We start from the raw sequence: 57671 nt of genomic DNA on the forward strand, positions 1-57671 counted from the left end.
TACGCACACACGGCCGCGCACACACGTTCGTGCACTGAAAGGGGGAGGCAGCCGCAGTGACCAACATTCCCGAGACCGGTCGGACGCCACGTGTCCAGATCCGGCTCGTCGTGATCCAGATCCTCGTCCTCTCCCTCCTCGGCACCCTCGGCGGCCGCCTGTGGTACCTCCAGATCCGCGAGGGCGCGGAGTACGCCAAGGAGGCCTCCGGCAACCACGTCCAGCAGGTCGTCGAGCCCGCCGTCCGCGGCTCCATCCTGGACGCGCGCGGAGTGCCCCTGGCGGACAACGAGACACGGCTGGTGGTCTCCGCCTCCCGCACCGACCTGCTCAAGCAGAAGGACGACGGCAAGGCCGTCCTGACCAAGCTCGCGGGCGTGCTCGGCATGGACCCCACGGAGGTCATGCAGAAGGTCCGCCTGTGCGACGCCAAGACCCCGCAGCCGTGCTGGAACGGCTCGCCGTACCAGCCGATCCCCATCACCGACGAGGCCACCGCCAAGCAGGCCCTGCAGATCCGTGAGCGCGCCGAGGACTTCCCCGGCATCACCGCCGAGCCGGAGGCCGTGCGCCGTTACCCGAGCCCCGGCAAGTCCAACACCGCCCAGGTCCTCGGCTATCTCTCCCCGGTCACCGACGAGGAGATCACCAAGGCCCAGGACACCGACTCGCCCTACCTGCGCTCCGACATGGTCGGCCGCAGCGGCCTCGAGCGCGAGTACGACAAGGTGCTGCGCGGCAAGGCCGGCGTCACCCGCTACGAGGTCGACAACCTCGGCCGGGTCATCGGCCAGGCCGAGGCGGACGCGGCCGAGCCCGGCTCCAACCTGGTCACCAGCATCGACTCCCGCGTCCAGCGCGTCGCCGAGTACGAGCTGAACAACGCGATGAAGGTCGCCCGCCAGCAGTTCGACAAGATCACCGGCACCAACTACAAGGCCGACTCCGGCGCGGTCGTCGTGATGGAGGCCAAGACCGGCCGGATCGTCGCCATGGCGTCCGCCCCGACCTACGACCCGAACGTCTGGGTGGGCGGCATCTCCGCCAAGGACTACAAGAAGCTCACCGGCAAGAAGTCCGACTACCCGCTGCTGAACAGGGCCATACAGGGTCAGTCGGCGCCCGGCTCGACGTTCAAGGTGATCTCCACGGCCGCCGCGGTCGAGGCCGGCTACGACTTCAACGGCCGCTACCCCTGCACCAGCTCGTACTCGGTCGGCGGTCAGGTCTTCAACAACTTCGAGGGGGAGAGCTTCGGCCCCATCCCGCTCGGCCGGGCCCTCGAGATCTCCTGCGACACCGTCTTCTACGGCCTCGCCCACAACGAGTGGAAGAAGGACGGCGGCATCAACCCGAAGAAGGGTGAGCCCAAGGACTACTTCTTCAAGGCGGCCCACCAGTTCGGCCTCGGCAAGGAGACCGGCGTCGACCTCCCCAACGAGGTCACCGGCCGCGTCCCGGACCGCCAGTGGAAGGAGTCCTACTGGAAGGCCAACAAGGACGCCTGGTGCAAGTCCGGCAAGAAGAACGGCAGTTACGTCGAGAAGATCGCGTACGAGAACTGCCTCGAGGGCAACAAGATGCGCGCCGGTGACGAGATCAACTACTCCATCGGCCAGGGCGACACCCTCGTCACGCCGATCCAGGAGGCCGTGATCTACGGCGCCCTCGCCAACGGCGGCACCATGTACGAGCCGACCATCGGCAAGGCGATCATCAGCGCCGACGGCAAGACCGTCGAGGAGATCAAGCCCAGGAAGGCCGGCAAGCTGCCGATCAGCAAGGCGACCCTGGCCGGCATGGACGACGCCCTCGCGGGTGTGGTCACCCGGGGTACGGCCGCGTGGAAGTTCGGCGGCTGGCCGCAGGACGAGATCGAGCTGCACGCCAAGACCGGTACGGCCGAGGTCTACGGCAAGCAGACCACGTCCTGGCTGGCCACCTACAGCAAGGACTACACGGTCATCATGACGATCGCCCAGGCCGGTACCGGTTCGGGCGCCTCCGGTGAGGCCGTGCGCCACATCTACAACGCGCTGTACGGCGTCTCCGAGGACGGCACGATCGACAAGAAGAACGCCCTGCTGCCCACCCCGCAGAAGGGCCTGCCGGCCATCCAGACGGACGGCACGATCAAGTCCCCGAAGGTCGCCAAGGACCCGGCCAAGGACCAGCGCGCGAGCCAGCAGTCCGCGCCCGAGCCCGACGAGTCGCAGCCGGCCGGCACCACCCAGCAGAACACCACCAACCAGAACACCCGCAGACGACGTCGCAGGAAGCAGGCTCGGAGGTCGCTCACATGACCGGCGTGAACAGCTTCTCCGTCTCCGGGTACGGGCCCGAGCGGGCCGGCTGGACCCGGGTCTTCGCCCGTGACTCGCTGGCCCGGCGGCTGGACTGGCCGATACTGCTGGCGGCCGTCGCCCTCTCCCTGATCGGTTCGGTACTGGTCTTCTCCGCGACCCGCAACCGCACCGAGATCAACCAGGGCGACCCGTACTACTTCCTCATCCGGCATCTGATGAACACCGGCATCGGGCTCGCCCTGATGATCGGCACCGTCTGGCTCGGCCACCGCACCCTGCGCAACGCGGTGCCGGTCCTCTACGGGCTCTCGCTGCTCGGCATCCTGGCGGTGCTGACCCCGCTGGGCTCGACGGTCAACGGCGCGCACTCCTGGATCGTGCTGGGCGGCGGCTTCTCGCTCCAGCCCTCGGAGTTCGTGAAGATCACGATCATCCTGGGCATGGCGATGCTGCTCGCGGCGCGGGTCGACGCGGGCGACAAGACGTACCCGGACCACCGCACGGTCGTACAGGCGCTCGGCCTCGCCGCCGTCCCCATGCTGATCGTGATGCTCATGCCCGACCTCGGGTCGGTCATGGTGATGGTGATGATCGTGCTGGGTGTGCTGCTGGCGTCCGGCGCCTCCAACCGCTGGGTCTTCGGGCTGCTCGGCGCGGGCGCGGCCGGCGCGGTCGCCGTCTGGCAGCTGCACATCCTGGACGAGTACCAGATCGCCCGCTTCGCCGCGTTCGCCAACCCGAGCCTCGACCCGGCCGGTGTCGGCTACAACACCAACCAGGCGCGCATCGCGATCGGTTCGGGCGGGCTGACGGGCGCGGGCCTGTTCCACGGCTCGCAGACCACCGGCCAGTTCGTCCCCGAGCAGCAGACGGACTTCGTCTTCACGGTCGCCGGCGAGGAACTGGGCTTCGTGGGCGCGGGCCTGATCATCCTGCTGCTGGGCGTGGTGCTGTGGCGCGCCTGCCGCATCGCCCGCGAGACGAGCGAGCTGTACGGCACGATCGTCGCCGCGGGGATCGTGGCGTGGTTCGCGTTCCAGACGTTCGAGAACGTCGGGATGACCCTCGGCATCATGCCGGTGACCGGCCTGCCGCTGCCGTTCGTGTCGTACGGCGGTTCGTCGATGTTCGCGGTGTGGGTGGCGGTGGGGCTGCTGCAGTCCATCCGGGTGCAGCGGCCGATGTCCGCGTAGGCCTCCGGCGGTCGGGCCGTTCCGCGGTGACCGCCGGACCGGACGGGCCGTAATCCGGACGTTCGTCGTGAATTCAACGGAAGTTGGCACTGCCGTCCCGGCCCGACTGGCACTAGATTCATTTCATGGCGGAGACGAAACGCGAGATCGAGCGCAAGTACGAATCCGACGACAGTGGGCTGCCCGACCTGACCGGTGTCGCCGGGGTCGCGAGCGTCCTCGACAAGGGCACCGCGGACCTGGACGCGACCTACTACGACACCTCCGACCTGCGGCTGGCCTCGGCCTCCATCACCCTGCGCCGCCGCACGGGCGGCTCCGACGCCGGATGGCATCTCAAACTCCCGGTCGGTCCGGGGACCCGCGACGAGATCCGGGCGCCGCTGTCGGACACGGTCCCGGACGAACTCGCCGGACTCGTGCGCTCCCGGGTGCGTGAGGGGCAGCTGGTGGCGGTGGTCCGGCTGCGTTCCGCCCGGGACGTGCGGGACCTGGTGGACGCCGACGGCAGGCTGCTGGCCGAGGCGAGCGTGGACACCGTACGGGCGCAGCGGCTGTTCGGCGGCGAGGGCAGCGCGCAGTGGAGCGAGATCGAGGTGGAGCTGGCCGACGGCGGTGACCCGGCCCTCCTCGACAAGGTGGAGAAACGGTTGCGCAAGGCGGGCGTACGGCCGTCGAAGTCCGCGTCGAAGCTGGCGCGGGCGCTGGCGGAGACCAAGGGCGGGCACCCGCGGCCCAAGGACAAGGGCCCCGCCAAGCCGGTGACCGCCGGGGATCACGTCCTGGCGTACGTGCGCGCCCAGCGGGACGCGATCGTCGAGCTGGACCCGGCGGTGCGTCAGGACGCCGAGGAGTCGGTGCACGACATGCGGGTCGCCACCCGCCGGCTGCGCAGCACGTTCCGCTCGTTCCGCAAGATCCTCGACCGGGAGGTCACCGACCCGATCGGCGCCGAGCTGAAATGGCTGGCCGGGGAGCTGGGCGTGGGCCGCGACCACGAGGTGCTGGCCGAGCGGCTGGGCGCGGCCCTCGACGACCTGCCGTCCACCCTGGTCGACGGCCCGATCCACGAGCGGCTGCGGACCTGGGCGAAGGCCGGGGAGCGCGGCTCCCGACGCCGGCTGCTCGGCGTCCTGGACTCCGGGCGCTATCTGGCGCTCCTCGACACCCTGGACGCGGTGGTCGCCGATCCGCCGCTGCGGAAGGCGGCCTCGAAGAAACCGAAGAAGGTGCTCGCCAAGGCCGTACGCAAGGACTTCGGGAAGGTGGCCGCGCTGATCGAGGAGGCCGTCGAGCAGCCGCCCGGCAGCGACCGCGACCTCGCGCTGCACGAGGCCCGCAAGAAGGCCAAGCGGACCCGGTACGCGGCCGAGGCGGCCGGGCCGGCTCTCGGCCGCCCGGCGAAGGACCTGGTCAAGTCCATGAAGTCGCTCCAGAGCCTGCTCGGCGACCACCAGGACAGCGTCATGGCCCGCACGACCCTGCGCGAGCTGTCCGCCGTGGCGCACGCGGCGGGGGAGAACACCTTCACGTACGGGGTCCTCCACGCCCGCGAGGAGCGGCGTGCGGAGCGGGTCGAGGAGACGGTACCGGGGGAGTGGAAGAAGACCAGCGGCTCGATGAAGGTCTGAGGTCCTGGGCCTGTCCTGCGGCATCATCCGCCTGTCCAGCCGCATGATCCGCCGGACAGGCCCCTGGGGCGGCGTTCGTGCGGGCGGGGGAGCCGTCGGGGCGCGTTAGGCTTGATGGTCATCCCTGTCAGCTCAGCTCACGAAGGTAACCCCGCGATGTCTGTCGAGTCGGTCTTCCCGCAGCTCGAAGCCTTGCTCCCGCACGTGCAGAAGCCGATTCAGTACGTCGGAGGAGAGCTCAACTCCACGGTCAAGCCCTGGGAGTCCTGCGATGTCCGCTGGGCGCTCATGTACCCGGACGCGTACGAGGTCGGTCTGCCCAACCAGGGCGTCATGATCCTCTACGAGGTGCTGAACGAGCAGGAGGGCGTCCTCGCCGAGCGCACCTACAGCGTGTGGCCGGACCTGGAGGCGCTGATGCGGGAGCACGGTGTCCCGCAGTTCACGGTCGACAGCCACCGCCCGGTGAAGGCATTCGACGTGTTCGGCCTGTCCTTCTCCACGGAGCTGGGCTACACGAACATGCTCACGGCCCTGGACCTGGCCGGCATCCCCCTGGAGTCCAAGGACCGTACGGTCGACGACCCGATCGTCCTCGCGGGCGGCCACGCGGCCTTCAACCCCGAGCCGATCGCCGACTTCATCGACGCGGCCGTCATCGGCGACGGCGAGCAGGCCGTGCTCGACATGACGCGGATCATCAAGGAGTGGAAGGCCGAGGGCCGCCCCGGCGGCCGCGAGGAGGTCCTCCTGCGCCTCGCGAAGACGGGCGGGGTGTACATCCCGGGCTTCTACGACGTGGAGTACCTGCCGGACGGCCGTATCTCCCGTGTCGTACCGAACCGCTCGGGCGTACCGTGGCGCGTCTCGAAGCACACGGTCATGGACCTCGACGAGTGGCCCTACCCCAAGCAGCCCCTCGTCCCCCTCGCCGAGACGGTCCACGAGCGCATGTCCGTGGAGATCTTCCGCGGCTGCACCCGCGGCTGCCGCTTCTGTCAGGCCGGCATGATCACCCGCCCGGTGCGCGAGCGCTCCATCACGGGCATCGGCGAGATGGTGGAGAAGGGCCTGAAGGCGACGGGCTTCGAGGAGGTGGGCCTGCTGTCGCTGTCCTCGGCGGACCACTCGGAGATCGGCGACATCGCCAAGGGCCTCGCGGACCGCTACGAAGAGGACAAGATCGGCCTCTCCCTCCCCTCCACCCGCGTCGACGCCTTCAACGTCGACCTGGCGAACGAGCTGACGAGGAACGGTCGCCGTTCCGGCCTCACCTTCGCCCCCGAGGGCGGCTCCGAGCGCATGCGCAAGGTCATCAACAAGATGGTCTCGGAAGAGGACCTGATCCGGACCGTCGCGACGGCCTACGGCAACGGCTGGCGCCAGGTGAAGCTGTACTTCATGTGCGGCCTGCCGACGGAGACCGACGACGACGTCCTGCAGATCGCCGACATGGCGATGAACGTCATCCAGAAGGGCCGCGAGGTCTCCCGCTCCAACGACATCCGCTGCACGGTGTCGATCGGCGGCTTCGTCCCCAAGCCCCACACCCCCTTCCAGTGGGCCCCGCAGCTCTCCGCCGAGGAGACGGACGCGCGCCTGGAGAAGCTCCGGGACAAGATCCGCGGCGACAAGAAGTACGGCCGTTCGATCGGCTTCCGCTACCACGACGGCAAGCCCGGCATCGTCGAGGGCCTGCTCTCGCGCGGCGACCGCCGGATCGGCGCCGTGATCCGCGCGGTCTACGAGGACGGCGGCCGCTTCGACGGCTGGCGTGAGCACTTCTCCTACGACCGCTGGATGCAGTCCGCCGGCAAGGCGCTCGCCCCCTTCGGCGTCGACGTCGACTGGTACACGACCCGTGAGCGCACGTACGAGGAGGTCCTGCCCTGGGACCACCTGGACTCCGGTCTCGACAAGGACTGGCTCTGGGAGGACTGGCAGGACGCCCTCGACGAGACGGAGGTCGAGGACTGCCGCTGGACACCGTGCTTCGACTGCGGCGTGTGCCCGGCGATGGACACCAACATCCAGATCGGCCCGACGGGCAAGAAGCTGCTGCCGCTCACGGTCAAGAACACCGCTCCGACCGGCTGAATCGGGGGAGCGGGGTAAGTGAGGCGCTGCGGCGGATGAGGCTCTGAGCCCCCTCTCCTTGCAAGGGGAGGGGGCTCAGCCGTGTCTGATCAGTTCTGGCAGCCGCAGCCCGATGCTGCCCTTCGCGGCGCTGACACTGAGGGCCGGCCAGGCGGCTTCGCAGGCGCCGGGGCGTGGTCCGGCCGGTGGTCCTGGCCGACGGGTCGATCCTGCGGACCATCGCCGAGGAGCTCGGCCACACCCGGCTCCTCGTCGGCGGGTTCAGCATGGGCGGCATCGTCGCCCGCTACGCGCTGGCGAAGATGGAAATGCGCCGCAGCAGGTCGGCGGTTGATGTGGCCCACTGCGACGCGTTACGCGAGTTCCAGTCGGGACGGTCGCCGGAATCGGGACGGTTCTCTGCGCGCGAGAGACGTTCGGATGCGAGGGAGCTGGCGGACCGCTTCAGCGAACTGCGTTCTAGTGGTCAGGGGTATCTCGAAGTTCGGTTGCCGGATAGGGAGTTTCCTCAGTTGAGCCTCGGCTTCCGAGGTGATCACGCGGTGATCCATTTGATCGATGACGCTGAGCGGATGTCTCTGCTCGTGGGCCCGCATGGGCCCTGGTAGGCAGCTTCATCCGGACGGGAGCGGCCGGCGATCTGGGCGTGTGGTGTGTGGTGTAGCCCCGTGCGACACGTGGCCACAACTGAGCAACAGCGGCAAAACCCGGACGACGAATCCGCACTTCGTTCGGTGGAATTCGTGCATCCAGTGGGGTGGTTGCGGCGTCTACACCTGTATGGACCTGCAGAAACCGCGCGTCGAAGAGCGGCAGCCGGAAGGGTGCCTCGTGGTCGCGATCCGGCTGCCCGTGCGGATCGTGGTGCTTGTGCTGGTCGTGCCCGTGCGGATGGTCTGGGACGCGCTCGTCGTCGCCGGACGGTTCCTGAGGGACACGGTGCTGCGGCCGGTCGGCCGGGCGCTGTTGTGGGTGGGGCGGGTGTTGTTCGTGCTGCCGCTGGTGGGGGTGTGGCGGTACGTCCTCGTCCCCGCAGGGCGGGCGCTGGGCTGGCTCGGGCGGGTGTTGGTGGTCGTGCCCGTGGTCTGCCTGTACCGGTACGTCCTCACCCCGGTCGGGCACGCCGTCCTGTGGCTGGCGCGCGGGGTCGGCGCCGGGCTGGCGTGGCTGTACGCGCGCGTACTGACGCCCGCCGGGCACGCGGTCCTGTGGCTGGTGCGGTACCTGGCCGTCGTACCCGCCCTGTGGGTGTACGAGTGGATCCTCGCGCCCGTGGGACGGGCCGTCGTCTGGACCCTGCGGATGCTGGTCACCGGGGTCGGGATGGCCGCGTACTGGATGGGCCGGGTGCTGCTGGTGCTCCCCGCGCTCGCGCTGTGGCGCTGGGTGCTCGCCCCCGTCGCGCGCTTCCTCGGCGTCGTCGCGCGGGAGGTCGGGGACGCGCTCGGGCACGCCTGGCGGATCGCGGGGCACCTCTCGCTCGCCGTCGGACGGTTCCTCGCCACCCTCTTCCGGTGGGTCTTCGTCGAACCGGTGCGATGGGTGTACCGGACCGTCCTCACCCCGGTCGGGCACGTCGTACGCGACGTCGTCCTGCGGCCCGCCGCCGAGGCCGCGCGCGCCGTGGGCCGGGTGACCCGGCAGGCCCTCGCCACCGCGCGCGAGACGGTCCGGCAGGCACGTGCCGACGTACGGCGGATGCTCTTCGGGGAGGAGCGGGAGAGGGAAGCAGCGCTCCGCGGGGAACCGAGGCCGCTCGGCACACGTACTCTTGATAGCAGTACGACCGCTCTCACGAAACTCACGAAGGACTGAACGACACTGGGCAAGCGACAGCCCGAAGGCCCGCCGCCCGCACCCGCGGTGCAGCGCATCCGACTGCGCTACACCAAGCGCGGCCGCCTCCGGTTCACCAGCCACCGTGACTTCCAGCGTGCCTTCGAGCGCGCGTTGCGCCGTGCCGAGGTGCCGATGGCGTACTCGGCGGGGTTCACGCCGCACCCGAAGGTGTCGTACGCCAATGCCGCACCCACCGGCACGGGCAGTGAGGCGGAGTACCTGGAGATCGCGCTCACCACGGCGCGTGAACCGGAGACGCTGCGAGTCCTGCTCGACGAGTCGCTGCCCACCGGGCTCGACATCGTCGACGCCGTCGAGGCCCGCACCTCGGGCCTCGCCGACCGGCTCACGGCCTCCGTGTGGGAGCTGCGGCTCGACGGAGTCGACCCGGCCGACGCCGAAAGCGCCGTCCAGGCCTTCAACACCGCCGAGTCCGTCGAGGTCCAGCGCATGACCAAGAACGGCATGCGGACCTTCGACGCCCGCCCGGCGGTCGTACACCTCGAAACACAGAGTGAAACGGCTGATAGGCCGACCGACCAGCCCTGTGCGATACTGCGGCTGGTTGTTCGGCACGTGACGCCTGCCGTACGACCCGACGACGTCCTGTCCGGTCTCCGCGCCGTGGCCGACCTGGCGCCGCCGGTCCCCGCAGCGGTGACCAGGCTGGCGCAGGGGCTGCTCGATGAAGAGACCGGCGCGGTGACCGACCCGCTCGCGCCCGACCGCGAGGCAGCCGAGGCCTTCACTACGGCCGACGCGACTGCCGCCGCGACGGCGCCGGCGTAAGGAAGGTTCCGCACAGGGACGGACGTCGTAGCGCCGCCCTCGTACTCGGGAGCCACCTGGGTCGGGCAGCGCACCGACCAGAAGACTTTCGCCAGGCCGTACGCAACAGGGCTACGGAACCGGCGAGACAGGACACAGAGAGCTCCCGTGCGGCGGCCGCGCCCCGGACGGCGGCAGCGCGCAGGCGCGCGAGCCGCGGACGTCAACGGTGACCGATCCACCGTGATCGGTGCCGGACCAGCGCGGCGCCCGGGAGCCTGACGGGAGACACACCCGCATGCTCGAGCCGACCGAACCCACCAAGGGTTCCGAAGAACAGAACAACACCCCCAGCGACACCCTGCCGCCGCGTCGTCGGCGCCGTGCCGCTTCCCGCCCGGCCGGTCCGCCGGCCGGCGCCGCCGAGGCCCCGGCCGAGATCACCGCGCCGGCCATACCGGCCGTGGAGACCGCCGAGCAGCTGGCCGAGGAGGCCGTCGAAGGCGTCACCACCGGCACGGAGGTCGAGGCCGACGAGGCCGCTGCGGCTGCCTTGGCCGAAGAGGTCGAGGTGACCGAGGAGGTGGCGGAGAAGGCCGAGGAGGCCCTCGCCGAAGCCGCTCCCGCGCCGCGCACGCGCCGTCGTGCGACCCGTCGCGCCTCTGCGCCTGCCGGGGCTCCGGCGTCTGCCGAGGCCGTCGAGGCCGCGGAGACCGTGGTGCCCGCGGCCACCCCCGCCGAGGTCGCCGAGCCCGTCGCGGCCGCGGCCGTCGAGGAGAGCGAGCCCGCCGCCGAGGACGCCGCCGCCGAGGACGCCGCTCCTCGCCGTACCCGCCGCCGGGCCACGCGCCGCGTGTCCGCGCCGGCCGGGACGCCGGTGTCGGGCGAGGCCGCCGAGACGGTCGTTCCCGAGACCGCCGCTGCCGAGGAGGCCGCCGTGGAGACGCCCGCCGTGGAACCCGTCGCACAGGCGTCCGAGGAGGCCGCACCCGCGCCGCGTACGCGCCGTCGGGCCACCCGCCGTGCGTCCGCGCCCGCAGAGGTCGCGGTGAGCGCGGAGGCTCAGGCGGCCGGCGAGGCCGAGGTGCCCGCCCCTGCCGCAGAGGCCGTTGCCGCCGCAGAGACGCCCGCCGTCTCCGCCGAGGCGCCCGTCGAGGCCGCCGCGCCGCGTACCCGTCGTCGGGCCACCCGCCGTGCGTCCACGCCCGTCGGTGCCGACGCCGAGACCCAGGCTGCCGCCGAGCCCGCCGTGGCCGAGGAGAAGGCTCCCGAGGCCGCCCCCGCCGCACAGGCCGCCGTCGCCGAGACCGAGGCCCCGGAGGCTGCTCAGGCCCCGGCCGCCCAGCCCGCCGTCGCCGAGGCCCCCTCCGAGGAGGAGGCCGGTACCCGGCGTGCCCGCCGTCGTGTCGTACGTCGTGCCGCCGGCGGTTTCTCCGAGCCGGAGCCCGTGCGGGGCAACGGCGAGGGGGAGGCGCCGCGCCGGCCCGCGCGACCCGCGGTCGCCGTGTTCCAGGCGCCCGTGTTCACCGAGCCGCAGTTCCAGACGCCGCAGCGCGCCGCCGCCGAGGCAGCCGCCGCCGTGGCCGAGGAGGCCCCGGAGGTCGAGGAGACCGAGGAGACCGAGGAGCTTCCGGTGGAGGAGACGACGGGTTCGCGCCGTCGCCGTCGCCGCCGGGGTGCCGCCTTCGCCGAGGAGACCGAGGCCGCCGAGCGGCCGGCCCCCGCGCCCGTCGCCGAGGACGAGACCGAGCCGGAGGAGGCCGACGAGGCCGCCGAGGACGCCGTCGAGGGTGACGAGGAGAGCGAGGAGACCGGTTCGCGTCGCCGTCGCCGCCGTGGCGGACGTCGTCGCCGCCGGGGCGAGAGCGCCGACGGCGAGGCCGAGGGCGACGCCGAGTCCGACGAGTTCGCCGCCGAGCAGGCCGCGCAGGACGCCGAGGACACCGCCGAGCAGGAGGAAGAGGACGCCGAGGACGACGAGGGCGTCGGCTCCACCGCCGGCAGCCGTCGCCGTCGTCGCCGCCGTCGTCGCGCCGGGGACACCTCCGTCGACACCGAGCCGGGCGAGGGCGACCCCGAGCGGACCGTCGTCAAGGTCCGTGAGCCCCGCAAGCCCTCCGAGCCCTCCGACGAGGTGCAGTCCATCAAGGGCTCCACTCGTCTGGAGGCCAAGAAGCAGCGCCGTCGCGAAGGCCGTGAGCAGGGCCGCCGCCGCGTCCCGATCATCACCGAGGCCGAGTTCCTGGCCCGCCGCGAGGCCGTCGAGCGCGTGATGGTCGTCCGCCAGAGCGGTGAGCGCACGCAGATCGGCGTCCTGGAGGACGGCGTGCTCGTCGAGCACTACGTCAACAAGGAGCAGTCGACCTCGTACGTCGGCAACGTCTACCTGGGCAAGGTCCAGAACGTGCTGCCGTCGATGGAGGCCGCGTTCATCGACATCGGCAAGGGGCGCAACGCCGTCCTGTACGCCGGTGAGGTCAACTTCGAGGCGCTCGGCATGGCCAACGGGCCGCGCCGCATCGAGTCCGCGCTGAAGTCGGGGCAGTCCGTCCTCGTCCAGGTCACCAAGGACCCGATCGGGCACAAGGGCGCCCGACTGACCAGCCAGGTCTCCCTTCCGGGCCGTTATCTCGTATACGTTCCCGAGGGCTCGATGACCGGCATCAGCCGCAAGCTGCCCGACACCGAGCGGGCCCGGCTGAAGACGATCCTCAAGAAGATCGTCCCCGAGGACGCGGGCGTCATCGTGCGCACCGCCGCCGAGGGCGCGAGCGAGGACGAGCTGCGCCGTGACGTCGAGCGGCTGCAGGCGCAGTGGGAGGACATCCAGAAGAAGGCCAAGAACGGCAACGCGCCGACGCTGCTGTACGGCGAGCCGGACATGACCGTCCGGGTCGTGCGCGACATCTTCAACGAGGACTTCTCCAAGGTCGTCGTCAGCGGCGACGACGCCTGGTCGACCATCCACGGGTACGTCTCGCACGTCGCGCCCGACCTGGCCGAGCGGCTGTCGAAGTGGACCTCCGAGGTCGACGTCTTCGCCACGTACCGGATCGACGAGCAGCTCGCCAAGGCGCTGGACCGCAAGGTCTGGCTGCCCAGCGGCGGTTCGCTGGTGATCGACCGGACCGAGGCGATGGTCGTCGTCGACGTCAACACCGGCAAGTTCACCGGCCAGGGCGGCAACCTCGAGGAGACGGTCACCAGGAACAACCTGGAGGCGGCCGAGGAGATCGTGCGCCAGCTGCGGCTGCGCGACCTCGGCGGCATCATCGTGATCGACTTCATCGACATGGTGCTGGAGTCCAACCGCGACCTGGTACTGCGCCGACTGCTGGAGTGCCTGGGCCGCGACCGTACGAAGCACCAGGTGGCCGAGGTGACCTCGCTGGGCCTCGTGCAGATGACCCGCAAGCGGGTCGGGCAGGGTCTGCTGGAGTCCTTCTCCGAGACCTGCGTCCACTGCAACGGGCGCGGTGTCATCGTGCACATGGAGCAGCCGACCTCCGCCGGTGGCGGCGGCAAGCGCAAGAAGCGCGGCCGTGGCGGCGACGCCCATGAGCACGAGGCCGTGGCCGTGGAGGCCGTCGAGCCGCTGGTGAGCGTGGAGGAGGAGGCCGAGAGCGAGGCCGAGGTCGCCGCCGAGGTGGCCGAGCCCGTCGCGCTGGTGGCCCCGGACTTCGCGCCGGACGAGGAGCTGTACAGCAGCGTCGCCGAGGCGGAGGCCGCGGCCACCCGTGGGCGCAGCCGTCGTAGGGCGAGCCGTCGGGCGTCCGCTCCGGCCGGTGCGCCGAGGGGTGCCGCGCGCAAGGCGGGCGGTGCCGAGGTGCTCGTCACGGCGGAGCCCGCCGAGCCGGCCGAACTGGTCGAGGTGCCCACCGCGCAGCAGGTGACCGCCGAGGCGGAGGCCGAGCGTCCGGTGCAGCCGGCCGAGGCGTTCGTCGCGCAGGCCGAGCCGGTCGCGGTGGAGGACCCGGTGGTCGAGACCCCGGCCCCCGCCGAGGAGGAGGCCGCGCCCAAGGGCCGTACCCGTCGTCGCGCCACCCGTAAGGTGTCCGCGCCGGCCGGTTCGCCCTCCGGTGCGGAGGCCGCCGCGGTGACCGTCGTCGAGCCGGCCGCCGCCGAGACCCCGGAGGCTCCGGTGGAGCCGGCCGAGCCGGTCGCCGAGGCCCAGCCGGTCGTCGAGGCCGAGCCGGTCGTCGAGAGCGCGGCCCCGGCCCGCCCGCGGCGCCGTGCCGTGCGCAAGGCCACCGCGCCGACCGCGTCCGAGGAGACGGCCGTCGTGGTCGTCCCGTCGGCGGGGGAGGCCACGGAGGTCACGGAGGCGCCGGAGGCTCCGGAAGCGGAGGCCGTCGAGCCGGTCGCCGACGAGGAGGCTGCTCCCGTCAAGAAGGCGGCCGCCCGCAAGACGGCCAAGAAGGCCACGGCGAAGAAGGCCGCCACCAAGAAGACGGCGGCGGCCAAGAAGACGGCAGCGAAGAAGACCGCCGCCAAGAAGACGACGGCCAAGAAGGCCGTGAAGGCGACGGCGGCGAAGAAGACGGCGGCGGCGCAGCAGAGCGTCCCGGCCGTCTCGGCCTCGACGGAGGACTGACCTCCGCCGCGGTGCGGCAACGGCGCGGGCGCCCGGAGAGATCCGGGCGCCCGCGTCTTTGTCCCGGCCCCGGCCCCGGCCTCCGGCCCCCGGCCTGGCCCACTTCTCACCTCGCGTCGCACAGTGTTTACCGCAGAGTTACGCTGTGTCTTGCTTGTGATCGAGGGCACCCAGGGCGGTGGTTTCTCTGTGGTAACGCTGGGGAAAATTGCCGTCCGCGTGCTGGTAACGTGCAGTCTGGTCCCGGTGGCCAAAGACATGCACACCGTGACCGCAGCCGATGAGCACATCCGGTCCCGTACCGGGTACGGCTGACTTCCCGCAAGGAACCCTCGGGGGGCGGGGTCCTGTGTACAAGCCGTCCATCCGCCTACAGGCGTCGGTGGACAACCAGGGATGCGGCCGTGCTGAGCATCGACATGGCCCTTCCCGACCGCATGACGTGGTGCGCCTTAGAGGTCGCCGTAGAGGAGGGGATGTCGATGACCGACGCCCATGAGTTCATACCGGCCGCCAGACCCGTGATCGACGAGGAGGAGATCGAGGCCGCGGTGCGCGTTCTGCGCAGTGGCCGGGTCGTCCAGGGTCCCGAGGTGGCGGCTTTCGAGGAGGAGTTCTCGGAGCTGGTCGACGGGCGCCACTGTGTCGCGGTCAACTCCGGCACCTCCGCCCTGCACCTTTCGCTGATGGCCCTCGGCCTCGGCCCGGGCGACGAGGTCATCGTCCCGTCGTTCTCCTTCGCCGCCTCCGCCAACGCGGTGCGGCTGGTCGGCGCCGACGTGGTCTTCGCCGACATCGACGCCGACACCTTCTGTCTGGACCCCGCCGCGGTCGAGGCGGCCATCACGCCGCGCACCGCCGCGATCATGCCGGTCCACCTGTACGGCCACCCCGCCGCCATGGACAGGATCATGGCGATCGCCGAGCAGCACGGCCTCGCCGTCGTCGAGGACGCCTGCCAGGCCCACGCGGCCGCCCTGAACGGCACCCCGGTCGGCGCCTTCGGTGCCGCGGGCACCTTCAGCTTCTACCCGACCAAGAACATGCACAGCCTCGAGGGCGGCATGATCTCCACGGGTGACGCCGAGATCGCCCGCACCCTGCGCCTGCTGCGCAACCAGGGCATGGAGCAGCGCTACGCCAACGAGATCGTCGGCGCCAACGTGCGCATGACGGACGTCTCCGCCGCGATCGGCCGTGTGCAGCGCGGCAAGCTCCCCGCCTGGACCGAGCAGCGCATCGCCAACGCCGCGTACCTCACCGAGCACATCACCGCGTCGAACGTGGTCACGCCGAAGGTCGCCGAGGGCGCCCGGCACATCTACCACCAGTACACCGTGCGCATCCGGGGCGACCGCGACGCCGCCATGGCGAAGCTGACCGAGGCCGGCGTCGGCAACGCCGTGTACTACCCGACCCCCATCCACCGGCTGAAGCCGTACTGGGAGCCGGACCAGAAGGCCGGCCGCACCTGGGACCTGCCCGAGACGGAGCGCGCCGCCGCCGAGGTCGTGTCGCTGCCCGTCCACCCGGCGCTGTCCGGATCCGACCTCGAGCGCATCGTCGCCGCCGTGAACGCGCTGGAGGGGCAGCTGTGAGCACCGGGAAGCCGCTGCGCGCGGGACTCGTCGGCCTCGGTTCCATGGGGCGTCACCACGCCCGGGTCCTGTCCGGTCTGGAGGGCGTCGACCTGGTCGGCGTCGTCGACCCGATGGGCGACAAGTTCGGCGCCGCCCAGGGCGCGCCGATCCTGAACACCGTCGAGGAGCTCATCGCCCTCGGCGTCGACTACGCGGTCGTGGCCTGCCCCACCCACCTCCACGAGGAGGTCGGCCTGGCGCTCGCCGAGGCCGGGGTGTGCGCGCTCATCGAGAAGCCGGTCGCGGAGTCCGTGGACGGCGCCCGCCGTCTCGTCGAGGCGTTCGAGTCGCGCGGTCTGGTGGCCGGTGTCGGTCACATCGAGCGGTGCAACCCGGCGCTGCGCTCGCTGCGCGCCCGGCTGGAGGCCGGCGAACTGGGTGACGTCTACCAGGTCGTGACCCGCCGTCAGGGCCCCTTCCCGCACCGCATAGCGGACGTCGGCGTGGTCAAGGACCTCGCGACCCACGACATCGACCTCACCGGCTGGGTGACCGGACGCGAGTACGTGTCCATCGCCGCCCACACCGTCTCCAAGAGCGGCCGCGTCCACGAGGACATGGTCTCCGCGGTGGGCCGCCTGGACGACGGCACCATGGTCAACCACCTGGTGAACTGGCTGAGCCCGCTCAAGGAGCGCTTCACGTCGGTCACCGGTGAGCGCGGCTGCTTCATCGCCGACACCCTCACCGCCGACCTGACGTTCCACTCCAACGCCGCCGTGACCACGGAGTGGGAGGCGCTCCAGGCCTTCCGCGGGGTGTCCGAGGGCGACATGATCCGGTACGCCATCCCCAAGCGTGAGCCGCTGCTGGTGGAGCACGAACTGTTCCGGGACGCGGTGCTCGGCAAGGACGCCGACATCTGCACCCTGCGCCAGGGAATGCGCACTGTTCAGGTGGCGGCCGCCGTGCTGGAGTCGGCTACACAGAACCGCAGCGTTTCCCTTCAGGTGGAGGACCTGGCAACTCATGGCAGCTGAGAACACGTCGGCGGAGTCGACGGTGCGTGGCCGCATCGTCATGCTCGTCGACAACGGGGTGAACGGCGACTCGCGCGTGCAGAAGGAAGCACGCTCGGCCGCCGAGGCCGGGTGGGACGTGATCCTGCTCGGCAAGGGCAAGGGGAAGTCGGAGACGACCTGGGAGATCGGCAAGGCGCAGGTGCGTCTGCTGCCGGTGCCGGGTCCGATGCACCGTCGCCGCCATGAGTACCGCCGGGCCGTGCTGCGTTCGCCGCTGGCGTACAAGCCGGGGCCGCTGGCCGCGTACCGCCGGCAGAAGATCAAGGCGTGGCGTGCCGATCTCAACATCCGGCTGATCCTCGCCCAGCAGGAGGGCTCGTTCCTCACCAAGCTGCGCCTGGTGCTGCCGCGGCTGGCGTCCCGGTTCGTGCAGAACTGGGTGAACCTGCGGGCGCGCAAGACCGCCAAGCTGGAGAAGAGCCGCAAGGAGATGGAAGGTCCGCTGGACCGGTTCACCACCGCGTTCTGGCACAGGACCATGGGCACCCGCAGCTGGCGCAGGCTCGACCCGCACCTGTGGGACCTGGAGCTGGCGTACGGCAAGGTCATCGACGAGCTCGACCCGGACCTGATCCACGCCAACGACTTCCGCATGCTGGGCGTCGGCGCCCGCGCCACCCTGCGCGCCCGGGCCCGCGGCCGCAAGGTGAAGCTGGTGTGGGACGCGCACGAGTTCCTGCCCGGCATCAAGCCGTGGAACTCCCACCCGCGCTGGCACAAGGCGCAGTGCGCGCACGAGCTGGAGTACTCGCGCTTCGCCGACGCCGTCACCACGGTGTCCGACACGCTCGCCGGGATGCTCCAGGAGCGGCACAACCTCAAGGAGCGCCCGTCCGTGGTGCTCAACGCGCCCGACGCGGAGATCTCCCCGGAGCAGGCCGCCGAGCCGGTCCCGGACCTGCGCGAGCTGTGCGGTATCGGCCTCGACGTGCCGCTGACCGTGTACAGCGGTGCCGCCGCCCCGCAGCGCGGCCTCGACATCATGGTCGAGTCGCTGCCGCAGCTGTCGGACGTGCACACCGCGTTCGTCGTGCTCAACACCGAGTCCGAGTACATGCGGAGCCTGCGCGAGCGCGCCGAGGAACTGGGCGTCTCCGACCGGCTGCACATCCTGCCGTACGTGCCGCACTACCAGGTGGTGCGCTTCCTGGCGGCGGCGGACCTCGGGGTCATCCCGATCCACCACTGGCCGAACCACGAGATCGCGCTCATCACCAAGTTCTTCGAGTACTCGCACGCCCGGCTGCCGCTGATCGTCTCCGATGTGAAGACGATGGGCGAGATGGTCCAGCGCACCGGCCAGGGCGAGGTCTTCAAGGCCGAGGACGTCGAGGACTACGTGCGCGCGGTCAAGTCGGTGCTCGGTGACGCGGACCGCTACCGGGGCGTGTACGACCGGGACGGACTGCTCGACGAGTGGACCTGGGAGGCCCAGGCCGAGCTGCTCGACAAGGTCTACACCCGGCTGGTTCCCGGCAGCGCGGTCCGCCCGGCGGCCGAGCGCAGACCGGTGGAGGCGGGAGCATGAGCGGCACACCGGACGTCAGCGTCGTCGTCGCGGTGTACAACACGATGCCCTACCTGACGGAGTGTCTGAACTCCCTGGTCGGGCAGAGCATCGGCCGAGAGCGCCTGGAGGTCGTCGCGGTCGACGACGGCTCCACGGACGACAGCGGCCGCGAGCTGGACCGGTTCGCGGCGCTGTACCCGGACACCGTCAAGGTGATCCACCAGCCGAACTCCGGCGGCCCGGCCGCGCCCAGCAACCGCGCGCTGGACGTGGCCACCGGCCGTTACGTCTACTTCATCGGCTCCGACGACTACCTCGGCGAGGAGGCGCTGGAGCGCATGGTGAAGTGCGCCGACGAGAACGACTCGGACGTCGTCGTCGGCAAGATGGTCGGCACCAACGGCCGGTACGTGCACCAGGCGCTGTACAAGGAGAACGTCGCGGACGTCAGCCTGTACGACTCGGCGCTGCCGTTCACGCTCGCCAACACCAAGCTGTTCCGGCGGGACATGGTGGAGAAGTACCACCTGCGCTTCCCGGAGCACCTGCCCGTGGGCAGCGACCAGCCGTTCACCATCGAGGCGTGCGTGCGCGCCCGGAAGATCTCGGTGGTGGCCGACTACACCTGCTACTACGCGGTCAAGCGCGGCGACGCCAGCAACATCACCTACCGCGCCGACCATCTGGCGCGGCTGCGGGCGGCGGCCGAGATCGTGGAGTTCACGGCCGGTCTGGTCGAGGAGGGCCCGAAGCGCGACGCGGTGCTGCGCCGGCACTTCACCTGGGAGCTGGCCAAGCTGGTCCAGGACGACTTCCCGTCCCTGGACCGGGAGCTGCAGCGGCAGCTCTGCTCGGGCATCGGCCGGCTCGCCGACACGTACTTCACCGACGGCATCCGGGACGCCATGGACGTCAAGCGCCGGGTGCGGATCGCGCTGGCGCAGGCCGTCGCCATCGACGAGCTGGCCGAGGCGATCTCCTCGGAGAAGGAGCACGGGGCGCCCCCGTTCGTCGTCGAGGGCGAGCGTGCCTACGCCCGCTACCCGGGCTTCCGCGACCCCCGTATCGGCGTGCCCGACCGGGTCTACGAGCTGGTCGGGGAGGCCGTTCCCGGCCGCCTCGCCACGGGCACCGAGCTGCTGGCCTCCGCCTGGGAGCAGCAGGGCGAGGCGCTCACCTACACGGCGTCCGTACGGGTGCCGGTCCTCGGCGACGTCGACGGCGCGGCCCTGCGCCTGATCAAGGGCGCGATGCCCAAGTCCGCGGACAAGCCGGGCGCGCGCCGGCTGAAGGCCGAGCACGAACTCGCCCCCCTGGTGGGCGAGATGAGGGTGGAGCCGGCCGCGGACGGCGCCGCCAGCGTGCTGCACGCCCGGGTCCCGCTGGAGCCGGTCACCGGCAAGCGGGGCGTGCGCGTGTACGTGGACGTGGCCGGATCGACGTACGAGATCCCCGTGCGCGGCAAGGGGCTGCCCATGCCGCTGGCCCGCAAGTGGGGCCGGGACGACGACCCGTACCGGGCGTCGGCGATGGTCAACCCCAAGGGGCGCGTGGTGATCGACACGGCCCAGATGTACCCCCCGAAGAGGACTGTCGTCCGGCGGGCGCTGGGGGGCCTTGTCCGGAATCTCAAGTCCCGTTCCAAAAGGAAGAAGTAGCGACCCTCCATGAACATCTGTGTAGTAGCGCTCGGCAAGATCGGGCTCCCGCTGGCGGTGCAGTTCGCCTCCAAGGGCCACCGGGTCATCGGCGCGGACGTCAACGAGAAGGTCGTCGAGCTGGTCAACGCCGGTGTCGAGCCGTTCCCCGGTGAGCACGACCTGGACGTCAAGCTGAAGCAGGCCGTCGACGCCGGTCTGCTGAGCGCGACCACGGACACCGCGTCCGCGGTCGCCGAGTCCGAGGCCGTCGTCGTGGTCGTCCCGCTGTTCGTGGACGCCGAGGGCACGCCGGACTTCGGCTGGATGGACTCCGCGACGAAGGCGATCGCCCAGGGCCTCAAGCCCGGCACGCTGGTCTCGTACGAGACGACCCTCCCGGTCGGCACCACCCGCACCCGCTGGGCGCCGATGCTCGCCGAGGGCTCGGGCCTGACCGCGGGCGAGGACTTCCACCTCGTCTTCTCCCCGGAGCGGGTCCTCACCGGCCGGGTCTTCGCCGACCTGCGCCGCTACCCCAAGCTGGTCGGCGGCATCGACGAGGCGTCGACCGCCCGTGGCGTGGAGTTCTACGAGCAGGTCCTCGACTTCGACGAGCGCGCCGACCTGCCGCGGGCCAACGGCGTGTGGGACCTGGGCACCGCCGAGGCGTCCGAGCTGGCCAAGCTGGCCGAGACGACCTACCGGGACGTCAACATCGGTCTGGCGAACCAGTTCGCGCGCTTCGCCGACCAGAACAACATCGACGTCAAGAAGGTCATCGAGGCCTGCAACTCGCAGCCGTACAGCCACATCCACCAGCCGGGCATCGCGGTCGGTGGCCACTGCATCCCGATCTACCCGCGGATGTACCTGTGGAACGACCCGTCCGCGACCGTCGTGCGTTCCGCCCGTGAGGCGAACGCCGCGATGCCGGAGTACGCGGTGGACCTGCTGGCCGCGGCCTACGGCGACCTGACGGGCGTGAACGTCCTCGTCCTGGGCGCCGCCTACCGCGGTGGCGTGAAGGAGACGGCTTTCTCGGGCGTCTTCCCGACCGTCGAGGCGCTGAAGGCGCGCGGGGCCGTCCCGTTCGTCTCCGACCCGATGTACACGGCCGGGGAACTGGCCGCGCACGGCCTCACCCCGCACGCCGGTGAGAAGGTCACCGCGGCGATCCTCCAGGCCGACCACGCCGAGTACCGCACCCTGACCCCGGCCGACCTGCCGGACGTCACGGTCCTCGTCGACGGGCGTCGTACGACGGACCCGGAGGCTTGGAAGGGTGTGCGTCGGGTGGTCATCGGGGGCTGACACAGCCGACCGTCGTAGGATGCGGCCCTGGCCAGTCGGCCGGGGCCGTTCTCCTTCTCTGCCGGGGGTGCCCGTCCCATGTCGGGGGATCCTTACGTGTCGGACGTCCGCACCGCGCCGGCCACGGCGCGCATCCTCACCCGCCCGCGCCGACTGAGAGCCGCCCTCCCCCTGCTGGTCTGTGTCGTGTACGCCGTCCTCCAGCTTGCCGCCGGCCCCCAGTGGACGCTCTTCCCCGACTCCTACCGGTACGCCCGCGCCGCCGAGCAGTACCTGGGCGCCTCCCGCGAGGAGGCCCACCGCACCGCGCTGGCGGCGTACTGCACCAGCCGGGCCCGCCGCGAGGCGCACGAGGCACGGCTCCAGCCGACGAACCGCAGGAGCGAGCGCGCGCTGGAGACCGCTGCCGACCGCAAGTGCTGGAAGCACTGGGCGAAGGCGCGGGACATCACCACGGCGGACCCCCGCTACCAGGCCATCTTCGCCGCCCGGCCCGCCTATCCGCTGCTCGCGGCGCCGTTCGTCGGCGCCTTCGGTGTGCTCGACGGCATGCGGCTGCTCGGTCTGCTCACGGCCCTGGGGGGCTCGCTGCTGGTCTTCGGGATGTTGCGACGCGGGGCCGGGTTGAGCCGGTCGGCGGCGCTCACCGGGCAAGTGATCTTCCTCGCCTGCCCGCTCGGCTGGTGGAGCGACCAGGCGCTGAGCGAGGGGCTGTTCACGGTGTGCACGCTCGGCGCGCTGTGGGGCGGCCTGATGCTGCTGCGCCGCCGCTCCCTGCCGACGGCGGCCGCCGTCACCGCGCTGGCGTACGGGGTGGGCGCCTTCACCCGCTATTCGTCGGTCCTGGTCCTGGCCGCGTTCGTGGCGGCGGCCGCGACCGGCGCCCTGTGCTTCTCACGCCCGCTGCGGCACCGGGGCACGGTCGTCCTGGCGGGGGTGTCGGCGGTCGCCGCGGCCGCGGTGGCCGTGGCGATGAAGGCGCTGGCGCTGCCGTCCTCGCAGGTGACTCTCCAGGACACCTTCACCCACCACTTCCGGCTGCCCGAGGTGGCCGACCCCTGGGGCGAGCTGCTGGGCCTCGCAGGCCGGTTCTGGCGGGACTGGGCCGCCCAGCAGGCCGGGCTCCCCTACTTCCTGGCCCTGACGGCCCTCGCGGTCTGGGCACTGTCCCGGTACGGCGAGGGGCTCGGCTGGCTGGTCGCGGCGACCGCGCTCACCGGGGCGTTCGTGGTCACCGACCATCCGCTCGTCCAGGAGGCGGACCGCCTCGGCGTCCTGATGTGGATGCCGGTCGTCCTGGGCCTGCCGCTGGCCGTGGACCGCCACTGGGCCTGGCGCCCGCTGCCCGAGCGGCCGGCGCCGCGCCCGGCAGGGTGAGGGCCCGCGGGCGTGGCGGCCGACGGGCATCTCGTGCCACGTCTGTCGAGGCGCAAGGACCCCGCGCCACGTCCGTCGCGGCGCGGAGTACCGCCGGGCGGGGCGGCCCGTACGGCAGCCGGGGCTGGGCCTGGCTCGGCCGGGTGGGTGTACCGCCGCTCAGACCGCGCGCTCGGTGAGGACGCCGTCCTTCTCGTCGTACAGCTCGCCGGTCTTCGGGCACTCCCACACGCCGCTCTCGCCCTCGCGCTCCGTCAGGCGGACGCCGGCGCGGCCGACCCAGCCGATCCGGCGGGCGGGGACGCCCACCACGAGGGCGAAGTCGGGGACGTCCTTGGTGACGACGGCGCCCGCGGCGACCATCGCCCAGCGGCCGATGGTGATCGGCGCGACGCACACCGAACGCGCCCCGATCGAGGCGCCGTCGAGGATCTTCACGCCGACGGCTTCCCAGTCGCCGCCGCGCTTCTGCTTGCCGTCGGGGTCCACGGAACGCGGGTTGTGGTCGTTGGTGAGGACCACGGCCGGACCGATGAAGACACCGCTGCCCAGCTCGGCCGGCTCGTAGACGAGTGCGTAGTTCTGCAGCTTGCAGTTGTCACCCATGTGCACGCCGGAGCCGACGTACGCGCCGCGGCCGATCACACACCCCTCGCCGAGGCGGGCGCCCTCACGGATCTGCGCGAGGTCCCAGACGCTGCTGCCGGCGCCGATCTCGGCACTCTCGTCGACCTGGGCGCTGGGCTGGACCCTGTAGTTCACTTCTCTGCCTTCCGGTGTACGTCCTTCGTCCGGCGAGCATACGGGGAGGGGACACCCGCCCGGGGCGGGCGGCCTGCTGGCAAGCACCGTGGTCAGTGCCCGTCGGTGGTGCCCTGGTTCGCGGGGCTGAAGATGACCTTCTTCGTGCTGAGGATCACGCCACGAGCATGGCGCGGGGCCGCCGAGGCCCTGTCGCGAGGGCTCGGCGGCCCCGGAGAGATACGGGCTACCAGCCGTAGCCGATATTTTGCCGGGTGCTGAAGGCGGTGGCGGTGCGGGGGTAGAGCCACAGGTCGCCGCTGGCATCGCGGGCAATGACGTCGGGATTGCCGTCGCTGTTGAAATCGCCGATGCCGGCGAATGTGTAGGGGGTCCAGCCGCTGCCGATCTGGCTGCGGGTGCCGAAGCCGTTGCTGCCGTTGCCGGGGTAGAGCCACAGGTCGCCGCTGGCATCGCGGGCAATGACGTCGGGGTTGGTGTCGCTGTTGAGGTCGCCGATGCCGGCGAATGTGTAGGGGGTCCAGCCGTTGCCGATCTGGCTGCGGGTGCCGAAGCCGTTGCTGCCGTTGCCGGGGTAGAGCCACAGGTTGCCGTCGGGGTGGCGGCCGATCAGATCGGGTTTGCCGTCACGGTTGAAGTCGGCGACGCCCGCGAAGGCGTAGCCGGTCCAGCCGCTGGGGAAGTCGCTGACCGGGGTGAGCAGGTCGTGCCCGACGTCGCCGGGGAACAGGCGCAGGGTGCCACCGGGTGCCATGGCGATGATGTCGGCGTAGCCGTCCATGTTGAAGTCGCTGATCCCGGCGAAGGTGTATCCGGAGAAGCCGGAGCCGATGTACACGGACGAGGTCGACCAGCCGCCGCTGCCGTTGCCGGGGTAGAGCCACAGGCTGCCGGTGGCGTCGGCGGCGACCACATCCACCTTGCCGTCGCCGTTGTAGTCGGCCACGTCGGCGAAGGTGAACGGAGCCTTGGGGAGGGTGACGTTGGCCATGATCGCGACCTGGTTCCTGGTGAGAGCCGCCCCGTTCCAGACCTGTACGTCCGCGAGGCTGCCGCGGAAGAAGGCGGCGCGGACGTCGTTGGCCAGGTCGTTGCCCAGGGTGAAGTTTCCGGTGAAGCCGGAGATCGCGGTGTGGGAGCCGCGGGCCACTGGCCGGTCGTCCACGTACAGCGTCATGGCCTTGGTGGTCGGGTCGTAGGTGATGGTCAGGTGGGTCCACTGGCCGATGATGGCGGTGCCGCCGGCGATGCAGTCGTAGGCGCGGGTGGCGTCGGAGGTGGCGAGGCAGAACGCCCATTCCTTGTTGGACTGGGTGTAGAGCAGGAAGCCGGAGTTGTGGACGCCGTCCTGGGAGGCGATGACGCCGCCTACGGCGGCGGGTTTGACCCAGGTGGACAGGGTGAAGGGGCTCGACAGCGACAGTGCCGCGCTGGAGGTCATCGAGCTGGCGGCGGTGCCGTCCAGCGCGAGGTTGGAGGGGAAGGAGACGTTGTCGTCGGTGTCCCAGGTGGCTGCGGAACCGCCGGTGAGGCTCAGGTCGGCGGAGGTGTCGGCGGCGGTGGCCGCGGTGCCCTCGGTGCCGTCGTTGAGCGGCCAGGTGTGGCTGGGGGCGATGAGGGTCTGGGCGGTCTGGGCGGTCAGGGTGTTGGCGGTCGCGTTGAAGATCCGGGTGGTGCTGGTTCCGTCGGCGGAGACGGTGCGCAGGTCCGGGGTGCCGTTGCTGTCGAGGTCGGCTGCCTGGACGACGGGCAGGGCTGCGGAGCTGTAGCCGCTGCTCGCGAGCTGCACCGGAGTGACCGTGCTGCCGTAGGCGAGGTCCTGGAGCTGTTGCGGGGTGTAGTAGTAGAGCGCGCCGGTGCTGGTGTTGCGGGCGAAGAGCGCGGGCAGTCCGTCGATGAGACTGGAGGCGATGCTCCAGCCGGCCCAGTCACCGGAGCCGGTGGGGTTGGTGCCGGTCAGTGGCAGCGCGTTGTCGACGCCAACGAAGTATCCCGGGGTGGGGGCACCTGGCTCGTCCCACAGTTGCCCGCCCACGATTACGAGCAGGTCGGGGTAGCCGGTGACGGGTTCGCCGTTGAGGGTGTTGTAGAGGCCGCCCCCGCTCGCGACACTGGTGGCTCTGTTGCCGTTGCCGTCGGTGAAGGCGGTGCCGTTGACGTTGACCTGATCGCCGCTGAAGGGGCGCAGCAGGGAGCCGTCACCGCTGCCGAACAGCACCGCGCCGCGGCCGGTCGCGGGATCGTAGTCCAGGATGTCGTTGAAGCCGGCGCCGCTGTTGAAGTGTCCGGTGATGGCCTGGGTGCCGTTCCAGTCGGTCGGTGAACCCGCGGAATTGACACCGGTGCCGGCAGCCCCCAGGTTGGTGGCGCTGGTGGTGAGCTGTCCGTCTGTCGTGCCGTGGGCCAGCCACAGCCCGCTGGCCAGGCCCGCCTGGGCGCCCACGGCGGTCAGGTCGGGCAGGTCGTCGCCGGTCAGGTCGCCGTCGGTGGCGGTGGCAGCGGGCGCGGCGATGAGGATGCAGTTCACGGTGTCGCCGATGTTGCCGCCGGACGAGACCGCGGTGACGGTCAGTACGTTTGTCCCCCGGGTGGGGGTGACGCTGATGGATGTACTGGCACCGGCGCTGGCCACGGAGACGGGGGTGGCGCCATTGAGCTGGTAGACGTAGCTGGCGGTGGTGCCGCCTGAGGCGTTGGGTGCGAGGGTGAAGCCGGCAGCGTTGCCGACCTGGTAGGTGGTGCTGCTGGCGTCGTCGCCGCAGTCGTTTGAGGAGGCGTCGGTGATGACCGGGGCACCGGGCCTGCTGGGGTCGAACTTGAATTTGCAGGTGGACGACGCCGCCGAGGAATAGGTGCCGTCGGAGGAGGTCACGTTCCACGACACGCCAAGGACTGAGCCGCCGGCTGCGGCCTCCAGCACCGACTTCTTCAGTGTGTAGGCGGCGTTCTTTCCGGATGCGGCGGAAACGGTGGGTTTGGCGATCTGTGCGCCGCCGGACGTCTTGGTGACGTTGAAGGTGTTGGACAGGGTGCCGCCGTCGGGATCGGAGACCTTCGCGTAGAGCATCACGTCGCCGTCACCGGTGGTCTTGATGGTGCTGGTGCAGGTGGTGGCCGGTGAGGTGACCAGCGACGAGGGCTTGTTCGGCTTGTGGTCGTACGTGGTGGACATGGAGATGGTGGCGTGGTCGAACTTCTTCCACCCGTACTTGTCGAGTTCGTCGTCGGCCCGCAGCCCCAGGGTGACGTTACTCAGATCCCCGGCGTCGGCGATGTCCTGCATGTGGGAGGTGACGTCGAAGCCGAGCGACTTCGCGGGGCAGGAAGGGGAGTAGCCGTAGGCCACGGTCTTCGTGCCCCACTGGGACTTCCAGGCGGGCTGGTCGTTCCAGGTGGTGCCGGAGTCGATCGAGTCGGTCTGCCAGAGTTCCACCGCCGTCGCGGTGCACGAAGGCGCGTAGGTCTCGGTGGCGTAGAAGTTCGAGTCGATGATCGTCGCGCCGAAGATCCGGCTGTCCACCGAGAGCTTCGCGAACGCCCGCGACTTGTGGTACGGGGTCTCCCAGCCCTGGTAGCCCACGTGCAGCCCGGTGGCGCTGGTGTCCTTCCAGTAGCTGACGTCCGGGTAGGCGGAGTTGACCCAGGTCCAGCTGGTGAGCGTGCCGCCTGCGGCGCTGTAGGTCGGGTCGATGTAGACCGGGTAGACGGTGGAGGAGGCGGTCAGCAGATCCTGGTCCGGGGTCAGGCGGATGTGGCCGGAGGTGTAGGACGCTGCGACCGGCGCGATGTGCGCTCCCGCGCCGGGCTTGTTGGCGGAGGAGGCTACCGGCTCGCCGGTGTCGGAGGCGGCTTGCTTGCCGGTGGCGGAGAGCGCCTGCTTTCCGGAGGAGCGCGCGATCGGGGCGGCCGTCTTCGTGGTGGCGGAGTCCCACATCAGCGGCGCCGGGGCGGAGAAGACTGTGCGCTTGGCGTCGTCCATGGCCGTGATATTGCCCGCTTCGTCCGTGGACAGCGCCACGTTCTTCGTCTCGGCGGGGAAGGCCAGCGTGTCCAGGGCCGGGTCGGCGGCCGCGTCGGCGTTCTTGACGACGAGGACCTCGGAGAAGCCGCCCTGGGTATCTGCGGTGACTTTCAGGTCTACCCCGTCCAGGACGTCGGGGTAGGTGGCGCTGGAGCCGTCCAGGGTCGGGGCCGGCAGTGCGCCGATCGAGGTCGGCACGGTCAGGGACAGTGAGCGGCCGTGGTCCTTCATCACTGCCAGCGGCCCGTTCCCGCCTCCTGACAGGGTGAGATCCACGGTGGTCAGGGCTGGGGCGATGGTGCCGTCGTCGTGCCGGACCAGGGTGGCGTCCAGCGTCTTCCAGTCTCCGGACTCGTACTTGCGTACTGGGGCGACCGACTGGGTCAAGGTGAATGTGCCGTCCGGATTGGCGATTTCCGACTCTGTCGACGTGCTCGCCGCGTCCACGGCAACTGCCTTGCCGGTGGCCTGAGCCCGGGCCGAGGCCCGCGCCTCGTCCAGAGGCAGTTGCGGTGACGAAGTCTCAGATGCGGTATCAGCGCGGGCGGTTGTCACCGCAGCGGAGAGGGACAGCGCGCTCAGCGCGGCAGCAAGCGCCGCACTCAGCATCCTGCTGCGCAGGGTCGGTCTCACCTTTGGATACCCCCAGGTCAGGTCGGACAGGACCGGTCATGTCGATCGGTGCTCCAGTGGACCGGCTTTTCGCTGTCTGTGGCAGACCTGATTGATGCGCGGATGACCGTACATGTCCGAGTCGAGAGTGAAGTTTTGTGAATTCTTGGTGTCCGGATGTGAACAGTTGTCGGAATTGGTCACTGTCCCGTGGCTCGCATCTTCTGCGATAGTCGCCCGCGCAGCTGCGGCTTGATCAAGCCGCGGTGCCGTTGTGCCTGCATGCGGGGCGAGTTGGGGGGATCGATCATGGCCAGGACAGAGTGGCTGAGACGGACTGCGCGTCAGATCGGCGCGCGGGAACGGATCGTCGGTGCTGTGGTGGCGCTGACTCTGGCCGTGCCTACCGCGGTCCCGGCGGCCGCTGCGACCAAGGACCGTGCCGGTGCCCCGGCAGTGCAGCAGACCCGGTCGGTCAAGGGGGTCACGACCCTCACTCCCCGCAAGCTCACGGTCAAGGACCAGACCAAGAAGGTCTTCCGTGCGGCGAAAGCCCACTGGCCGGCCGCCGCGACCGGTACGGTCACGCTGGCCGCCCCGAAGACGGGTGCGAAGCAGGGAGCCAAGGCGTCGGCAGCCGGTACGCCGGTGTGGGCCCGCTCGGTGGGCTCGGCCAAGGACTCGTACCAGGGACCGAACAAGGTCTCTGTACGCGTGCTGCCGCACCAGGACGCCACCAAGCTCGGCGTGTCCGGCGTCGTTCTCGCTGTGCAGCCCGCGACAGGTGGCCGGGGCAAGGTGCAACTGGGCCTGGACTACAGCGCCTTCGCGGGAGCCTACGGCGGTAATTACGCCGACCGCCTCCATCTGGTCAAGCTTCCCGCCTGTGCACTGACCACGCCGAAGCGAGCCGCCTGCCGCACCCAGACCCCTCTGGCCACTGAGCAGGACCGTTCGGCGCAGGAGTTGGCCACCACCCTGACACTTCAGGGCTCCCAGCCTCAGACACCCCCCTCCCAGGCTTCAGCGTCCGGCCGTACAACCGCCGTGCCCGCCTCGTACGCCGCATCTTCTGTCACCGGAGCCGAGACGATGGTGCTGGCGGCGACCGCCGACAGCACCACGGAAGGCGGGGGAGCCGGCAGCTACGACGCGACCGCCCTGGCGCCCTCCGGCTCCTGGACGGGCGGCAGCTCGTCGGGCTCGTTCACCTACAGCTACCCCATCGCGCCGACGAGTTCGTCGGGGTCGCTCAACCCCTCGGTGGGCCTGGCCTACGACTCGGGCTCGGTGGACGGACAGACCTCCTCCACCCAGGCCCAGGCCTCCTGGGTGGGCGACGGCTGGGCCACACCCGACTCCTACGTTGAGCAGAGTTTCACCTCCTGCTCGGACAACCCGGGGGGCAGCGCCTCACCGGTGTCCAGCGACGACAAGTGCTACGACGGGCCGGTACTCACCCTGTCGCTGAACGGCTCGTCCACCTCCCTGGTGAAGGACGGCAGCACCGGGACGTGGAAGCCGGCCGACGACAACGGCTCGACCGTCAAGCACGTCACAGATTCGAACAACGGATCCGGTACCTACAACACGGACTACTGGATCGTCACCCAGCGGGACGGCACCCAGTACTACTTCGGGCGCAACCAGCTGCCCGGCTGGTCCTCCGGCAAGGCCACCACGAAGTCGGTGGACACCGTCCCGGTGTACTCCGCGCACTCCGGCGACCCCTGCTACAAGTCGTCCGGGTTCAGCGACTCGGTGTGCACCATGGCCTACAAGTGGCACCTCGACTACGTCGTGGACCCGCACGCCAACGCCATGGCGTACTACTACACCCAGGACACCAACTACTACGGCGAGGAAAACGGCGCCCGCAACGTCTCCTACGTCCGGGATTCGTACCTGGCCAGGATCGACTACGGCTTCCGCGACACCGGCGCATACGGCACCGTCCCCGACCAGATCGTCTTCACGACCGCCTCCCGCTGTGTCCTGGCCTCGTGCGACGTGCTCTTGCCGGGCAACGCCTCCAGCCAGTACCCGGACGTGCCCTATGACCTGGTCTGCGTCTCGGGCGCGATCTGTCCCGCACACGCGCCGTCGTTCTTCTCCACCGTCCGCCTGGCATCGATCAAGGTGCAGCAGTACAACGTGGCGGCCGCCAAGTACCAGGCGGTCGACACGTACACCCTGCACCAGACGGAGCCGGCCACCGGGGACGGCACCTCGCCCACGCTCTGGCTGGCCTCCATCACTCACGAGGGCGACGACACCACGGCCGGCGGCTCCGCCTCGCCGATCACGCTGCCGGACGTGAAGTTCGCCGGCGTGGACCTGAAGAACCGGGTCGACACCTCCAACTTTCCCGGCCTGTACCGCTACCGCATCTCTGGCATCACCAACGAGATGGGCGGGCTGACCTCCGTCACCTACGACACACCGGACCCCTGCACCGCCACGTACGTAGCCTCGGCCGACCCCAAGACGAACACCAAGTCCTGTTATCCGGTGTCCTGGACGCCCAAGGACTACCTCAACCCGATCACCGACTGGTTCGAGAAGTACGCCGTCACCCAGGTGCTGGAGACCGACAGCACCGGCGGCGCGGTGGTCAAGCAGACGAACTACATCTACAACGGCGGCGCGGCCTGGCACCACGACGACAACGAGGTCGTCAAGGCCAAGTACCGCACCTGGGGCCAGTTCCGCGGCTACGCAAGCGTCGAGACCCGCACCGGCGACGGCGCCAACGACCCCCAGACCAAGTCGGTCACCTCGTACTACCGCGGCATGGACGACGACTGGCTCTCCTCCTCCAGCCGCCGCTCGGTGAACGTCACCGACTCCCAGGGCGGGGTGCACACCGACAGCGACCAGCTGGCGGGCAATGCGCTTGAGACCACCGCCTACACCGGGGTCGGGGGCAGCGTGGACAACTCCACCGTGACCTCGTACTGGGTCTCCGCCGCCACGGCCACTCGAACCCGCTCGGGCCTGCCGGATCTGACCGCCCGAACCACCGCTGTCGCCGAGACCTGGACCCGCCAGGCGATCACCAGCGACGGCACCACCACCTGGCGCGTCACGGAGACCGACAACACCTACGAGGCCACCCGCACGGCCGACAACTTCGGGCTGCTGACCTACAGCTACACCCACACGGTGCCGGCCGATGCCAAGTACGACCAGTGCACTTCGATCACGTACGCCCCGGCCAACACGACCGCCAACCTGGTCGGACTGGAAGCCTCCAAGGAGACCGACTCGGTCGCCTGCGCCGGCTTCACCCAGAACAGCTCGGCCACCGTGCCGAAAACCCTCAACAGCCTCACCGCGCCCACCAGCGTCTCCCGCCCGGACCAGGTTGTCTCCGCGACCCGGACCTACTACGACGACACCAGCTTCGCCACCGCCTTCCCGCAGACAGCCGCGCCCACCAAGGGCGAGATCACCATGACCCGGCACGCCTCGGGCTACAGCGGCGGCGCGTTCGCCTGGCAGACCCAGACCCGGGCCACCTACGACACCTACGGCCGCCCCAAGGACGGCTATGACGCAGGCGGCAACAAGACCACCACGAACTACACGGTGGACAGCGTCGGCCTGACCACCGGCGCGTCGGTCACCAACGCCAAGAACCAGAGCACCAGCACCACCATCGATCCCACCCGCGGTCTCACCCTGACCTCCACCGACGCCAACGGGATCACCGACACAGTCCGCTACGACGCACTCGGCCGCATCACCGAGGTCTGGCAGCACAACCGGGCCACCACCGCCCCCGCTGACGCAAAGTACACCTACACGGTTTCGCAGACCGGCCAGTCCGGCACCACCACCCAGGCGCTGAACGACTCCCTGGGCTACGTCACTTCCTACACCCTCGTCGACTCCCTCGGCCGTACCCGGCAGAGTCAGACACCGACCCCGCAGGGCGGCCGGCTGATCACCGAGTCGTTCTACGACTCGCACGGCTGGGTCTGGAAGAAGAACAACGCCTACTGGGACTCCACCACCCTCCCCGCCCTGGCGGTGGCCTCGGTGCAGGACTCCCAGGTACCCAACCAGAACCGCTACACCTTCGACGGCCTGGGCCGCGTGGCCATCGACGACTCCGAGCAGTACTCGGTGCTCAAGCAGCGCACCACCACGGTCTACAGCGGTGACGCCACCACCGTCATCCCCCCCGACGGCGGCACGGTCAAGACCACGCGCACCGACCCTCTGGGGCGCACGACCGAGGTCGACTCCTACAGCGTCCGACCGACCCTTGCCACCCCGCTCAACACCTTCACCGGCCGGTTCTCCGTCACCGGCGGCACCTACAACGCGATCACCTACGGCTACGACGGGCACGGCAAGCAGAACACGGTCACTTCCAAGAGCAGCACGTGGAGCACCGTCCAGAACCTGTTGGGCCAGGTGACGTCCAAGACTGATCCGGACGCCGGCACGACCAGCATGGTCTACGACGCCGCAGGCAACCTCACCCAGACCACGGACTCCCGCGGCAAGAGCGTCTCCTACACCTACGACATTCTGAACCGCAAGACGGGCCAGTACGCCTCTACGGTCGCCGCACAGACCCCGGGCGCGAGCGGCAACCAGATGGCGGCCTGGACCTTCGACAACGACAATGCCGTCTCCGGTGTCACCAACCCCATCGGCCGGACCACCACGGCCACTTCGTACAACGCGGGCAACACGTACACCACCCAGCAACTGGGCTTCAACGCCTTCGGTGAATCCCTCGGCCAGTCCGTCACCATCCCGGCCGTGCACGGCGCGCTGGGCGGCAAGACGTACACCTTCCGCCACACCTACAGCGCCGACACCGGCCTCCTGTACTCCGACAACTACCCCCTCGGCGGCGGCCTCCCCAGCGAGATCATCGGCCACACCTATGCCACAGCCCTGGACCTGCCCAACGGACTGGGCAGCACCTCTTACGGCTACGCCCAGAACACCACCTACAGCGCCTCCGGCCAGGTGCTGCAGGAGACCCTGGGTATGAGCACCAACCTGGCCTACCTCACCAACACCTACGACGCGCACACCGGAGCACTCAAAGACCAGCTGGTGACCCGTTCCACCACACCAGCCAAGGTCGACGAACAGAACTACACCTACGACCCCGCCGGCAACACCACCAAGCAGATCACCACCCGCCTGGGCGCCACAGCGGCCTCCGAGACCCAGTGCTACCACTACGACGAACTCGACCGCCTCACCCAGGCCTGGACCGCCACCGACGACTGCAACGCCGCCCCCACCGAGAGTTCCCACGCCCAGGTCGGCGACCCGCTCGCCGGCGGCACCGCGTACTGGACCAGCTGGGACTTCGACGCCCTCGGCCAGCGCCAGCACCAGGTCGAGCACTCCACCACCGGCGGCAGCGACACCACCACCAGCTACGCCTACGACTACAACGGCAACGGCACGGTCCAGCCCCACGCCCTGGCCTCCACCCAGGCCAGCGGCGCAAGCACCGCGACTACGAGCTACGCCTACGACAAGGCCGGCAATACCACCGGCCGCACCACCATCGCCTCGGGCAACCAGACCCTGACCTGGAACGACGCCGGGCAGCTCACCCAGGTCAGCGGCGGCAAGACGGGCACCACCAGCTACATCTACGACGCCGACGGCAACGTCCTGCTCCAGACCGACCCTTCCAGCACCACCCTCTACCTGCCCGGCGAGCAGCTCACCCTCACCGGCAGCACCACCACCGGCGTGCGCTACCTGCCCCTCCCCGGCGGCGGCACCGTGGTCCGCACCGGCACCGGCACCAACTACAAGTTCGAGATCAGCGACCCCCACGGCACCAGCGGCCTCTACCTGGACAACACCGCCCAGACCCCCACCTGGCGCCAGTTCACGCCCTACGGCGGCACCCGCGGCACCACGGTCAGCTGGCTCGACAACCGGGGCTTCCTCAACGCCCCCGACAACGCGAACACCGGCCTCACCCAACTCGGCGCCCGCCAGTACGACCCCACCCTCGGCCGCTTCGTCAGCCTCGACCCGATCTTCGCAGCCACCGACGACCAACAACTCGCCGGCTACGCCTACGCCCGCAGCAACCCCATCACCAACAGCGACCCGTCCGGACTGTGTGCCGGCCCCGACTGCCCGACGCGCAACTGCCCGTCCTGCATCAACTCCACCCCGGGCGACGAGGCCGGCACCAAGAAGGCGATGGATGACTACCCCGGCTCGGGTAGTACCCCCACCAATACCGGTGGGAGCAGCAAGTCCGGCACCCATCAAAGCGGAGGCGACAGCCACAACGGGAGCGGCGGCCACAGCGGTGGCAACAGCCACCCGAGCGGGCTCGGCGGCTTCCTCTCCGGACTCGTCGACCAGACCACGGACATGGCCACCGGCTATGTCAACCAAGCTCTCGGCATCCTCGATACGGTCGGGGACTGCCTTCTTGGAGACGGCTGGCGAAGCTGTGCCGAACTCACCACGCCAGGCATCATCGCCACCCAGGGCATTCCTGCCATCGAGGGCATGTGGGACACCGGCGTCAGCATCTACACCGAGTACAAGCAGGGCGACGGCGCCCACGCCAGCGGCCGCGTCAGCGCCTTCGTAGCGGTGGCTCTACTCACCCGTGGACGAGGAACTGCGGCGGAGGCCGAAGAAGCAGGCGCGGTAGCGAGAGCCGGCAAGTGCAGCTTCACTGCCGCCACGCGCGTCCTGCTCGCTGATGGCACAACCAAGGCCATCGGCAAGATCAAGCCTGGCGACAAGGTCGCGGCCGCAGACCCCGAGACCGGAAAACACCAAGGCTCCCGCACAGTCAGCGCCCAATTCGTCAACAACGACGAAGACCTCATCGACCTCACCGTCGAGGACGGAAAAGGCCACACCTCCGTCCTCCACACCACAGCGCGGCACCCCTTCTGGGACGACACCATCCACAAATGGGTGCCCGCAGCCAAGCTGACGCTGCGCCATGCGCTCAACACTGCCACCAATGGTCATGTCTACGTGGTCGCAATTCGCGTCGTGGTCGGCGCAGCGGACATGTACAACCTCACCGTTGAGCAGCTTCACACGTACTATGTCCTGGCGGGCTCAGTGCCGGTCTTGGTTCACAATTCATGCCCACTGGTCCGCAGGCCTGACTTCAATTCGAGCTATTCGGCGGTCCGGCATTACGCAAAGCATGTGCTGGGCATTAAGGCCGGAAAGAAGGGTAAGCTTGCCGCTTTGGAGGGCGCTGACATGCCTGAGTTCAGGGGCTCACGCGGATTCGCGCGGTATCGCGAGGCTGCGAGAGACTTTATGTCAGGTGCAGGGCCGGAGGGTTCGATATCGCTACCCAGTTCGAGCGGTGGAATGTTCCGGGTTGACCCGCAAAGTGGATATTTCGGTTACATGAATTCATCCGGCTCGATATCCACTTTCTTCCGTCCTAAAGGTAGTCCTGTGGAGTACTTCTGGAGTCAGTTTCGGTGATGTCTGAACCGCATGGATTTGCCGACAGGTTTCAGTGGATTGCTAGATCTGAGGGGTGGGTAAATCCTGCCCTACCTGGAGGATTTATCAGGATGTGGGAGGAGTTTGTTGAGGAATGTGTGAGCGGATATGAGTTCGATTTGGCCGAATATCTCAATGACCTGTCAATCCGTGGGCTGCTGCAAAAAGCAATGGATGACATCGAGATGAAGCTGCTCGAGCAGTACTCGTGGTTTACTGGGGAGGTTCGTCGAGTTGATGAAAGATTTCGCGAGGCTGTGGAAGATGGTCCGGTGGTTTGGCCGGACGGGGAATTCTGGTGGAGGCGGAAAATTCCCCCCATTGGGTCAGAGGATTTCGTACGCGATGTTCGCGACAGGTTCTCGGTTGAACTGAGACTTGTTGACTGATGATTTCCTCTCATTCGGCTTCGATTGGGCTGAGACTTTGGGGGTGACTGGTGCATTGTAGAGGGCCTCATTGGTGCGCTCACGGCTCTGGGCGTGTGTGAGGAAGTGCTGTTTTCCGAGACCGTAGCGGCGCGTTTTGATATTGTTGGTGCGTGCTTGGTTGGCGTCGACCATTTCGTCTGCCTTCCGGGCGTTGAAAACTTGCGTGCCAGTGCAGGTCAGATGCTGGCCAATGGGATCGCGATGAAACGGTCCGGCTGATCAGTTCGGCGGTGTTCGCAGGTTGGCTATCAAAGCAGCGAGTGGGCCTTTGCCGGTGGCCAGGCAGGCCTCAGGTTCGTCGCTTTCCCGGAGGAGGATGGCTCCGGTGGAGGCGGCGGCGAGGCAGATGCAGGCGGAGGCCTCCTGGCTGTACGTGGACTTCTGCCAGTGCAGTTCGGGCATGGAGGGCCCTACCTTTCTGTTCGGGTTGATCGAGCCATTCGTAGGGTTGGGTCACCCAGGGGCCCGGGGTATGGCTGGCATAGGGGAGCCGTCTGATGGCTCAAGGAGCTTGGCCGCCGCGGGCCCCGCGACGACTCGACCGCTAATTGGGAAACGCGACTCGATCGCTGTGTAGGGCCACGTCGGCGAGGTCGTCTGCGGGATCGATGCGTGACGACGAGCTGGCGGAGGTGACCGTGCCCCAGATCTGGGCCGGCGTGGACATCGGCAAGGAACAGCATCACTGCGTGGTGATCAATGCTGAGGGTGACCGACTGTTGTCCCGGCGCGTGCAGAACGATGAGACCGCGCTGCTGGAGCTGGTCGGCGACGTCCTGGCCCTGTCCGAGGACGTGCTGTGGGCCGTGGACATGAATCACGGTGGCGCCGCGCTGCTGATCGGGCTGCTGCTCAGCCACGACCAGCCCATGGCCTACATCACCGGCCTGGCCGTCCACCGCGCCTCCGGCACCTACCGCGGCGAGGGAAAGACCGACGCGAAGGACGCCTTCGTCATCGCCGACCAGGCCCGCATGCGCCGGGACCTCGGCCTGCTGCGGCCAGGCGATGAGATAGCCGTCGACCTGCGCACCCTCACCACTCGCCGGACCGATCCGGTCTGCGACCGCACCCGGCAGATCAACCGGCTGCGCGGTCAACTGCTGGAGATCTTCCCCGCGTTGGAGCGAGTCCTGGACCTGACCAACAAAGGACCGGTCCTTTTGCTGACCGGGTACCAGACCCCGGCGGGCATCCGCAGGTCCGGGACCAGGCGCATCGAAACCTGGCTGAGGAACCGCAAGGTGCGCGGGGCTGCCGCGCTGGCGAAAGCGGCCGTCGACGCGGCCGAAGCGCAGCACACCGCACTGCCGGGAGAGAAGCTGGCCGCCACCATGGTCGTCCGGCTCGCGAAGGGGGTGATGGCCCTTGATGAGGAGATCGCCGAGCTTGACGCACTCATCGAGGCCCGGTTTCGTGAGCATCCCCACGCGGAGGTGATCCGCAGCCTGCCCGGCATGGGAGCCAGGCTCGGCGCCGAGTTCATCGCCGCGACCGGCGGCGACATGGATGCCTTCGGCAGCGCGGACCGCCTGGCGGGATACGCCGGCCTGGCCCCCGCTCCACGTGACTCCGGACGGGTCAGCGGCAATCTGCGCAGACCTCGTCGCTACCACCGCGGCCTGCTGAGGTCCTTCTGCTTGTCCTCGCTCGCCAGCCTGAAATCCTGCCCGGCCTCGAAGGCGTACTACGAGCGGAAGCGCGCTGAAGGGAAGGGACACAAGCAGGCGTTGCTGGCACTCGCGCGCCGCCGCGTCAACGTCCTGTGGGCCATGATCCGCGACGGATCGTGTTACCAAGCCACACCACCAGTCACGGCTGCGGCTTGACATCGTCATTGGGAAGCTCCTTCAGAGGTCTTGGGCGAGTTGGGAGATGAAGTCGCGGGACTTCGCCGGGGGGAGGGCTGCCTGAGTGGTGCGGTCCAGGATCAGGCGGTAGCGCTCCACCTGGGCGGGGGAGTCGATGAGTTCCGCGCCGTGGTCGGTGTCCAGCTGGACGGTGTCCAGTTGGTGCACCGGGCCGTGAAAGTAGTCGATGCCTTGGCCCGAGGTGTGAAAGGGGCCGCTGTCGAAGGGGATGACGGCGATGGTGACGTTATCTAGTTCACTGATCTTGTTGAGGTGGTGGAGTTGGGCCTGGACGGTGGGCCGGTCGCCGAAGCGCATGCGGAGTGCGGCCTCGTGGATGACCGCCGTGTAGGGCGGGGGCTGTTCGCGATGCAAGAGTTCCTGGCGCTTGATTCGGTGTGAGACACGGTGCTCGATCTCATGTGGCTTCAGCGGTGGCACTGTCTGGCTGAACAGTGCACGGGCGTGGTCGGGGGTCTGGAGCAGGCCGGGGATGTTGATGACGTGGGCCACGCGGAGGGTGGCGGCATGGTGCTCGACCTCGGTCAGGTCCAGTACACGCGGGGGCAGGATGTCCCGGTACTCCTCCCACCAGCCGCGCCGGCGTTCGCCGGTCAGCGCTGAGAGGGCTTCGATCAGGGGCTCATCGGTGCAGTCGTAGTGCCGGGCGATGGTGCGGACGCGGTCGGCGCTGACTCCGTATCGGCCTGCTTCGATGTTGCTCACACGCGACTGGGTCGCTCCGATCAGCGCTGCGGCCTGGGTGGCGGACAGATCGGCCCGCTCGCGGAGCCTGCGCAGCTCGACCCCGAGGCGGCGGCGCCGGGCGGTGGGGAGAGGGCTTGGTTGCGGCATTGGCTGCGACTTCCCGTTCGTACGTACGTCGTGCGGGTCACTCACACGAAGGTAGTAGGGGCTACTTTCCCTGTATTGCATGGAATGTAGTCCATGAAATCCCTACGGTGAGGGTCAAGCCGCTCAACTGGCCCCGGCGGCAAGCCGGAAGTGCACCGCGTCGCGGCACTGCCGCCGCTGCCCAGCCGGGTCGTCGAGCGAACCAACACCCCTCACCGCAGGAGGCGTTCATGGTCACCGTATCCCCGTCGGAGTGCGAAACGTCACCAACTTGGGCGTACGCCCTCCAACTCCCCCATGACCCACGGGCGGCCCGTATCGCCCGCGTCACCCTCAAGGCCGTCCTCGCCGGTCACGACATGACCCAACTCCAAGATGCCGCCGAACTGTTGGCCACCGAGCTGGTCACCAACGCCTACCGCTACTCCACCAGCCCCGCCACCCTCCGCCTGCGCGGCCTCGCCCGCACCCGGCTCCGGGTGAGCGTCTGGGACGCCAATCCGCATATCCCGCCGCCCTTCGACAAGCGGTCCGGGCCCGTCGGTCCCGTCCCGCCGGAGGCGGACCGCGGGTGCGGTCTCTTCCTCGTCTGTCATTACGCCCAGGCGTGGGGTGGCTATCCGCTCGGCGGTGACCTCTCCGGGCGGGGCGGGAACTGCTGTGGTGCGAGGTCGGGGCCTCGGCCGTGGACCGGGCGGCTGTGGCGTGAGGGTCGGCGAGGGGCAGGCGACTGTCCTGGCCCGGCGCTATCGTGGTGAAGGTGACACGCTCTGTGACCAGTGGAGGATCGTGGTGACCATCATGACCGAGCGCCCCCGGGCCATAGACGCCCCGTCGAGCGGCTCCTACGAGGAGATGCTCCAGATCGTCGAGGAGATGGACACACCTGTCGGCTACAGGGCCGAGCTCATCCGGGGGAAGATCGTCGTGTCGCCGTGGTCGAAGCTGCGTTACAAGCGGGTCATGAAGTCGCTGCGGCTTCAGCTGGAGCCACACGCTCCGGAGGGGCACGACGTCGACGTCGCTCCATTCCTCTTCACCTTTCCCGGCTCCGAGCGGGCATGCGGCCCTGACCTGCACGTCGCCGACGAATCCGCCTTCGAGGCCGCCGGTCGTCATGCCGATGCCTCCGCCCTCTCTCTCGTCGCGGAGCTGACCTCCGACTCCACGAAGGACGTCGACTGGCTCGACAAGATGGCGACGTACGGACGGATCGTCCCGGTGTACCTCCTGCTCGACATGCGGATCGGGGAGATCAACGTCCTGTGGGATCCCTCTCCCAAGGGATACCGGTCGCGGACCAATGTGCCGTTCGGGCGGCCGGTGCGGATCCCGGCGCCGTTCGACTTCGAACTCGACACGTCGGAGTTCGTCGTGGAGGAGTACGTGGACCCGGAGGTCGAGCAGAGGTAGTGGTGGGGCGGGCGCAGCTCGGGTTGACCCCTCGTGGGGGCAGGCCGGGTTGAGCCCGCCGACGTTCTTGCCCTGATGCTGTCGGCCCCGGGGCCCTGTCGGGTGTGCTCCGTCGCTCGCGCGGACGCTCGGACGGGCTGAGGGTTGTGTGTGCGCCTCCTGTGATTCTTGTCATGCCCTGTGGGTCGAGTTCATGTATTGCATGTGCACTTCAAGCAAAGGGATGATTCCTTGACCTTATTTAGGTTCTCTTTAAGTACGGGGCGAGAGTGTCAACAACGGGGAAAGTGTGGCGGCGTGCTGCCGTCACCGCTGCGGCAGGGGCATTGCTGACCTGGGGGCTCGGAACCGGCGGCACGCCCGCCGCGGCCGCCGTCGCGTGTCCTTCGGGCGTCGAGTCGGACTTCAACGGTGACGGCGTCAGGGACACGGCGATAGCCGACCCCGAGGCGACCGTCGACGGAGTGGCCAAGGCGGGGGCCGTACATGTCGTATACGGCGGCGGCAAAGGGACTTTGACGGTCACTCAGGCACCGGACAACATCCCGGGCGCCCCCGAGAGGGGCGACCAGTACGGCTACTCGATGGCCGTCTACGACGCCGACCTCGACGGGTGCAGCGACCTGGTGGTTGGCATCCCGTACGAGGATCTCGGCACCGTGCCCGACGCGGGACTCGTGCAGGTGATCTACGGCGCCACGACCGGGCTGGGTTCCGGCAAGGCCGTCAAGGAGTTCCTGCAGGGCAGCGACAAACCGCTGGGCGGCGGCACGGAGGCCGAAGACTGGGTCGGTTACGCCGTCGCAGCCGGAAAGACCTCCGCCGGTACGCCGTACCTGCTGATCGGCAGCCCCGGCGAGTCGATCGGCACGGTCGAGGACGCGGGTGCCTTCTACTACATCAGCGGCACCGCGCAGACGGTCGTCGGCGTCAACCAGGACACCGAGACCGCCGGTGCCGTCCCCGGTGTCGCCGAGCGTGACGACCGCTTCGGCTCGACGCTCGCCGCCACCCCGACCCACTTCGCCGTCGGTACGCCCGGCGAGGCGCTCGGCACCGTGGCCTTCGCCGGCGGCGCCGCCTACTTCAGTCACGCGCTGACGTCCAACTACCCGAAGCCGCTCGGCGGTCTCGGCCAGGACCAGGACGAGATCAGCGGCGCCGAGGAGGTCGGCGACCAGTTCGGCGCCGCGCTCGCCATGGTCCCGTACCGGCCCTCCGGCGCGACCTCCACCACCGAGTCGCTGCTCGTGGTGGGCGTCCCCGGCGAGGACCTGTCGACCACCGTCGACGCGGGCGCCGTCCACGTCTTCCGCCTCACGGCGAGCGGCACCTTCACCCAGCTCGCCTGGATCGACCAGAACACCGAGAACGTGGAAGAGGCGGCCGAGGCCGGGGACCTCTTCGGCAAGCGCCTCACGGCCGTCAACACCTCCCCGAACGCCACCTCCACGGCCACGACCACCAAGGTCGCCATCGGTGTGCCCGGCGAGGAGTCCTCCGAGGAGCACTCCGACAAGGGCGGCGTGCAGATCGTCCCGCTGGTCGGTGCGCCCGGCGCCTCCGACCAGTGGATCGACCCCGGCTACGGCATCCCGGGCACGCCCGCGCCTCGTATGCTCACCGGCCTCTCCCTGGCCGCCACCCCTTCCCTGCTGTACGTGGGCGTGCCCTACGGCCCGGCCGACGGCCACGCGGTCTACGGCTTCCCGTGGAGCGTGACCTCCGGTGGGGCTCCGACGCAGACCATCAAGCCCGGCGAGGGCGGCATCCCGGCGGGCGACGTCGCCTTCGGGGCGACCGTCCGCTGATCACTGCCCGCTCGGTGCGTCGGTCGACGACGAGGCCCGAGGGCGGGGCGGCCGGGGTACGGACGCCTGCCCACCGGGCCGGCGGGTCCGCCCACCGCACCCGGCCCGTTCGTCGGCCGGGTGCGGTGGGCCCGTCAACCGACTCCGAGCGCCCCAGGGCACCCGCACACCAGCGCACCCGCCGACGGACCGTCGGGGGGGGGGGGGGGGCGGGGGCCCCCCCCCCCCCCCCCCCCCCCCCCCCGCCCAGGGGGGGGGGGGCCGCCCCCCCCCCCCCCCCGCCCCCCCCCCCCCCCCCCCCCCCCCCCCCCCCCCCCCGGGCCGGGGGGGGGGGGGGCCCCCCCCCCCCCCCCCCCCCCCCACGACACAGGCAACGGGCAAAAAGGGGAGGAGACCCATGCCCGCACACGGACAGATGACGGGGCCGCGCCGCGCCGCCCCCGGCGGCAGACAGGGGCCGCTCACGAGGCGGAGCCGACGGCGGGGTGCCGCATGCATCCTGGCGGCGGCGCTGCTGGGGCTGGTTCCGGGAGTCGCACAGACCCCGGCGGTGGCGGCGGACTCCTGCGCAGGCGCGCAGTCCGACTTCAACGGGGACGGCATCCGGGACACGGCTGTCGCGGACCCCCTGGCCACGGTGTCCGGCAAGGAGAAAGCCGGCGCGGTCCAGATCGTGCTCGGCGGCGGCAAGGGCGTCACCACGCTCTCGCAGGACACGCCGAACGTGTCCGACGGCGCCGAGGCCGGCGACCAGTTCGGCTTCTCCCTGGCCGTGTACGACGCGAACCTCGACGGTTGCAGCGACATCGCCGTCGGGATCCCCTACGAGGACGTCGGCACGGTCAAGGACGCCGGTCTCGTCCACCTCGTCTACGGCTCACCGGCCGGCATCGGCCAGGGAACGCCCAGCATCGGATTCCGGCAGGGCGCCGACGGCAGGCTGGGCAACGACTACGAAGAGGGCGACTGGGTCGGCTACTCGGTGGCCGGTGGTCTGTCGGTGACCGGTGTGCCGTTCCTCGTCATCGGGATCCCGGGGGAGGACAGTTCGGGCCTCACCGACATGGGGTTCGCGGCGTACGCGTACGGTGTGAGCCCCTCGGTGTCGACGTTCCATCAGAACAACGTCGGGGTCTGGGAGGACGCGGAGGCCTACGACCGCTTCGGATCCGTGGTCGCGGCGACGGACCGGTACTTCACGGTCGGCGTCCCCGGCGAGAGCATCGGCACGGTCGCCTTCGCGGGGGCCGTCAACGTGTTCAAGCCGTCGCTCAACACCGACGGCATCCCCGCCCCCCTCTTCGGCATGGGCCAGGGCCGCACCCCCGGCCCGGACTCCGCCGCCCAGACCGACGACCGGTACGGCGCCGCCCTCGCGATGGCCCCCTACCGCCCGTCGGGAGCGACCACCGCCACCGACGCGCTGCTCGCCGTGGGCGTCCCCGGAGAGGACCTCGGCACCACCGTCGACGCGGGCGCGGTGCACGTCTACCACATCAAGGCCGACGGCACGGTGGCCCTGCTCAACTGGATCGACCAGAACATCGACGGGGTCGAGGGAGAGGCCGAGGCCGGCGACTTCTTCGGCCAGCGGCTCACGGCGGTCAACACCACCACCAACGTGGTGAGTACGGCGTCCACGATGCGGCTCGCGGTCGGCGTGCCCGGCGAGGAGTCGACGGAGGCGGCCCCGGAGGCGGGCGGCGTTCACATCCTCCCGATGATCGGGGCGCCCGGCGCCTCGGACGCGTGGATCGAACCGGGCAACGGCATCCCCTCCGGACCGGCGGCCCGGACGTACGCGGGCATCGGCCTGGGCAGCAGCCCGTCGCTGCTGTACGTGGGTGTGCCCTACGGCCCCGCCGAGGGACGGGCGGTCCACGGCTACCCGTGGAACACCGCCACGGGCGGCGCGCCCACCCAGACGTACAAGCCCGGTGAGGGCGGCATTCCCGCGGATGGCGTCGCCTTCGGCGCGACCGTCCGATGACCGGACCCGGACCTGAGACAGACATGAACCAACGGGAGAGTGGACGCGTGTCCGCAGACAGACAGAGACCGATACGGCGTGGCGTGCTGGTGCGCGCGGCCGTCGCGGCCGCCGTCGCAGGCGCGGTGACGGCCGGCACCCTGGCCGTCCTGCCGGGCGGTGGCCCGGGCCACGACCAGGCGACGGTCGCCGACGACCAGCCGACGGTGACCGAGCAGCAGGCCATGGCGGTGGCCAAGGACAGCGGCAAGAAGACCGAGGTCGTGGGCCTGCGCACCGAGCGCCGGGAGATCTTCGCCGAGCCCGACGGCACCTTCACCGCTCGCGAGTACACCGAGCCGGTGCGCACGGTCCAGGGCGGCAAGTGGGTCCCGGTCGACGCGACGCTGGTGAAGCGTGCCGACGGCACCTGGGGCCCGAAGGCCGCCACCGTCGACCTCAGCTTCTCCGCCGGCCAGGCGGGCAAGCCGTTCGTGACGATGCAGCGTGCGGGCCGCGAGTTCGCCCTGACCTGGCCGTACGGCAAGCTGCCCGCACCGAAGGTGGAGGGCGACACCGCCACCTACGCCGAGGTCCTGCCCGGCGTCGACCTGACCGTGCGGGCCGAGGCCGACGGCTTCGGTCATCTGCTGGTCGTCAAGACGCCCGAGGCGGCAGCCGACCCGAGGCTGGCCAAGGTCGACCTCGGCATGACCACCGACGGCCTGAAGGTGGCGGAGGACGCCACCGGGGCGATCCTCGCGGAGGACGCCGCCGTCGGCGGCACCGTCTTCCAGGCGGGCAAGCCCTCGATGTGGGACTCGGCCGCCGTCGAGGAGGCCGCGACCAGGAAGCAGGGCCCGAAGGCCGTCGCGAAGGCGCTGAAGGCCGCCGCGGCGGAGGTGGATGCGGCCACCCCGACGGCCACCCCCGGCCCGCACACGGCCCCCGAGCCCGCCCTCGAGGGCCCGGGCGGCGGCGGCAAGGTCGCCCCGCTCGGCGTCGAGGTCGGCAAGGGCAAGCTCAGCCTGGTCCCCGACCAGAAGCTCCTCAAGGGCGCGGACACCGTCTTCCCGGTCGTCATCGACCCGATCTCGCGCACCACCTCGCGCACCTCCTGGACCGGCGTCATGTCCGGGATGCCCAGTGAGCAGGACTGGAAGTACTCCGGCAGCGCGGGCGTCGGCAAGTGCCCGACCGACTACAACCCGGTCTCCTGCAACGGCGTCGGCGTGCGCCGCGTGATGTTCACGATGCCGCTCTCCTTCTACAAGGGGAAGCAGATCCTGGGCGCGACCTTCTCCGCCCGGGTCGAGCACATCTACAGCGCGTCCCCGACCGCGGAGCCCATCCGGCTCTACCGGATCGGCGGCCAGAACTACTCGCTCACCTCGTCCAGCAACTGGTCCAACACCTCGGACGACTGGGACGACCACATCGCGACCGTCGACAAGGCGATCTCCCCGACCTCCTGCTCCAGCCAGGCCAACCTGCACTTCGAGAGCAGCGCGACCGGCGAGCTGACCAGCGAGATCAAGACGGCCGCCGCGGGTGGCTGGAACTCGATGACGCTGGGCCTGCGGGCCGCCGACGAGTCCCGTTTCGCCGAGTGGAAGCGGATCTGCGGCAACGCCTACCTGTCGGTCAAGTACAACAACCTGCCGCGGCAGATCAAGACGTCCGACATGACCACCGACCCGGGCGGTCTGTGCAAGTGGGGCTCGAGTCGCGAGTACTCCGAGGTCCCGCCGAAGCTCCAGGCCATCGCGAGCGACCCCGACCACGGCAACGGCCAGACCGACAAGGTCCAGGTCGAGTTCAAGGTGGAGTGGACCGACCCCACCACCAAGGAGGCCAAGTCCTACACGTACAAGACGGGCTTCCTCTCCCCGACGAGCGGTACCAAGTTCGAGCACACCGTCAAGTCGAGCATCCCGCAGAACACCGTCATCTACTGGAGCGCACGCGCCAACGACGGTGACGGCGACGGCCCGTGGAGCTACGACGGCGACACCGCGCAGCGCTGCGAGTTCATCTACGACAAGACGCTGCCCGGCAAGCCCAACGTGCTGTCCAAGCAGTACCCGTCCGACACGGTCTACCACGACGGTGTGGGCACGTACGGCACGTTCACGTTCGCGCCGAACCCGAACGACACCATCCCGGACACCGACGTCGTCAAGTACCGGTACGCCTTCGACAGCACGGCGAGCCCGGCGACCGTCGCCACCCCGTCCGCGGCGGGCGGCTCCGTCTCCGTGCAGTGGATGCCGACCCGGTCCGGGCGGCACTGGGTCGACGTGATCGCCGTCGACAAGGCGGAGAACCCCAGCACCAAGGCGCACTACGAGTTCCTGGTGAGCGAGGGCACGCCGGTCGTCGCCCAGTGGAACCTCGCCGACCAGGCGGGTGACACCGAGGCGCACGACGAGAGCGGCGACTTCTCGGCGACCGCCGGCACCGCCGTCGCCTTCGGCGCGGACGGCCCCGGCGGCAAGGTCGACAAGGCCGCCCACTTCGACGGCAGCTCCGAGGCGTACCTCGACGCCAGTGAGACCGTCCTCGACACCGCCAAGAGCTTCAGCGTCAGCGCGTGGGTGCGGCCCACCGCGCTCGACAAGGACATGGTGATCGTCAGCCAGGACGGCACCGGCGAGCCCGGCTTCACCTTCGGCTACGACGCCTCGGCGCAGACCTGGAAGTTCTCCGTCCCGGTCAACGACGTGGACTCGCTCGGCGAGTGGAAGGCCGTCTCCACCGGAGTGGCCCCGGTCAAGGACCAGTGGGTGCTGCTGACCGGCGTGTACGACGCGCAGAACAGCAACGGCCCCCTGCTCCAGCTCTACATCAACAAGGACCTGAAGGGCTCCGCCACCCGGCGCTCCACCTGGAAGTCGTACGGTCCGCTGCAGATCGGCCGTGCCACGGCCAAGAGCGGCTACCGCGACAACTTCACGGGTGACCTCGCCGAGGTCCGCGTCTTCGACCGTGTCCTGCCGGCGGCCCAGGTCGCCGAGCTGATGACCATCAAGCCGGAGCGCAAGGCCTACTGGCAGCTGGACGACGCCACCAGCGGTGCCTCCGCCGAGACCGGCGGCGGCCAGGCGCTGACCCTCGCGGGCAACGCCTCGATCTACCGCCCGGCCGACCCGCTGTTCGACACCGCCGCCCTGGTCGGTGACGGCAACCTGGTCCTGGACGGCGACGGGGACTACGCGTCCACCGCCTCCGCCCCGGTCACCGGCAACAGCAGCTTCACCGTGACCGCCCGCGCCCAGCTCACCTCGCTGGACCCGGAGAAGTCGCAGACGGTGCTGTCCCTGCCGGGCGCCAGCGCCAACCGTCTGCAGGTCCGCTACCAGGCGAGCACGCAGCAGTGGGAGCTGGCCGTCGCCAAGACCGACGCGGCCGCCCCCGAGGTCGTCACCTTCACCGACGACCAGGAACTGCCCGACACCGGCGGCTCCGGCCAGCACCTCGCGGTCGTCTACGACGCCTTCGCCAACTCGATCCGCCTCTACGTCGAGGGTCAGCTCGTGGCCGGTGCCTACGGCACGAACGACACCCTGTGGTCCGCCACCGGCGGTCTCCAGGTGGGCCGTTCGCTGCGCGGGGCGAGCGAGTACTTCGCCGGCGCGATCGACGAGGTCCGCGTCTACAGCGGCGCGGCCGACCAGATCGCGGTGCAGCAGATGGCCGCGCTGACGGCGCTGCCTGATATGTGACAGAGCGTCACTTCTTAGGTGTGCCGGGTCCGTTGAGGGCTCGGCACACCTGGTCCCGAGCCTCACCCTCCGTGCCCTTCATGACGTTCTCCTACGATCAGGAAGTTGCCGAATGTTCTTCCGTGGCCGCTCTCTGAGCCGCCGCATGCCTCGACAGACAGTCGTCGCCACAGTGCTGGGGCTCTCCCTCGCGCTGTCGGCGTCGTCGGTTCAGGCGTCGGTGCTCGACGACGGTGACCGGGGCCGCACCAGCCGTCCCGGTGTCCAGGACGACGGGGATCCCGCCCAGGGGTCCGATGCCAAGAAGAAGTCCCGCCCTTCGGATCCGGCGCGTAAGGCGGCGGTCAAGGCGCTGGACAAGGCGGTGTGGCCCGAGCAGGGCGGCGCCGAGGTGAGGACGGGCGCCACCGCGGAGGCCGGCGGTCTGCCGGTGAAGGTCACCAAGGCGAAGGGCAAGATCAAGGCAGGACAGGCCGCGGACAGCGTCCGGGTCGACGTCCTCGACCCGAAACGTGCCGACAAGCTGGGCGCCGATGTGCTCCTCGGGGTGGAGCGCGCCGACGGAGAGCAGCAGGCGGGCAAGGTCCGCCTCACGGTGGACTACTCGGAGTTCGCGGAGGGCTTCGGCGGTTCCTACGCTTCCCGCCTCCGCCTGGTGCAGCTCCCGGCGTGTGCCGTTGTGGCCACTCCCGGCAGCAAGGACTGCCCGGAGCAGCCGAAGGCGCTGCCCACGGCCAACGATGTCAGGGCGGGTACGGTCTCCGCCGACGTGACCGCCGCTCCGGCTTCCGCCGAGGGCGTCTCGACCATGGCGACGGACGCGACCTCCCTGGTCGCGGTCGCGGCCGGCCCCTCCGGCGCGCAGGGCACCTACAAGGCCACGGCACTGTCCCCCTCCGCAAGCTGGACGGTCTCGAACTCCTCCGGCGGCTTCTCCTGGAACTACCCGTTGCGGACGGTCCCGACCCCGGGCGGTCTGACCCCGACGGTGGGCCTCGGATACTCCTCCCAGTCGGCGGACGGCCGCACCGCGGCCACCAACAACCAGGGTTCCTGGATCGGTGAGGGTTTCTCCTACGACCCGGGTTACATCGAGCGCCGCTACAAGCCGTGCTCGGAGGACGGCCACGACGGCTCCGGCGAGCAGTGCTGGGCGTTCGAGAACGCCACGATCATGCTCAACGGCTCCTCCTCGGAGCTCGTCAAGGACGACACCACCGGCAAGTGGCACCTGTCCGGCGACGACGGCAGCAAGGTCGAGAAGCTGACGGGCGCCACGAACGGCGACAACGACGGCGAGTACTGGCGGGTCACGACGACCGACGGCACGGAGTACTACTTCGGCCAGAACCGTCTGCCGGGCTGGGCCACGGGCAACGAGGAGACCAACTCCACCTGGACCGCTCCGGTCTTCGGCGACGACTCCGGTGAGCCCTGCTACAACGCCACCTTCACCAGCGCCCACTGCCAGCAGGCGTGGCGCTGGTCGCTGGACTACGTCAAGGACACCCACGGCAACGTGATGTCCTACTTCTACGACCGTGAGACGAACTACTACGCGCTCAACGGCAAGACGGACGTCAACGGGACGGCGTACCACCGCGGTGGTTACCTCAAGCGCATCGACTACGGTCAGCGCGACGGTCAGGTCTATGCGGCGAAGGCCCCGGCCCGGATCGTGTTCAACACCGCCGAGCGCTGCTTGACCACCGCCGACTTCGACTGCGCGGAGAGCAAGCGCACCACGGCCAATGCCTCCCACTGGCCGGACGTCCCGGTCGACCAGGAGTGCAAGTCGGGCACGAAGTGCACGGTTGGCCAGACCTTCTGGACGACGAAGCGGCTGACGTCGGTCGTCACGCAGATGCGCAAGGACGCCACGACCTACGACGACGTGGACGCCTGGACCTTCACGCATCTGTTCACGGACAACGGCGACGATTCCAAGACGCTGTGGCTGTCGAAGATCGAGCACGAGGGCCGCATCGGCACGGCGGTCAAGCTTCCCTCCGTCGATCTCTTCGGCGAGCAGCTCGCCAACCGCGTCGACGCGATCGGCGACAACATCGCCCCGTTCTACCGCTTCCGCCTGTCCATGGTCCTCAGCGAGACGGGCGCCCAGCTCGACGTCAACTACGCGCCCACCGACTGCACCAAGGCCGCTCTGCCCAAGCCGGGCGAGTCCACCAAGCGCTGCTACCCGGTGAAGTGGTCCCCGCCCGGCTACACCGACCCGATCACGGACTGGTTCCACAAGTACGTGGTCGCCGAGGTCGTCGAGTCCGACCGCACCGGCGGCGGCGACCAGCTCGTCACCCGCTACAGCTACCAGGGCGACGCTGCCTGGCGTAAGGCGAAGCCCGACGGCATCACCGACGACAAGTACCTCACCTGGGGCGCCTGGCAGGGCTACGGCAAGGTCACCGTGACCTCCGGCAGCGCCGACGACCAGAAGACCCGGGTCGACTACACCTACCTCCAGGGCATGAACGGCGACGCGGACCCCGACGGGGGCACGCGCTCGGTCTCCGTCACGGACTCCACGGGCGTCTCCTACACCGACTCCGAGGAGTTCACCGGCCACGAGCTGGAGGTGTCGACCTACGACGGCAGCAAGCTGATCTCGAAGGCGATCAGTGAGCCGTGGAAGCACACGACCGCGACGCAGACCAAGAGCTGGGGCACCACGCGCGCCACCATCGTCAAGGCGGACACGGAACGCGGGTACAGCCTGCTGTCCAACGGCACCTGGCGCCAGACGAAGTCGACCACGAAGTACGAGACGGACCTCGGCACCGGCCGGGCGACCGAGGTCGACGACCAGGCCGACGTCTCCAAGACCAATGACGACACCTGCACCCGCCTGTGGTACGCGGACAACACCGCGAAGAACATCCTGGCGCTGCCCTCACGCAGCGAGTCGGTGTCGGTCAAGTGCTCCGCCACTCCGGACCGCAAGACCCAGGTCCTGGCCGACGAGCGCACCTCGTACGACGACCTGGCCTTCGGCGCGGCGCCCACCAAGGGCGACGCCACGAAGACCGAGCGCCTGACGGCCCACGACGGCACCACCGCCACATACCAGGTCACCGGCACCACCACGTACGACGACTTCGGGCGACCGAAGATCCAGAAGGACGCGAAGCAGAACCCGACGCGGACCGACTACGTCGAGACGAACGGCCTGCTCACCCAGACCAAGCTGACGAACGCCCTCGGCCACATCACGACCACCGACTACGCCTCCGCGTGGGGCCTGTCCACCGGCCAGACCGACCCGAACAGCAGGCGGACGGACCTCGCCTACGACGGTCTCGGCCGCCTGGTCTCCGTATGGCTGCCGGACCGGGCCAAGTCGCAGACGCCGAGCATCAAGTACTCGTACAACGTCCGCAAGGACAAGGTCACCTCGATCAAGACCGAGAAGATCGAGAACGACGGTACCTACGGCGCCGAGTACCAGCTCTACGACAGCCTGCTGCGTCCCCGTCAGATCCAGACCGAGGGCGCGGATGGCACCCGCATGGTCGCGGACTCGTTCTACGACGGCGCGGGCAAGGTGAAGCAGACCAACGCCACGTACAACGCGGCCGGTACCCCCACGGACGAGCTGCTGCTCGTGCACAACGGCGAAGTCGGCGGGCAGACCCGGCTGGAGTATGACGCCCTCGGCCGCCCCACGGCCGACATCTTCGCGGTCTCCGGCGTCGAGCAGTGGCGTACCACGACCACATACGACGGCGAACTCACCAACGTTGACCCGCCGGTCGGGGGCGTGCCCACGACGACCGTCTCGGACGCCGCGGGCAACACGACCGAGGTCCGGCACTACAAGGGAGCATCCCCCACGCCGCTGACCGCCTACGACTCGACGAAGTACACCTACACGCCCGCGGGCAAGCTGGAGACGGTCACCGACGCCAAGGGCAACGTGTGGCGGTACGAGTACGACCAGCTCAGCCGCAAGAAGACGACCATCGACCCGGATGCCGGCACCTCCCGCACGGAGTACGACGAGCTTGACCGGCCCGTGGCGGCCTGGGACGGACGCAACAAGAAAACGTCCACGTCCTACGACGCGCTCGGCCGGATCACCGGCACCTGGACCGGTGACGTCGGCACCGGGACGAAGCTGACCGAGACCCGCTACGACAAGGCCGGGTGGCTGGGCCAGCCGTACGCCAAGCTCAGCTATGTCTCCGCGACCGAGTACTTCGCGTCGGTCGTCCAGTCGATGGACGAGTTCTACCAGCCGCTGAAGACGGCCTACTCTGTGCCCGCGTCGCAGGGCTCCCTGGCCGGTACCTACGTCTTCACGTCGACCTTCAACCGGGACGGCACCGTCCAGTCGACGGGGCTACCCGCGGCCGGCGGTCTGGCCGCCGAAGCCGTGACCTACGGGTACGACGCGCTGCAGCGTCCGACCACACTGACGGGCACGACCTCGTACGTCACCAACACGGTGTACTCGAAGAACAGTGCCCTCCAGCAGCTGGAGCTGTACACCGGATCCGGCAAGAAGGTGTGGCAGACCTTCGACTACGAGACCGGCACCGACCGCCTCACCCGTTCCACCGTGGACGTCTACGGCGCGACGGCACCGGCGAAGCAGTCGACGTACTCCTACGACCAGGCAGGCAACGTCCTGTCGATCGCGGACACGGCGAACTCCTCGTCCCCGGACGTGCAGTGCTTCGCCTACGACAGCCAGCAGCGGCTGTCCGAGGCATGGACTCCCGGGTCCTCGGCGGCGAATGCGGCCGGCTCCGGCACCGTCGGGTCGACCGCGCCCGTCGAGGGCTCCCGCCCGAACGCGTGCACGGCCGCCCCGGGCTCGACCACGCTCGGCGGTCCGGCCGCCTACTGGAAGTCGTACGTCACCGACGCCATCGGCAACCGGCAGTCGGAGACCAACCACGACACCGGGCTCAACGCGTCCAAGGACGTCACGCGCAACTACGAGTACGGCGGCGCGGGCGCGCTCGGCGACGGCCCGCACCAGGTCACCAAGATCACCGAGAAGACCCCGACCGGTGAGAAGCAGTACGCGTACGAGTACGACGACGCGGGTGCGACCACCAAGCGGACGATCGGCGGTGACGCCCAGTCCCTGGAGTGGGACGACGCGGGCCGACTCACCAAGGTGCAGGAGGCGAGCGGCTCCGAGACGACGTACCTGTACGACGCCTCCGGCAACCGAGTCCAGCGCAAGGACTCCTCGGGCACCACCGTCTACCTGCCCGGCATGGAGCTGAAGCTCTCCGCCGATGGCACCAAGAAGTCCGCGACCCGCTACTACTCGCACGCCGGGCAAACCATCGCGATCCGCACCGACGACGGCAAGGTGTCGTTCCTCGGGGCCGACCACCACGGCACGGGCGAGATCGCCATCGAGGCGGCCACGGGCGCGATCTCGCAGCGCCGCTTCGATCCGTACGGCGTCGAGCGTGGCACCGCCACGGGTGTATGGCCGGGTGAGAAGGGCTTCGTCGGCGGCACGATCGACGCGTCGACCGGTCTGACCCACCTGGGGGCGCGTGAATACGACGCGGTGATCGGCAAGTTCATCTCGGTCGACCCGATCATCGACTACACCCAGCCGCAGCAGATCAACGGCTACGCCTACGCCGACAACAGCCCGGTCACGCTGTCCGACCCGAGCGGACTGCTGTCGTCGACGACGTGTGCCCTCTTCCCGAATGCGGTCGGCTGCGGGACACCGGACTGCGGCATGCTGTGCGCGCCGGGCTCCGAAGGGGCGAAGGTCACCGAGGCGCAGAACGAGGTCAACCAGGCGCAGAAGCAGCAGTCGTCGGCCAAGAAGCGCATCCAGTCAGCCGGCAAGGAACTGGTCAAGATCGTCCGGGACATTCTCGGTGTCGACGCGGCCCTCGACTGCATCTCCACCGGTGACGTCGGCGCCTGCGGCGAAACGCTGCTGAACATCGCCGGCAGCTTTGCAGGCGGCCTCGCCGGCAAGATCATGGCGAAGTACGGAATGCCTTGGAAGTGGGCCAAGGGAGTCAAGCTCGCCAAACGGGTCGTGGGCCTCGTCGGTGATCTCATCGGTGGAGTCAAGGGCCTGCTCAAGGCGAACAAGGCACTTGCCAAGGCCAAGGACGGGCTGGCACTGGCCCGTTCGAAGGCCGCGGCGGCCCTCAGGAAGCTGAGAAAGACCGAGTGCCACAGCTTCCTGCCCGGCACGAAGGTCCTTCTCGCCGACGGCTATACCAAGCCGATCGAGGACGTCGAACCCGGCGACAAGGTGACGGTGACCGACCCGAAGACCGGGAAGACCTCCGTCCGCGAGGTCGCGGGAACCATCGTCACGGAGGACGACAAGGAGTTCTCGGACCTCACGGTGACGACGGACTCCGGTACCGAGGAGATGCTGGTCGCCACGACCACGCACCCCTTCTGGGCCGAGTCCGAACAGGCGTGGATCAAGGCCGGCGACCTCGAACCCGGCATGAAGCTGCGTACCCCGTCCGGCGACACGGTGGAACTCACGGCCAACCGGCACTTCGACAAGCGCCAGCGGACGCATGATCTGACGATCACGGGGATTCACGCGTACTACGTCCTGGCCGGGGCGACACCGCTGCTCGCACACAACTGCGACGTCGCGTTGGGTTGGCAGTCCGAGGGACTCGACGCCTGGGCGAAGAAGAAGGAAAACGGCTTCGAGACCTTCTCCGACGTGCCCGGGGACGGCTGGAAGATGGCGGCGCGCAAGGCCATTGTCGATCCGAATGTGACGCTGCACGTCAACAAGTCCGGATTGGGGGACTTCATGGAGGCAGCTCAGCGTGGCCTCCACGACGTCAACGAAACGGGATACGCCACCGACCTGGAAATGGCCTGGATCGCCCGAGCCCTTTCCAACGGCCAACGCTCATGGGAGTCGATCAAGTGGTACTCGCCGGTCAAGGGCGGAGGCGTGAAATTGGACGCGCCCACGGACATGCCCGACCTGTCGACGTTGAGCGGAGCCATGGACCGGGTCAAGGGCGGCGTGCTGCCGCACTGTTCCTGCTAGGGCTGGGGCGCGAACCATGGAGGTGAAACTGATGGATCTCTATCCGGATGTGGCTGCGGCCGGCGGCCTGGGGGCCGCTATGGCGGCGGTCGCCGAACGACGCCGGTGCGATATCGGACCTGTCGCTTCAGCGGCCGTGCCTGTCCGGATCGGGACCGACCGGGGCGTCGTCTCGGTCGGCCTTGCCGCGGAGGAGCGGTTGTTCCTGATCGGTATTCATACCCCGGGCTTCACCTGGGCCCTCGGTTCCACGGACGATCTTGGTCGGGCCGTGGAGGCGGTGGCCGCATGGCGTGCGGGCGTTCCTCTTGTTGACTTCGAAGGGGCTTTCGAGTTCATGGAACTCGACGAGTTCGCTCCGGCGCTCGAAGCGGGGAATCCCGCTCCTCTGCAGTGGTCGCGCCTCCTGTCATCCGATTTCCATGCGGATCAACGGAGCCTTCTGAACCGAATCCATGAGGACGACAGACTGCGGCTGCTGTTTCCCACCATTACGCACGGTGTCGTTCGCCTCCGAGTGGACGCGATGGACGGAGGTAGCCGCCAGTTCCTCGTACGGGAACTGCCCGGAATGCGCTACGAGGTCATGACGGTCGGTGCCGAGACCGATTGGCTCGAGGTCTCCGCCGCGGATCTGATCGCCCATCTGAGAGGCCTTCAAGGCGAAGAGCAGGAGTAGGGGTGAGCGGAGGTGTGCAGGGGACGCGGCGGGCTTTCCGCGTTCCGCGGTACACCTGTCCCACGCCTTTCCCTTTCCTCTTCTTTCGCGCTGTTTCCCTACGATCAGGAAGTTGCCGAATGTTCCTTCGTGGTCGCTCACCAGGCCGCCGCATACCCGGACCGGCGTTCGCCGCGACAGTGCTCGGGCTCACGCTCGCGCTGTCCGCGTCGTCGGTCCAGGCAGTGGCGCTCGACGACGGTGACCGGGGCCGTACCAGCCGCCCCGGCGTCCAGGACGACTGGGATCCCGTCGAGGGGTCTGATGCGAAAGCGAAGTCCCGCCCTTCGGATCCGGCGCGCAAGGCGGCGGTCAAGGGCTTGGACAAGGCGGTGTGGCCGAAGCAGGGCGGCGCCGAGCTGAAGACGGGCGCCACCGCGCAGGCCGGCGGTCTGCCGATGAAGGTCGGCAAGGCGAAGGGCAAGGTCAAGGCGGCGCAGGCCGCGGACAGCGTCCGGGTCGACGTCCTCGATCCGAAGCGTGCCGACAAGCTCGGTGCCGATGTGCTGCTGGGTGTGGAGCGGGCGGACGGTTCCGCGCAGGCGGGCAAGGTCCGTCTGACGGTGGACTATTCGGGGTTCGCGGAGGGCTTCGGCGGTTCCTACGGCTCGCGGCTTCAGCTGGTCCAGCTCCCCGCGTGTGCCGTCATGGCTGTGCCCGGCAGCAAGGCGTGCCCGGAGCAACCGAAGGTGCTGCCGACGGTCAACGACGTGAAGGCGGGCACGGTCTCCGCCGACGTGACGGCGGCTCCGGCTTCGGCCGAAGGTGTTTCCACCATGGCGACGGACGCGACCTCCCTGGTCGCGGTCGCGGCCGGCCCCTCCGGCGCGCAGGGCACCTACAAGGCCACGGCCCTGGCCCCGTCGGCCGGCTGGAACGTCTCGAACTCCTCCGGCGGCTTCTCCTGGAACTACCCGATGCGGACGGTCCCGACCCCGGGCGGTCTGACCCCGACCGTGGGCCTCGGCTACTCGTCGCAGTCGGCGGACGGCCGCACCGCGGCGACGAACAACCAGGGCTCGTGGGTCGGTGAGGGCTTCTCCTACGACCCCGGCTACATCGAGCGCCGTTACAAGGCCTGCTCCGACGACGGTCACTCCGGGTCCGCCGAGCAGTGCTGGGCGTACGACAACGCCACGATTCTCCTCAATGGCTCCTCGACGGAGCTGATCAAGGACGACACGACCGGCAAGTGGCACCTCGCCAACGACGACGGTACGAAGGTCGAGCAGCTGACCGGCGCCACGAACGGCGACAACGACGGTGAGCACTGGCGGGTCACGACCACCGACGGCACCGAGTACTACTTCGGTCTGAACCGGCTGCCGGGCTGGGCGACCGGTAACGAGGAGACCGACTCGACGTGGACGGTTCCGGTCTTCGGTGACGACTCCGGTGAGCCCTGCTACAACGCGACGTTCACCAGCGCGCACTGCAAGCAGGCCTGGCGGTGGTCCCTCGACTACGTCAAGGACACCCACGGCAACGTCATGTCGTACTACTACGCGCGGGAGACGAACCACTACGCGCTGAACGGCAAGACGGACGTCAACGGCACGGCGTACCACCGCGGCGGCTGGCTCAAGCGCGTCGACTACGGCCAGCGCGACGGACAGGTGTACGCCGCCAAGGCGCCGGCGCGGATCGTGTTCAACACCGCCGAGCGCTGCCTGCCCACCGCCGACTTCGACTGCGCGGAGTCCAAGCGCACCACGGCCAACGCCTCCCACTGGCCGGACGTCCCGGTCGACCAGGAGTGCAAGGCCGACACCAAGTGCACCGTCGGCCAGACCTTCTGGACGACGAAGCGGCTGACCTCGATCGTCACCCAGATGCGCAAGGACGCGACCACGTACCAGGACGTGGACGCCTGGACCTTCACCCATCTGTTCACCGACAACGGCGACGATTCCAAGACGCTGTGGCTGTCGAAGATCGACCACGAGGGCCGGGTCGGTACGGCGGCGAAACTGCCCACGCTGGAGCTGTACGGTGAGCAGCTGGCGAACCGGGTGGACGCGATCGGGGACAACATCGCAC

At 69.5% G+C, this 57671-nt stretch carries 30 protein-coding genes (1 of these 30 running past the window's edge); 26 read left to right on the plus strand and 4 right to left on the minus strand.

Annotated elements, in window-relative coordinates; translation table 11 throughout:
- Window positions 1-56 precede the first annotated feature (56 nt).
- From mrdA to ACIRF9_RS02355, 14 genes are all read left to right on the plus strand, one after another.
- Window positions 57-2303 (plus strand): penicillin-binding protein 2, encoded by a 2247-nt coding sequence (gene mrdA, locus ACIRF9_RS02290; RefSeq protein WP_403814967.1) that lies wholly within the window; start codon window positions 57-59, stop codon window positions 2301-2303.
- Window positions 2300-3499, plus strand: a complete 1200-nt coding sequence (gene rodA, locus ACIRF9_RS02295; protein WP_403814969.1) for a rod shape-determining protein RodA — start codon at window positions 2300-2302, stop codon at window positions 3497-3499. The genes mrdA and rodA overlap by 4 nt, the downstream gene beginning before the upstream one ends.
- 125 nt (window positions 3500-3624) lie before the next feature.
- Window positions 3625-5130: a CHAD domain-containing protein gene (locus ACIRF9_RS02300; protein ID WP_403814972.1), complete on the plus strand. Its 1506-nt coding sequence runs from the start codon at window positions 3625-3627 to the stop codon at window positions 5128-5130.
- 156 nt (window positions 5131-5286) lie between these two features.
- A complete protein-coding gene (locus tag ACIRF9_RS02305; RefSeq protein WP_403814974.1) occupies window positions 5287-7227 on the plus strand; it encodes a TIGR03960 family B12-binding radical SAM protein in 1941 nt (646 codons plus the stop codon).
- Window positions 7228-7412: 185 nt separating this feature from the next.
- The gene (locus tag ACIRF9_RS02310; RefSeq protein WP_403814977.1) at window positions 7413-7835 is read left to right on the plus strand and encodes a hypothetical protein; all 423 of its coding nucleotides are present in this window, start codon (window positions 7413-7415) and stop codon (window positions 7833-7835) included.
- A 172-nt stretch (window positions 7836-8007) separates the two neighbouring features.
- Window positions 8008-9042 carry a hypothetical protein gene (locus tag ACIRF9_RS02315; protein WP_403814980.1) on the plus strand — a complete coding sequence of 345 codons (1035 nt, stop codon included), beginning with the start codon at window positions 8008-8010 and terminating at the stop codon, window positions 9040-9042.
- A 48-nt stretch (window positions 9043-9090) separates the two neighbouring features.
- Complete coding sequence (locus tag ACIRF9_RS02320) at window positions 9091-9855, plus strand: TIGR03936 family radical SAM-associated protein (protein ID WP_403814983.1); 765 nt, start codon at window positions 9091-9093, stop codon at window positions 9853-9855.
- Window positions 9856-10132: 277 nt separating this feature from the next.
- Window positions 10133-14428, plus strand: coding sequence for an Rne/Rng family ribonuclease (locus tag ACIRF9_RS02325; RefSeq protein WP_403814985.1), 4296 nt, complete (start codon window positions 10133-10135; stop codon window positions 14426-14428).
- A gap of 482 nt (window positions 14429-14910) precedes the next feature.
- Window positions 14911-16026 (plus strand): DegT/DnrJ/EryC1/StrS family aminotransferase, encoded by a 1116-nt coding sequence (locus ACIRF9_RS02330; RefSeq protein WP_403816085.1) that lies wholly within the window; start codon window positions 14911-14913, stop codon window positions 16024-16026.
- A complete protein-coding gene (locus tag ACIRF9_RS02335; RefSeq protein WP_403814988.1) occupies window positions 16023-17048 on the plus strand; it encodes a Gfo/Idh/MocA family protein in 1026 nt (341 codons plus the stop codon). The genes ACIRF9_RS02330 and ACIRF9_RS02335 overlap by 4 nt, the downstream gene beginning before the upstream one ends.
- Window positions 17038-18618, plus strand: coding sequence for a glycosyltransferase family 4 protein (locus tag ACIRF9_RS02340; RefSeq protein ID WP_403814991.1), 1581 nt, complete (start codon window positions 17038-17040; stop codon window positions 18616-18618). The genes ACIRF9_RS02335 and ACIRF9_RS02340 overlap by 11 nt, the downstream gene beginning before the upstream one ends.
- Window positions 18615-20258: a glycosyltransferase family 2 protein gene (locus ACIRF9_RS02345; protein WP_403814994.1), complete on the plus strand. Its 1644-nt coding sequence runs from the start codon at window positions 18615-18617 to the stop codon at window positions 20256-20258. The genes ACIRF9_RS02340 and ACIRF9_RS02345 overlap by 4 nt, the downstream gene beginning before the upstream one ends.
- A gap of 9 nt (window positions 20259-20267) precedes the next feature.
- Window positions 20268-21551: a nucleotide sugar dehydrogenase gene (locus ACIRF9_RS02350; protein ID WP_403814997.1), complete on the plus strand. Its 1284-nt coding sequence runs from the start codon at window positions 20268-20270 to the stop codon at window positions 21549-21551.
- A 78-nt stretch (window positions 21552-21629) separates the two neighbouring features.
- On the plus strand, window positions 21630-22928 hold the full coding sequence (locus ACIRF9_RS02355; RefSeq protein WP_403815000.1) for a hypothetical protein: 1299 nt from the start codon (window positions 21630-21632) through the stop codon (window positions 22926-22928).
- Window positions 22929-23087: 159 nt separating this feature from the next.
- Here ACIRF9_RS02355 and ACIRF9_RS02360 read toward each other — a convergent pair whose 3' ends face one another.
- On the minus strand, window positions 23088-23690 hold the full coding sequence (locus tag ACIRF9_RS02360; protein WP_403815002.1) for an acyltransferase: 603 nt from the start codon (window positions 23688-23690) through the stop codon (window positions 23088-23090).
- Window positions 23691-23916: 226 nt separating this feature from the next.
- Window positions 23917-28098 (minus strand): FG-GAP-like repeat-containing protein, encoded by a 4182-nt coding sequence (locus ACIRF9_RS02365; RefSeq protein ID WP_403815005.1) that lies wholly within the window; start codon window positions 28096-28098, stop codon window positions 23917-23919.
- A 534-nt stretch (window positions 28099-28632) separates the two neighbouring features.
- Here ACIRF9_RS02365 and ACIRF9_RS02370 point away from each other — a divergent pair.
- The 3 genes from ACIRF9_RS02370 to ACIRF9_RS02380 all read left to right on the plus strand — a co-directional run bounded on the left by ACIRF9_RS02370 (window position 28633) and on the right by ACIRF9_RS02380 (window position 36470).
- Window positions 28633-35799 carry a polymorphic toxin-type HINT domain-containing protein gene (locus ACIRF9_RS02370; RefSeq protein ID WP_403815008.1) on the plus strand — a complete coding sequence of 2389 codons (7167 nt, stop codon included), beginning with the start codon at window positions 28633-28635 and terminating at the stop codon, window positions 35797-35799.
- Window positions 35799-36209, plus strand: a complete 411-nt coding sequence (locus tag ACIRF9_RS02375) for a hypothetical protein (RefSeq protein WP_403815011.1) — start codon at window positions 35799-35801, stop codon at window positions 36207-36209. Before ACIRF9_RS02370 ends, ACIRF9_RS02375 begins: the two co-directional genes overlap by 1 nt.
- Before the next feature lie 93 nt (window positions 36210-36302).
- Window positions 36303-36470: a hypothetical protein gene (locus ACIRF9_RS02380; RefSeq protein WP_403815014.1), complete on the plus strand. Its 168-nt coding sequence runs from the start codon at window positions 36303-36305 to the stop codon at window positions 36468-36470.
- Here the strand turns inward: ACIRF9_RS02380 and ACIRF9_RS02385 are convergent, their stop codons facing one another.
- Complete coding sequence (locus ACIRF9_RS02385; protein WP_403815017.1) at window positions 36471-36653, minus strand: DUF397 domain-containing protein; 183 nt, start codon at window positions 36651-36653, stop codon at window positions 36471-36473.
- Window positions 36654-36859: 206 nt separating this feature from the next.
- On the opposite strand from ACIRF9_RS02385, the gene ACIRF9_RS02390 reads away from it, so the two are divergent.
- Window positions 36860-38080 carry an IS110 family transposase gene (locus tag ACIRF9_RS02390; protein ID WP_403815019.1) on the plus strand — a complete coding sequence of 407 codons (1221 nt, stop codon included), beginning with the start codon at window positions 36860-36862 and terminating at the stop codon, window positions 38078-38080.
- Window positions 38081-38101: 21 nt separating this feature from the next.
- On the opposite strand, the gene ACIRF9_RS02395 is transcribed toward ACIRF9_RS02390, so the two are convergent.
- Window positions 38102-38956 (minus strand): helix-turn-helix domain-containing protein, encoded by an 855-nt coding sequence (locus ACIRF9_RS02395; RefSeq protein ID WP_403815022.1) that lies wholly within the window; start codon window positions 38954-38956, stop codon window positions 38102-38104.
- Between the two features lie 230 nt (window positions 38957-39186).
- On the opposite strand from ACIRF9_RS02395, the gene ACIRF9_RS02400 reads away from it, so the two are divergent.
- From ACIRF9_RS02400 to ACIRF9_RS02435, 8 genes are all read left to right on the plus strand, one after another.
- Window positions 39187-39714: an ATP-binding protein gene (locus ACIRF9_RS02400; protein WP_403815024.1), complete on the plus strand. Its 528-nt coding sequence runs from the start codon at window positions 39187-39189 to the stop codon at window positions 39712-39714.
- 43 nt (window positions 39715-39757) lie between these two features.
- Window positions 39758-40369 carry a Uma2 family endonuclease gene (locus ACIRF9_RS02405; RefSeq protein ID WP_403815027.1) on the plus strand — a complete coding sequence of 204 codons (612 nt, stop codon included), beginning with the start codon at window positions 39758-39760 and terminating at the stop codon, window positions 40367-40369.
- A gap of 326 nt (window positions 40370-40695) precedes the next feature.
- Complete coding sequence (locus ACIRF9_RS02410; protein WP_403815030.1) at window positions 40696-42180, plus strand: FG-GAP repeat domain-containing protein; 1485 nt, start codon at window positions 40696-40698, stop codon at window positions 42178-42180.
- Between the two features lie 397 nt (window positions 42181-42577).
- Entirely contained in the window at window positions 42578-44170 is a 1593-nt protein-coding gene (locus ACIRF9_RS02415) for a VCBS repeat-containing protein (protein WP_403815032.1), read from the plus strand.
- Window positions 44171-44217: 47 nt separating this feature from the next.
- Window positions 44218-47874, plus strand: a complete 3657-nt coding sequence (locus ACIRF9_RS02420; RefSeq protein ID WP_403815034.1) for a LamG domain-containing protein — start codon at window positions 44218-44220, stop codon at window positions 47872-47874.
- A gap of 145 nt (window positions 47875-48019) precedes the next feature.
- Window positions 48020-54913, plus strand: a complete 6894-nt coding sequence (locus ACIRF9_RS02425) for an RHS repeat-associated core domain-containing protein (RefSeq protein ID WP_403815036.1) — start codon at window positions 48020-48022, stop codon at window positions 54911-54913.
- Between the two features lie 31 nt (window positions 54914-54944).
- The gene (locus tag ACIRF9_RS02430) at window positions 54945-55592 is read left to right on the plus strand and encodes a hypothetical protein (protein ID WP_403815039.1); all 648 of its coding nucleotides are present in this window, start codon (window positions 54945-54947) and stop codon (window positions 55590-55592) included.
- A gap of 119 nt (window positions 55593-55711) precedes the next feature.
- Window positions 55712-57671 carry the 5' end (the start) of a polymorphic toxin-type HINT domain-containing protein gene (locus ACIRF9_RS02435; protein ID WP_403815041.1) on the plus strand. The gene runs 4946 nt beyond the window's last position, so only the first 1960 of its 6906 coding nucleotides appear in the window; its start codon is at window positions 55712-55714; its stop codon lies off the right edge, out of view.

Origin of the sequence: Streptomyces sp. NPDC096132 (genome assembly GCF_044763345.1) — a bacterium.
GTDB lineage: Bacteria > Actinomycetota > Actinomycetes > Streptomycetales > Streptomycetaceae > Streptomyces.

What these genes read in the sequence shown, in the direction of transcription:
- rodA (WP_403814969.1), top strand. Translation starts at nt 2,300, where the DNA reads ATGACCGGCGTGAACAGCTTCTCCGTCTCCGGGTACGGGCCCGAGCGG.
- ACIRF9_RS02425 (WP_403815036.1), top strand. Translation starts at nt 48,020, where the DNA reads ATGCCTCGACAGACAGTCGTCGCCACAGTGCTGGGGCTCTCCCTCGCG.
- ACIRF9_RS02390 (WP_403815019.1), top strand. Translation starts at nt 36,860, where the DNA reads ATGCGTGACGACGAGCTGGCGGAGGTGACCGTGCCCCAGATCTGGGCC.
- ACIRF9_RS02355 (WP_403815000.1), top strand. Translation starts at nt 21,630, where the DNA reads ATGTCGGGGGATCCTTACGTGTCGGACGTCCGCACCGCGCCGGCCACG.
- ACIRF9_RS02330 (WP_403816085.1), top strand. Translation starts at nt 14,911, where the DNA reads ATGACCGACGCCCATGAGTTCATACCGGCCGCCAGACCCGTGATCGAC.
- ACIRF9_RS02345 (WP_403814994.1), top strand. Translation starts at nt 18,615, where the DNA reads ATGAGCGGCACACCGGACGTCAGCGTCGTCGTCGCGGTGTACAACACG.
- ACIRF9_RS02405 (WP_403815027.1), top strand. Translation starts at nt 39,758, where the DNA reads ATGACCGAGCGCCCCCGGGCCATAGACGCCCCGTCGAGCGGCTCCTAC.
- ACIRF9_RS02395 (WP_403815022.1), bottom strand. Translation starts at nt 38,956, where the DNA reads ATGCCGCAACCAAGCCCTCTCCCCACCGCCCGGCGCCGCCGCCTCGGG.
- ACIRF9_RS02305 (WP_403814974.1), top strand. Translation starts at nt 5,287, where the DNA reads ATGTCTGTCGAGTCGGTCTTCCCGCAGCTCGAAGCCTTGCTCCCGCAC.
- ACIRF9_RS02385 (WP_403815017.1), bottom strand. Translation starts at nt 36,653, where the DNA reads ATGCCCGAACTGCACTGGCAGAAGTCCACGTACAGCCAGGAGGCCTCC.
- ACIRF9_RS02325 (WP_403814985.1), top strand. Translation starts at nt 10,133, where the DNA reads ATGCTCGAGCCGACCGAACCCACCAAGGGTTCCGAAGAACAGAACAAC.
- ACIRF9_RS02300 (WP_403814972.1), top strand. Translation starts at nt 3,625, where the DNA reads ATGGCGGAGACGAAACGCGAGATCGAGCGCAAGTACGAATCCGACGAC.
- ACIRF9_RS02350 (WP_403814997.1), top strand. Translation starts at nt 20,268, where the DNA reads ATGAACATCTGTGTAGTAGCGCTCGGCAAGATCGGGCTCCCGCTGGCG.
- ACIRF9_RS02370 (WP_403815008.1), top strand. Translation starts at nt 28,633, where the DNA reads ATGGCCAGGACAGAGTGGCTGAGACGGACTGCGCGTCAGATCGGCGCG.
- ACIRF9_RS02430 (WP_403815039.1), top strand. Translation starts at nt 54,945, where the DNA reads ATGGATCTCTATCCGGATGTGGCTGCGGCCGGCGGCCTGGGGGCCGCT.
- ACIRF9_RS02415 (WP_403815032.1), top strand. Translation starts at nt 42,578, where the DNA reads ATGCCCGCACACGGACAGATGACGGGGCCGCGCCGCGCCGCCCCCGGC.
- ACIRF9_RS02375 (WP_403815011.1), top strand. Translation starts at nt 35,799, where the DNA reads ATGTCTGAACCGCATGGATTTGCCGACAGGTTTCAGTGGATTGCTAGA.
- ACIRF9_RS02340 (WP_403814991.1), top strand. Translation starts at nt 17,038, where the DNA reads ATGGCAGCTGAGAACACGTCGGCGGAGTCGACGGTGCGTGGCCGCATC.
- ACIRF9_RS02400 (WP_403815024.1), top strand. Translation starts at nt 39,187, where the DNA reads ATGGTCACCGTATCCCCGTCGGAGTGCGAAACGTCACCAACTTGGGCG.
- ACIRF9_RS02315 (WP_403814980.1), top strand. Translation starts at nt 8,008, where the DNA reads ATGGACCTGCAGAAACCGCGCGTCGAAGAGCGGCAGCCGGAAGGGTGC.